Annotated in this window: 61 protein-coding genes and 1 riboswitch (1 of these 62 running past the window's edge); of the genes, 33 read left to right on the top strand and 28 right to left on the bottom strand. The window is 70.9% G+C overall.

The features are described 5' to 3' along the window. Together E2651_RS06830 and E2651_RS06825 are read left to right on the top strand one after the other, a co-directional pair. Positions 1-179: the final stretch of an alpha/beta fold hydrolase gene (locus E2651_RS06830; protein WP_245238615.1), read on the top strand. 1,369 nt of this gene lie to the left of the window's left edge; only the last 179 of its 1,548 coding nucleotides appear in the window; its start codon lies off the left edge, out of view; it ends in the stop codon at positions 177-179. 331 nt (positions 180-510) lie between these two features. Then, on the top strand, positions 511-837 hold the full coding sequence (locus E2651_RS06825) for a hypothetical protein (protein WP_135330097.1): 327 nt from the start codon (positions 511-513) through the stop codon (positions 835-837). Between the two features lie 56 nt (positions 838-893). Here E2651_RS06825 and asnB read toward each other — a convergent pair whose 3' ends face one another. After that, positions 894-2,735, bottom strand: coding sequence for an asparagine synthase (glutamine-hydrolyzing) (asnB, locus tag E2651_RS06820; protein ID WP_135330096.1), 1,842 nt, complete (start codon positions 2,733-2,735; stop codon positions 894-896). A 162-nt stretch (positions 2,736-2,897) separates the two neighbouring features. After that, the gene (locus E2651_RS06815) at positions 2,898-3,473 is read right to left on the bottom strand and encodes a TetR/AcrR family transcriptional regulator (RefSeq protein WP_135330107.1); all 576 of its coding nucleotides are present in this window, start codon (positions 3,471-3,473) and stop codon (positions 2,898-2,900) included. 156 nt (positions 3,474-3,629) lie between these two features. Between E2651_RS06815 and E2651_RS06810 the strand changes: the two genes are divergently transcribed. Beyond that, positions 3,630-4,646 (top strand): DMT family transporter, encoded by a 1,017-nt coding sequence (locus E2651_RS06810; protein ID WP_135330095.1) that lies wholly within the window; start codon positions 3,630-3,632, stop codon positions 4,644-4,646. Here E2651_RS06810 and E2651_RS06805 read toward each other — a convergent pair. Both E2651_RS06805 and E2651_RS06800 read right to left on the bottom strand, forming a co-directional pair. Continuing rightward, positions 4,613-5,065 (bottom strand): cupin domain-containing protein, encoded by a 453-nt coding sequence (locus E2651_RS06805; RefSeq protein ID WP_135330094.1) that lies wholly within the window; start codon positions 5,063-5,065, stop codon positions 4,613-4,615. The two genes, E2651_RS06810 and E2651_RS06805, sit on opposite strands and share 34 nt — an antisense overlap. Further along, positions 5,062-5,394, bottom strand: coding sequence for an Lrp/AsnC ligand binding domain-containing protein (locus E2651_RS06800; protein WP_135330093.1), 333 nt, complete (start codon positions 5,392-5,394; stop codon positions 5,062-5,064). The genes E2651_RS06805 and E2651_RS06800 overlap by 4 nt, the downstream gene beginning before the upstream one ends. 86 nt (positions 5,395-5,480) lie before the next feature. On the opposite strand from E2651_RS06800, the gene E2651_RS06795 reads away from it, so the two are divergent. Further along, positions 5,481-6,071: a M20/M25/M40 family metallo-hydrolase gene (locus E2651_RS06795; protein ID WP_135330092.1), complete on the top strand. Its 591-nt coding sequence runs from the start codon at positions 5,481-5,483 to the stop codon at positions 6,069-6,071. 40 nt (positions 6,072-6,111) lie between these two features. On the opposite strand, the gene E2651_RS06790 is transcribed toward E2651_RS06795, so the two are convergent. Both E2651_RS06790 and E2651_RS06785 read right to left on the bottom strand, forming a co-directional pair. After that, complete coding sequence (locus tag E2651_RS06790) at positions 6,112-6,699, bottom strand: TetR family transcriptional regulator (protein ID WP_135330091.1); 588 nt, start codon at positions 6,697-6,699, stop codon at positions 6,112-6,114. Then, the gene (locus E2651_RS06785; protein WP_209446084.1) at positions 6,696-8,168 is read right to left on the bottom strand and encodes an MFS transporter; all 1,473 of its coding nucleotides are present in this window, start codon (positions 8,166-8,168) and stop codon (positions 6,696-6,698) included. Before E2651_RS06785 ends, E2651_RS06790 begins: the two co-directional genes overlap by 4 nt. A gap of 235 nt (positions 8,169-8,403) precedes the next feature. Between E2651_RS06785 and E2651_RS06780 the strand changes: the two genes are divergently transcribed. From E2651_RS06780 to E2651_RS06765, 4 genes are all read left to right on the top strand, one after another. Then, a complete protein-coding gene (locus tag E2651_RS06780) occupies positions 8,404-9,300 on the top strand; it encodes a Gfo/Idh/MocA family oxidoreductase (RefSeq protein ID WP_135330090.1) in 897 nt (298 codons plus the stop codon). 434 nt (positions 9,301-9,734) lie between these two features. Further along, positions 9,735-10,556 (top strand): helix-turn-helix domain-containing protein, encoded by an 822-nt coding sequence (locus E2651_RS06775; protein ID WP_135330089.1) that lies wholly within the window; start codon positions 9,735-9,737, stop codon positions 10,554-10,556. Between the two features lie 113 nt (positions 10,557-10,669). Next, positions 10,670-11,713 (top strand): PhlD, encoded by a 1,044-nt coding sequence (locus E2651_RS06770; protein ID WP_135330088.1) that lies wholly within the window; start codon positions 10,670-10,672, stop codon positions 11,711-11,713. A gap of 53 nt (positions 11,714-11,766) precedes the next feature. Next, positions 11,767-12,555 carry a GNAT family N-acetyltransferase gene (locus E2651_RS06765; protein WP_135330087.1) on the top strand — a complete coding sequence of 263 codons (789 nt, stop codon included), beginning with the start codon at positions 11,767-11,769 and terminating at the stop codon, positions 12,553-12,555. Between the two features lie 16 nt (positions 12,556-12,571). On the opposite strand, the gene E2651_RS06760 is transcribed toward E2651_RS06765, so the two are convergent. Next, the gene (locus E2651_RS06760) at positions 12,572-13,798 is read right to left on the bottom strand and encodes an acyl-CoA dehydrogenase family protein (protein ID WP_135330086.1); all 1,227 of its coding nucleotides are present in this window, start codon (positions 13,796-13,798) and stop codon (positions 12,572-12,574) included. 165 nt (positions 13,799-13,963) lie between these two features. On the opposite strand from E2651_RS06760, the gene E2651_RS06755 reads away from it, so the two are divergent. Further along, positions 13,964-14,611 (top strand): TetR family transcriptional regulator, encoded by a 648-nt coding sequence (locus E2651_RS06755; protein WP_135330085.1) that lies wholly within the window; start codon positions 13,964-13,966, stop codon positions 14,609-14,611. A gap of 19 nt (positions 14,612-14,630) precedes the next feature. On the opposite strand, the gene def is transcribed toward E2651_RS06755, so the two are convergent. Beyond that, entirely contained in the window at positions 14,631-15,170 is a 540-nt protein-coding gene (gene def / locus E2651_RS06750) for a peptide deformylase (protein WP_135330084.1), read from the bottom strand. Positions 15,171-15,313: 143 nt separating this feature from the next. Here def and E2651_RS06745 point away from each other — a divergent pair, with 143 nt between their 5' ends. The 5 genes from E2651_RS06745 (at position 15,314) to E2651_RS43790 (ending at position 19,804) form a co-directional block, all read left to right on the top strand. Further along, the gene (locus tag E2651_RS06745) at positions 15,314-16,552 is read left to right on the top strand and encodes a MurT ligase domain-containing protein (protein ID WP_135330083.1); all 1,239 of its coding nucleotides are present in this window, start codon (positions 15,314-15,316) and stop codon (positions 16,550-16,552) included. A 40-nt stretch (positions 16,553-16,592) separates the two neighbouring features. Continuing rightward, the gene (locus E2651_RS06740) at positions 16,593-17,321 is read left to right on the top strand and encodes a glutamine amidotransferase (RefSeq protein ID WP_135330082.1); all 729 of its coding nucleotides are present in this window, start codon (positions 16,593-16,595) and stop codon (positions 17,319-17,321) included. 157 nt (positions 17,322-17,478) lie between these two features. Continuing rightward, positions 17,479-18,504 (top strand): 6-phosphofructokinase, encoded by a 1,026-nt coding sequence (locus tag E2651_RS06735; protein ID WP_135330081.1) that lies wholly within the window; start codon positions 17,479-17,481, stop codon positions 18,502-18,504. 102 nt (positions 18,505-18,606) lie between these two features. Continuing rightward, a complete protein-coding gene (locus E2651_RS06730; protein ID WP_135330080.1) occupies positions 18,607-19,557 on the top strand; it encodes a cytochrome c oxidase assembly protein in 951 nt (316 codons plus the stop codon). Positions 19,558-19,642: 85 nt separating this feature from the next. Then, positions 19,643-19,804, top strand: coding sequence for a hypothetical protein (locus tag E2651_RS43790; protein ID WP_167828718.1), 162 nt, complete (start codon positions 19,643-19,645; stop codon positions 19,802-19,804). Between the two features lie 41 nt (positions 19,805-19,845). On the opposite strand, the gene E2651_RS06725 is transcribed toward E2651_RS43790, so the two are convergent. Next, positions 19,846-20,268 carry an SSI family serine proteinase inhibitor gene (locus E2651_RS06725; RefSeq protein WP_135330079.1) on the bottom strand — a complete coding sequence of 141 codons (423 nt, stop codon included), beginning with the start codon at positions 20,266-20,268 and terminating at the stop codon, positions 19,846-19,848. A gap of 320 nt (positions 20,269-20,588) precedes the next feature. On the opposite strand from E2651_RS06725, the gene E2651_RS06720 reads away from it, so the two are divergent. Continuing rightward, positions 20,589-21,317 (top strand): lysophospholipid acyltransferase family protein, encoded by a 729-nt coding sequence (locus E2651_RS06720; protein ID WP_135330078.1) that lies wholly within the window; start codon positions 20,589-20,591, stop codon positions 21,315-21,317. Positions 21,318-21,392: 75 nt separating this feature from the next. Beyond that, the gene (locus E2651_RS06715; protein ID WP_135330077.1) at positions 21,393-21,890 is read left to right on the top strand and encodes a YbaK/EbsC family protein; all 498 of its coding nucleotides are present in this window, start codon (positions 21,393-21,395) and stop codon (positions 21,888-21,890) included. Positions 21,891-21,958: 68 nt separating this feature from the next. Here the strand turns inward: E2651_RS06715 and E2651_RS06710 are convergent, their stop codons facing one another. The 8 genes from E2651_RS06710 to E2651_RS06675 all read right to left on the bottom strand — a co-directional run bounded on the left by E2651_RS06710 (position 21,959) and on the right by E2651_RS06675 (position 29,158). Next, the gene (locus E2651_RS06710; protein ID WP_135330076.1) at positions 21,959-23,566 is read right to left on the bottom strand and encodes an alpha/beta hydrolase; all 1,608 of its coding nucleotides are present in this window, start codon (positions 23,564-23,566) and stop codon (positions 21,959-21,961) included. Positions 23,567-23,716: 150 nt separating this feature from the next. Then, positions 23,717-24,487 (bottom strand): urease accessory protein UreD, encoded by a 771-nt coding sequence (locus E2651_RS06705; RefSeq protein ID WP_135330075.1) that lies wholly within the window; start codon positions 24,485-24,487, stop codon positions 23,717-23,719. Further along, on the bottom strand, positions 24,484-25,182 hold the full coding sequence (gene ureG / locus E2651_RS06700) for an urease accessory protein UreG (RefSeq protein WP_135330074.1): 699 nt from the start codon (positions 25,180-25,182) through the stop codon (positions 24,484-24,486). The genes E2651_RS06705 and ureG overlap by 4 nt, the downstream gene beginning before the upstream one ends. 66 nt (positions 25,183-25,248) lie before the next feature. After that, positions 25,249-25,923, bottom strand: a complete 675-nt coding sequence (locus E2651_RS06695; RefSeq protein WP_135330073.1) for an urease accessory UreF family protein — start codon at positions 25,921-25,923, stop codon at positions 25,249-25,251. A gap of 15 nt (positions 25,924-25,938) precedes the next feature. Then, on the bottom strand, positions 25,939-27,660 hold the full coding sequence (locus tag E2651_RS06690; protein WP_135330072.1) for an urease subunit alpha: 1,722 nt from the start codon (positions 27,658-27,660) through the stop codon (positions 25,939-25,941). Continuing rightward, positions 27,653-27,982, bottom strand: coding sequence for an urease subunit beta (locus E2651_RS06685; RefSeq protein ID WP_135330071.1), 330 nt, complete (start codon positions 27,980-27,982; stop codon positions 27,653-27,655). Before E2651_RS06685 ends, E2651_RS06690 begins: the two co-directional genes overlap by 8 nt. Positions 27,983-27,998: 16 nt before the next feature. After that, the gene (locus tag E2651_RS06680; RefSeq protein ID WP_135330105.1) at positions 27,999-28,301 is read right to left on the bottom strand and encodes an urease subunit gamma; all 303 of its coding nucleotides are present in this window, start codon (positions 28,299-28,301) and stop codon (positions 27,999-28,001) included. A 236-nt stretch (positions 28,302-28,537) separates the two neighbouring features. Beyond that, positions 28,538-29,158, bottom strand: a complete 621-nt coding sequence (locus E2651_RS06675) for a TetR/AcrR family transcriptional regulator (protein ID WP_135330070.1) — start codon at positions 29,156-29,158, stop codon at positions 28,538-28,540. Positions 29,159-29,280: 122 nt separating this feature from the next. Between E2651_RS06675 and E2651_RS06670 the strand changes: the two genes are divergently transcribed. Continuing rightward, entirely contained in the window at positions 29,281-30,291 is a 1,011-nt protein-coding gene (locus tag E2651_RS06670; RefSeq protein WP_135330069.1) for an ABC transporter permease, read from the top strand. Positions 30,292-30,381: 90 nt separating this feature from the next. Here E2651_RS06670 and E2651_RS06665 read toward each other — a convergent pair whose 3' ends face one another. After that, positions 30,382-30,660, bottom strand: a complete 279-nt coding sequence (locus E2651_RS06665; protein WP_135330068.1) for a type II toxin-antitoxin system Phd/YefM family antitoxin — start codon at positions 30,658-30,660, stop codon at positions 30,382-30,384. Between the two features lie 115 nt (positions 30,661-30,775). Between E2651_RS06665 and E2651_RS06660 the strand changes: the two genes are divergently transcribed. After that, entirely contained in the window at positions 30,776-31,387 is a 612-nt protein-coding gene (locus tag E2651_RS06660) for a dihydrofolate reductase family protein (RefSeq protein ID WP_135330104.1), read from the top strand. Between the two features lie 25 nt (positions 31,388-31,412). On the opposite strand, the gene E2651_RS06655 is transcribed toward E2651_RS06660, so the two are convergent. Together E2651_RS06655 and E2651_RS06650 are read right to left on the bottom strand one after the other, a co-directional pair. Beyond that, positions 31,413-32,108, bottom strand: coding sequence for a hypothetical protein (locus E2651_RS06655; RefSeq protein WP_135330067.1), 696 nt, complete (start codon positions 32,106-32,108; stop codon positions 31,413-31,415). Between the two features lie 126 nt (positions 32,109-32,234). Then, the gene (locus tag E2651_RS06650) at positions 32,235-32,828 is read right to left on the bottom strand and encodes a DinB family protein (protein WP_135330066.1); all 594 of its coding nucleotides are present in this window, start codon (positions 32,826-32,828) and stop codon (positions 32,235-32,237) included. A 131-nt stretch (positions 32,829-32,959) separates the two neighbouring features. Here E2651_RS06650 and E2651_RS06645 point away from each other — a divergent pair, with 131 nt between their 5' ends. The 4 genes from E2651_RS06645 to E2651_RS06630 all read left to right on the top strand — a co-directional run bounded on the left by E2651_RS06645 (position 32,960) and on the right by E2651_RS06630 (position 35,550). Next, positions 32,960-33,595, top strand: a complete 636-nt coding sequence (locus E2651_RS06645; protein WP_135330065.1) for an ATP-dependent Clp protease proteolytic subunit — start codon at positions 32,960-32,962, stop codon at positions 33,593-33,595. 7 nt (positions 33,596-33,602) lie between these two features. Continuing rightward, positions 33,603-33,911, top strand: a complete 309-nt coding sequence (locus tag E2651_RS06640; RefSeq protein ID WP_135330103.1) for a hypothetical protein — start codon at positions 33,603-33,605, stop codon at positions 33,909-33,911. A gap of 364 nt (positions 33,912-34,275) precedes the next feature. Further along, positions 34,276-34,443, top strand: a riboswitch (cyclic di-AMP (ydaO/yuaA leader). Between the two features lie 3 nt (positions 34,444-34,446). Then, positions 34,447-34,920 (top strand): C40 family peptidase, encoded by a 474-nt coding sequence (locus E2651_RS06635; RefSeq protein WP_135330064.1) that lies wholly within the window; start codon positions 34,447-34,449, stop codon positions 34,918-34,920. Positions 34,921-35,016: 96 nt separating this feature from the next. Beyond that, a complete protein-coding gene (locus tag E2651_RS06630) occupies positions 35,017-35,550 on the top strand; it encodes a DUF6328 family protein (RefSeq protein ID WP_135330063.1) in 534 nt (177 codons plus the stop codon). Here E2651_RS06630 and E2651_RS06625 read toward each other — a convergent pair. Next, a complete protein-coding gene (locus E2651_RS06625) occupies positions 35,528-36,217 on the bottom strand; it encodes a LysE family translocator (protein ID WP_135330062.1) in 690 nt (229 codons plus the stop codon). The two genes, E2651_RS06630 and E2651_RS06625, sit on opposite strands and share 23 nt — an antisense overlap. Before the next feature lie 119 nt (positions 36,218-36,336). Between E2651_RS06625 and E2651_RS06620 the strand changes: the two genes are divergently transcribed. Next, entirely contained in the window at positions 36,337-37,248 is a 912-nt protein-coding gene (locus E2651_RS06620; RefSeq protein ID WP_135330061.1) for a LysR family transcriptional regulator, read from the top strand. Here the strand turns inward: E2651_RS06620 and E2651_RS06615 are convergent. Beyond that, positions 37,237-37,698, bottom strand: a complete 462-nt coding sequence (locus tag E2651_RS06615) for an ATP-binding protein (RefSeq protein WP_135330060.1) — start codon at positions 37,696-37,698, stop codon at positions 37,237-37,239. The genes E2651_RS06620 and E2651_RS06615 overlap by 12 nt on opposite strands. 271 nt (positions 37,699-37,969) lie before the next feature. Between E2651_RS06615 and E2651_RS06610 the strand changes: the two genes are divergently transcribed. Both E2651_RS06610 and E2651_RS06605 read left to right on the top strand, forming a co-directional pair. Then, positions 37,970-38,830, top strand: a complete 861-nt coding sequence (locus tag E2651_RS06610; RefSeq protein WP_135330059.1) for a helix-turn-helix transcriptional regulator — start codon at positions 37,970-37,972, stop codon at positions 38,828-38,830. A 9-nt stretch (positions 38,831-38,839) separates the two neighbouring features. After that, positions 38,840-39,064, top strand: coding sequence for a DUF397 domain-containing protein (locus E2651_RS06605; RefSeq protein WP_135330058.1), 225 nt, complete (start codon positions 38,840-38,842; stop codon positions 39,062-39,064). Positions 39,065-39,082: 18 nt separating this feature from the next. On the opposite strand, the gene E2651_RS06600 is transcribed toward E2651_RS06605, so the two are convergent. Beyond that, the gene (locus E2651_RS06600; RefSeq protein ID WP_135330057.1) at positions 39,083-40,225 is read right to left on the bottom strand and encodes an 8-amino-7-oxononanoate synthase; all 1,143 of its coding nucleotides are present in this window, start codon (positions 40,223-40,225) and stop codon (positions 39,083-39,085) included. Between the two features lie 162 nt (positions 40,226-40,387). Here E2651_RS06600 and bioB point away from each other — a divergent pair, with 162 nt between their 5' ends. The 4 genes from bioB to E2651_RS06580 all read left to right on the top strand — a co-directional run bounded on the left by bioB (position 40,388) and on the right by E2651_RS06580 (position 44,876). Further along, positions 40,388-41,623 (top strand): biotin synthase BioB, encoded by a 1,236-nt coding sequence (gene bioB, locus E2651_RS06595; protein ID WP_135330056.1) that lies wholly within the window; start codon positions 40,388-40,390, stop codon positions 41,621-41,623. After that, positions 41,616-42,914, top strand: coding sequence for an adenosylmethionine--8-amino-7-oxononanoate transaminase (locus E2651_RS06590; RefSeq protein WP_135330055.1), 1,299 nt, complete (start codon positions 41,616-41,618; stop codon positions 42,912-42,914). Before bioB ends, E2651_RS06590 begins: the two co-directional genes overlap by 8 nt. A gap of 1 nt (position 42,915) precedes the next feature. After that, positions 42,916-43,650, top strand: a complete 735-nt coding sequence (gene bioD, locus E2651_RS06585; protein WP_135330054.1) for a dethiobiotin synthase — start codon at positions 42,916-42,918, stop codon at positions 43,648-43,650. A 554-nt stretch (positions 43,651-44,204) separates the two neighbouring features. After that, positions 44,205-44,876, top strand: a complete 672-nt coding sequence (locus E2651_RS06580) for a class I SAM-dependent methyltransferase (RefSeq protein ID WP_135330053.1) — start codon at positions 44,205-44,207, stop codon at positions 44,874-44,876. Between the two features lie 20 nt (positions 44,877-44,896). Here the strand turns inward: E2651_RS06580 and E2651_RS06575 are convergent, their stop codons facing one another. Then, entirely contained in the window at positions 44,897-45,259 is a 363-nt protein-coding gene (locus tag E2651_RS06575) for a VOC family protein (protein ID WP_135330052.1), read from the bottom strand. A gap of 57 nt (positions 45,260-45,316) precedes the next feature. Here E2651_RS06575 and E2651_RS06570 point away from each other — a divergent pair, with 57 nt between their 5' ends. Then, positions 45,317-45,667 (top strand): VOC family protein, encoded by a 351-nt coding sequence (locus E2651_RS06570; protein ID WP_135330051.1) that lies wholly within the window; start codon positions 45,317-45,319, stop codon positions 45,665-45,667. Between the two features lie 37 nt (positions 45,668-45,704). On the opposite strand, the gene E2651_RS06565 is transcribed toward E2651_RS06570, so the two are convergent. Continuing rightward, positions 45,705-46,076 carry a fic family toxin-antitoxin system, toxin component gene (locus tag E2651_RS06565; RefSeq protein WP_209446083.1) on the bottom strand — a complete coding sequence of 124 codons (372 nt, stop codon included), beginning with the start codon at positions 46,074-46,076 and terminating at the stop codon, positions 45,705-45,707. A 4-nt stretch (positions 46,077-46,080) separates the two neighbouring features. Next, positions 46,081-46,308, bottom strand: a complete 228-nt coding sequence (locus E2651_RS06560; protein ID WP_135330050.1) for an antitoxin — start codon at positions 46,306-46,308, stop codon at positions 46,081-46,083. 208 nt (positions 46,309-46,516) lie between these two features. On the opposite strand from E2651_RS06560, the gene E2651_RS06555 reads away from it, so the two are divergent. Genes E2651_RS06555 through E2651_RS06545 form a run of 3 tightly spaced genes read left to right on the top strand, consistent with a single transcriptional unit; the run spans position 46,517 to position 50,856 of the window. Further along, on the top strand, positions 46,517-47,338 hold the full coding sequence (locus E2651_RS06555; protein ID WP_135330049.1) for an ABC transporter ATP-binding protein: 822 nt from the start codon (positions 46,517-46,519) through the stop codon (positions 47,336-47,338). A 14-nt stretch (positions 47,339-47,352) separates the two neighbouring features. Next, entirely contained in the window at positions 47,353-49,917 is a 2,565-nt protein-coding gene (locus E2651_RS06550) for an ABC transporter permease (protein WP_135330048.1), read from the top strand. A 48-nt stretch (positions 49,918-49,965) separates the two neighbouring features. After that, positions 49,966-50,856: an LLM class F420-dependent oxidoreductase gene (locus E2651_RS06545; RefSeq protein ID WP_135330047.1), complete on the top strand. Its 891-nt coding sequence runs from the start codon at positions 49,966-49,968 to the stop codon at positions 50,854-50,856. A gap of 12 nt (positions 50,857-50,868) precedes the next feature. Here the strand turns inward: E2651_RS06545 and E2651_RS06540 are convergent, their stop codons facing one another. Together E2651_RS06540 and E2651_RS06535 are read right to left on the bottom strand one after the other, a co-directional pair. Continuing rightward, complete coding sequence (locus tag E2651_RS06540) at positions 50,869-52,002, bottom strand: hypothetical protein (protein ID WP_245238614.1); 1,134 nt, start codon at positions 52,000-52,002, stop codon at positions 50,869-50,871. Between the two features lie 558 nt (positions 52,003-52,560). Further along, positions 52,561-53,886 carry an NAD(P)-binding domain-containing protein gene (locus tag E2651_RS06535; protein WP_245238616.1) on the bottom strand — a complete coding sequence of 442 codons (1,326 nt, stop codon included), beginning with the start codon at positions 53,884-53,886 and terminating at the stop codon, positions 52,561-52,563. Positions 53,887-53,894: the final 8 nt, after the last annotated feature.

Genomic DNA, 53,894 nt, shown 5'->3' with positions numbered 1-53,894 from the left:
CATGGGCGACCAACGTGCACCGCCAGACCCGCCGGACAACGGTCCTGCTGCCGTACGAGGGTGCGGGACACCGCGTCTACGGCCGCAGCGACTGCACACGCGACGCCGTGGACGACTACCTCACGGAGCGGGAGCTGCCGCGCCCCGGGAGCACCTGCGCGCCCGCCGCGGAGAACTGACCTCCGCGTCACCCTTCTGAAGTCACGGACAGTCGCGGCCCCGCACACTGGGCGTACGACTCAAGATCGGGGCACCGGTGGAAACACCCCCCGGACGCCCCCCTCGCACGCCGGCCCGCACGTAACGCAGCTCACAACGACAGTCGCCCGACCTGGGAACACCCGCCGGTGGTTCACCGTTGAACGGTATGTGGGCCCCGATCGCGATTCCCCCGTCCGGTCGGGGTCCACCCTTGTTCCGGCACGCGTCGACCACGCTCTGTTTCACGCCTTCGAGCGCGAATATGCCAACCGCACCGCGTAGCGCGCCCGCGGGCGCCATCATGCGTTCATGGACGGTGCCAAGCCTGTGCAGGTCTTGTTCACGCCCGACGAGTACGCGGCGCTGCTGCGTCATGCGGACCAACTCGGCCTGCCGGTCGACGAGTTCATACGCCGGGCCGTGACCGTCGACACATCGGAGCCGCCCTGCCCGAGCGCGGGGACCCGGCGCGGGTCCGGCACCCCGGCGGCCGTCCCGCCCATCCGCCGGAACCTGGGCCCCGGGGGCACTCCCGCGCTCCAGCGGTTCCTGGACACCCTGGCGACCTCGGCGGAGCCCGCCCGCCCGGAGCAGGTGCCGCCGCAGCCGACGGTCCGCAACTGCTCGGGGCATTGAGCGGCCTCCCAAGGCAGCCCGTCCTCAGGACAGCGTGACCTCAGGACAGCGTGACCTCAGGACAGCGCGATCTCCGGGGAGTACAGCTCCAGCCAGATCGCGAGGTCCAGGGTGCGCTCCAGGCCGCGCCGCGACGCCTGGGTGATCTGCGGTACGTCGCGTCCCGCCGCCCGCGCGACCCGCTCCCGGTCCACCAGGCCGAAGACGGGGTGCGCAGGCTCGGCGAGCAGGTCCCTGACGTGCTCCTGGAGGGCGATGGCGTACTTCGGGTCCTGGGTGGAGGGATAGGGGCTCTTCACCCTGTCGTACACGGAACGCGGCAGGACGTCGGCCGTCGCCTCCCGCAGCAGGCTCTTCTCCCTGCCGTCGAAGGACTTCAGGGACCAGGGCGTGTTGTAGACGTACTCGACAAGACGGTGGTCGCAGAACGGCACCCGCACCTCGAGGCCGACGGCCATGCTCGCGCGGTCCTTGCGGTCGAGCAGGACGCGGACGAAGCGGGTCAGGTGCAGATGGCAGATCTTCCGCATCCGGTACTCGAAGTCGCTCTCCCCGTCGAGGCGTTGGACGCCCGCGACCGCTGTGGCATAGCTGTCCCGGATGTACGCGGGAAGGTCGAGGGCGGCGGTCAGGTCCGGGCGCAGTATGTCGCCGTCGTCACCGAAGTGCTCGGCGAACCGCACCAGCCAGGGGAAGGTGTCGGCGGCGCGGGCATCTTCGTCGAAGAACTGCAGGTAGCCGCCGAAGACTTCGTCCGCCGACTCCCCCGAGAGCGCGACCGTGGAGTGTTCGCGGATGGCCCGGAAGAGGAGGTAGAGCGAGGCGTCCATGTCCCCGAACCCCGTGGGCAGGTCGCGGGCGCGGATCATCGCGGCCCGGATCTCGGGGTCGGCGAGTGCGTGCGAGTCGAGGACGATGTCGCGGTGCTCGGTGCCTGCCGCCTGCGCGACGTCGTGCACGTAGGGCGTGTCCGGGGTGGCGCGCAGCGCGTCGGCCACGAAGTTCTCGCTCTGGCCGACGAAGTCGACGGCGAAACTGCGTACGTTCTCGCCCGCTTCGGCCAGCTGCCGTGCGGCGAGCGCGGTCATCGCCGAGGAGTCGAGCCCTCCGGAGAGCAGGGTGCAGCGCGGCACGTCCGAGACGAGCTGGCGCCGCACGATGTCCTCGAGCAGCGAGCGCACCTTGGTGATGGACTCCTCGCGGCCGTCGGGGTGCGGGCGGGTCTCCAACCGCCAGTAGACGTGGCGGCGAAGGCCGGCGCGGTCGACGGTGACGACCGTGCCGGGCTCGACCTCGCGCATGCCGTCCCACACGGCATGGCCCGGCGTCTTCACGACAGTGAACATCTCCCGCAGGCCGTCGGCGGTGACCCGTGCGCGGGCCAGTGGATTAGCGAGGATCGCCTTGGGTTCGGAGCCGAACAAGACGCCGTCGGGGGTCTCGTAGTAGAAGAAGGGCTTGACGCCCATCCGGTCGCGGATCATGACGAGCTTGTCGTGCCGGCCGTCCCACACCGCGAACGCGTACATGCCGCCAAGACGTTCGGCGACCGCCTCGCCCCACTCCAGATAGCCGCGCAGGACGACCTCCGTGTCGGACTCGGTGGTGAACCGGTGGCCGCGGCCGGTCAGTTCGCGGCGCAGTTCGGTGAAGTTGTACGTCTCCCCCGAGTAGACGAGGGCGACGGTGCCACGCGGGGTGCGCGCGGTCATGGGCTGGCGCCCGCCGGGCAGATCGATGACGGCGAGCCTGCGGTGCCCGAGTCCGGCGGGGCCCTCGATCCAGGTGCCGCGGTCGTCGGGGCCGCGGCAGGACATCGTCTCCGTCATCGCGTCCAGCGTGTCCGCCGCGGTCCGCAGATCACGGTCGAAGGAGACCCAGCCAGTGATGCCGCACATGCGCTACCTCCTGCTTCGCGCTGCCTCTTGGCCACACCGACAAACTAGGTGTAGACGGCAGCTATATCGGCAGGGTGCGCCATCCGATTGCGTACGGTCAATGCGCCGGTAACGCGGAACAGTGCATTCCGGCCATGGGCAAAGACTTCCCCAACAGCGGCCTCAGTCGCGCGGCTCGGCGGCCCGGACCGCACCCTTGAGCAGCACCGCGGCCTCACCGCGGGCGTGGCCGATGGCGTCGGGGAAGATGCGCAGGCCGTGCGCGACCAGACCGCCCTCGTGCAGCAGCATCAGCGCCCTGCCGAGCTTCGCCGCCCGGCGGGGGGCGAGTTCGCGGGCCAGGCCGGTGAAGAGGGCGAGCATCCAGGCCTTCTGGCCGGTGATGACCTGATACGCGGGGTGGGCCGGGTCGCTGATCTCGGCATGCGCGTTGACCATGCTGCACCCCTTGCCGCTGTTCGCTTCGGCCCAGTCGCGCGAGGCGTCGAAGACGGCCAGGATCCGGGTCCGCGGAGTGGTCGCGGCGTCGACGTACGGGGCGAGGAAGGCCCGCCAGCGCTCGTCGCGGCCCGCCAGATACTCGACGACGATCTGCTCCTTGGAGCCGAACCGGTCGTACAGCGTCTTCTTGGTGACGCCTGCCTCGGCGGCGATGAGGTCCACTCCGACGGCGTGGATGCCGCGTTCGTAGAACAGTCTGCTCGCGGCGTCCAGGGCGCGGCGGGCACCCGGCGTCATGACGATCCTGTGCGGTGCGCCATCGACAGCCGTAGCCGTAGCCGTAGCCGCCTTCACGATCCCGCTCCCACTCTCACCCATGCCCCCATACTAAACCGATCTGTATACTCAGGAGAGCGAGTAGACAGATCTGTTTACTTCATCCGGAGGGACACCGTGAACTTCCTGCTCTCGATCGCCTTCGTGCTGACCTGGAGCTCCGGATTCATCGGGGCCAAGCTGGGCGCGGGCAGCGCGTCCGCCGTGACGGTCCTGATGTGGAGATTCCTGCCGCTGGCCCTGGTGCTCGCGGTCGTCGCCCTCACCGTGGCCCGTGCGTCCTGGCGCGGATTCACCGCGCGTGATGCCGTGCGGCAGGCGGCCGTCGGCGCGCTGTCGCAGAGCGGCTATCTGCTCACCGTGTACTACGCGATCCAGCTCGGCGTCTCGAGCGGCACGACCGCTCTGATCGACGGCACCCAGCCGCTGGTGGCGGGCGCGCTGGCCGGTCCGCTGCTCGGCCAGTACGTCTCGCGCACCCAGTGGTTGGGCCTGGGGCTCGGCGTGGCCGGGGTCGTCATCGTGACGGCGGCGGACGCGACGGGCGGCACCGAAGCACCCTGGTGGGCCTACCTGGTGCCGTTCCTCGGGATGTTCTCCCTGGTGGCGGCGACCTTCCTGGACCGCCGCTCCCCCAACCCGGTCGCTCCCGCGGTCTCGATGACGGTCCACTGCGTCACCAGTGCCGTCGTCTTCACGGCGCTCGCGGTGGGCGCGGGCGCGGCGACGCCGCCCGCGGAGACGTCGTTCTGGGTGGCGATCAGCTGGCTCGTGACGCTGTCCACCTTCGGCGGATACGGGCTCTACTGGCTGATCCTGCGGCGCTCCGGGGTCACCCAGGTCAACACGCTCATGTTCCTGATGGCGCCGGTCACCGCGCTGTGGGGTGCCCTCATGTTCGGCGAACCCTTCGGCGTACAGACGGTGTTGGGTCTAGCGGTCGGGCTCGCGGCGGTCGCGGTCGTGCATCGCGGGAAGGATGCGCACCGGGGGAAGGGCGCGGCGGTGACGGTGGTCCGCTCACCGCGTGACGATGCCACCTCCCCGCCGCGTGACGATGCGACTTCCTCGCCGCGTGACGATCCGGCTTCCCCGCCGCCTCAGCCCGAGTCCGCCAGCCGGAAGTCCGCGTAGTCGAAGCCGGGTGACACGACGCAGCTCACCAGGACGGGTTCGTCACCGGCGGGGCGCGCCGACTGCCACACACGGCCGGGCACTATGGCCTGCGGGCGCTCGCCGTCCTCTATGCCGGGACCCATCCGTATCGGCTCCGCGCCTCCCTTCGGGAGCTCGCCGTCGCCGCCGAGGAGCAGGTCGAGCGGGCCGCCGCGGTGCCAGAGCCAGATCTCGTCGGATCGCACCACGTGCCAGGCGGATTCCTCGCCCGGACAGAGCAGGAAGTAGATGGCGGTCGCCGCCGCCCGCTCACCGGGGTAGCCGGCGGGCGTGAAGGACTGGGGCGCCGCCCACGTCTCGACGAACCAGCCACCCTCCGGATGCCTCTGCATGCCCAACTGGCGTGCCAGGAAAGGGCGTTCACTCGCGTCGTTCATGCGTACTCTCCGTTCCAGAGGTCGATGGGAACGAACCCGACGGCGCGGCCCCCGGCGTCCAGGAGGCGGCCCATGAGCTTGACCGCACGCAGCGCGACCGCACGGTCGACGATACGCAGATGGGGCAGCGCGTGCGCGAGACGCACCTCGAGCGCCTGCACGTCGCCGAGCGAGCGCACCCACACCGTGGCGACGAGGTTCTGCGGTCCCGAAACCCCGACGCACAACCGGGTCTCAGGGAGTTTCGCCAGCTCACGCGCGGCCTGATGATCGAGGAGGGCGTCCTCGATGCGGCGGGCAAGCCGCTGGTCGGCGCCTACTCCGTGCACGTCAGCTCCAACGGAGCGCCCGCCGGGGTCATCGGGGGGGGCGCGCCGGCACCCTCACAGCGGGCAGTGCGGAACTCCACGTCACCGTGGACGGGCGCGGCGGCCACGGCTCCGCGCCGCACTCGGCCGCCGATCCGGTGCCCGCGGCCGCGGAGATGGTGACCGCGCTGCAGTCCCTGGTGACGCGTACGACGAACGTCTTCGACCCGGTGGTCCTCACCGTCGGCAGTTTCCACGCGGGCACGAAGCCCAATGTCATCCCCGCCGACGCGACGTTCGCCGCGACGGTCCGGGCCACGTCCCCCGCGGCCATGCGGGACTTCCTGGCGCGCGCCGTGACGCTGTGCGAGTCGCTCGCCGCGGGGCACGGGCTCACCGCCGACGTGGTGGCCGAGGAGCGGTATCCGGCGATGGAGTGCGCCGCCGCAGCGGTGGACCTCGCCGAGGAGGCGGCGACCGCGCTGTACGGGCCCGGCGTCTTCGTGCGGCTGCCGTCGCCGCTGATGGCGTCGGAGGACTTCGCGCGGGTGACCGCCGCGGTGCCGGGCGCGCAGCTGATGGTCAGCGCCCGGCCCGAGGGCGCCGGGGACGACGCGGCGTTCAACCACTCCGCGTACGCCGTCTTCGACGATGCCGCGCTGCCCATCGGCACGGCGCTGCTCGCGGAGCTGGCCTAGCGCGGCCTCGCGGCGCGGGGCGCCCGTACGGACGGTGCGCTCACGGAGGTGTGAGGAAGTCCTGCACGGTGGGCGCGTACCGCTCGGTGATCTCGGCGATCGGCGCGGCGCGCACCTGCGGCCCGCGGGCGATCCCGTACATCACCCCCAGGCCGAGCAGCGTGCCCACCGCGAGCTCGGCGCGCAGGCCCGCGTCCGGTCCTTCGAGGCGCTCGCCGAGGCGCTGCGCCACCTGCGTACGGAAGTTGGCGCGCAGGATGTCGCCCTGTTCGCCGTGGAGCGGGGCGAAGACGATGCGCAGGATGGGGTCGGCGCCGTGCTCGGCCTGGCCGGTGAGCAGATGGTGGACCATGTGGCGGCCGAGCCCGGCGAGCGGGGCGTCCAGGAGGGCGTCGGCGTCCGTCTCGAAGGACATGACGCGGGCGAAGAGCGCGTCCTTGTTGCCGAAGTACTTGAGGATCAACGGCGCGCTCACACCGGCCCGTTCGGCCACGGCCTTGAGGGTGATGTCGGCGTGCGCGTGCCGGGCCAGGAGGTGCCGGGCCGCCCGGATGATGGCGGCCTTGGTCCCCTCGGCGTCACGGCGGCCGGGGGCCTCAGGGCCGGCGTCCGATGGCGAGGCGGTCATGGCGTCAGCTTCTCCTTTCCGGGGCCGTCCACCGCGAGGGGACGGGCGGCCCGGCCGTCCGGTGCCCGGTCCGAGGGTATGGCCAGGGCCGCGGCGCAGGCGACGAGCGCGATGGTTCCCGCCATCGCGAAGGCGAGTTGGTAGCCGGGCAGGGTCGGGACCCGCAGCCCGTCGACGGTGGTGGCGTGCTGGACGAGCACGGCGGCGACCGCGGCACTGCACACGCTCTGCCCGACGGTGCGCATGAGGACGTTCACGCCGCTCGCGGACGCCGTCTGGGTCAGGGGCACCGCCCGCAGGATGAGGGTGGGCAGGGCCGAGTAGGCGAACGTGGTGCCTGTGGACACCACGGCCGCGCCCACGATGATCACCCACAGATGGCGGCTGTCCACGATCCGCACGACATAGCCGAGCGCCATGACGGCCGCACCGATCGCCAGGGTCACGCGGGCGCCGCAGCGGGTGGAGACGCGGGCCGATACGGGTGAAAGCACCAGCATGATCAGTCCGTTGGGCAGCAGACACAGACCTGTCGCCACGATCGACAGGCCGAGGCCGTAGCCGCTGACGACCGGCGCCTGCACCAGCTGGGCGGTGACGAGGGAGTTGGCGTAGAAGGCGAACCCGGCCAGGAGCGCGGCCACATGGGGCAGCGCCACCCGCCGCCCGACGGCCAGGCGCAGGTCGACCAGCGGTTGCTCCGTCCGCAGTTCCCTTCGCCACCACACGGACAGGATGACGACGGCACCGGCGAACAGGCCGATGATGGGCGCACTGCCCCACCCCCACTGCCCGCCCTGGGACACGGCGAGCAGCAGACAGACGAGCCCGGCCGCGAGTCCAAGGGCGCCCAGGGTGTCGAACCGGCCCGGCGAGCGGACCGGCGACTCGGCCACGGTCCACCAGGCGAGGGCGAGGCCGATGGCGCCCAGCGCGCTCGTGGCCCAGAACATGGCGTGCCAGTCCGCGTACTGCACGATCAGCGCGGCGAGCGGCAGGCCGAGCGCCGCCCCGATGCCGACCGTCGAGCTCATCAGGGCCACGGCGGATCCGGTGCGCTCCGGCGGCAGTTCGTCCCGCAGGATGCTGATCGACAGCGGCACGACCGCGGCCGCGGCGCCCTGCAGCGCGCGGGCCGCGATCAGCACCCGGATGTCCGAGGTGAGCGCGCAGAGCACCGAGCCCGCAGTCATCAGGCCGAGCGCGGCGAGCAGGACGCGTCGCTTGCCGTACATGTCGCCGGCCCGTCCGAGCACCGGCGTGAGGACCGCACCGGCAAGGAGTGTGGCGGTGACCAGCCAGGACACGGCGCCCGGTGAACTGCCGGTCAGACGTGGCAGATCGGGAAGCAGCGGAACGACCACCGTCTGCATGACCGCCATGAGGATGCCGCCGAACGCCAGTACGGGAACGGTGAGTCGGGTGCGTATGCCCGTGCGTTCTGCGTCGGATATCGGGACAAGCTTCATGATCACTCCAGCTCGGGCGCGAAGCGGGGGGAAGCGGGGCGGGAAGCAGGGAGGAATGAATACAGAAGAAGTAAGGTGAATACGAATTCACCATAGCTGGTGAATGGGCTTTCACCACTGCTGAGTTCGGATACGAGATCCGGCCACTCGCGGGTACGGGGTGACAGCGAAGAAGAGCCAACGCCCTTGTGTTCACTGGGCTTTGCCCTTCGCCGACGGTAGGGAGTCAGCCATAATGCCGACCATGAAGAGACTGCGAATAGGCCTTGTCGGTACGGGCCCCTGGGCCTCGTCCACACACGCTCCCGCTCTCGCCGCGCATCCTGACGTGGAGCTCTCCGGCGTATGGGGCCGCCGCCCCGACGCGGCGGCCGCCCTCGCATCGGCGCACGCGATACCGGCGTACGCCGAGGCGGACGAACTCTTCGCCGCGAGTGACGCCGTGGCCTTCGCGGTGCCCCCGGACGTGCAGGCGCCGCTGGCCGCGCGGGCCGCGGCGGCGGGCTGCCATCTGCTCCTGGACAAGCCGGTGGCGACGTCGGTGGCCGCGGCGCGCGACCTCGAGGCGGCGGCCGACGCGGCCGGGGTGGCGTCCGTCGTCTTCTTCACACTGCGCTTCGCCGCTCCGACGTCGGACTGGGTTGCCCGGCAGACGGCGACCGGCGGCTGGTTCACCGGCCGCGCGGAGTGGTACGGCTCGTTCTACGCACCGGACGGGAGCAGCCCGTTCCCCTCGCCGTGGCGTGCGCGGCGGGGCGGCCTGTGGGACGTCGGCCCGCATGCCCTGTCGATGCTGATGCCGTTGCTCGGCGATGTCACCGCGGTTACGGCGGCGACGGGCCCGGCGGACACGGTCCACCTGGTCCTGCGGCATTCCGGCGGGGCGTCGAGCACGGCGGCGCTGAGCCTGACGGCGCCCACCGAGGCAGCCGGGGTGACCGTGGAACTGCGCGGTGCGGCGGGGACGGCGCTGATGCCTTCGGGAGGCGGGCCGCTCGACGCGTTCCGGTCGGCGGTCGACGCGCTCGTGGCGGCCGCCGACTCCGGCCGGCCGCACGCCTGTGACGTGCGGTTCGGGCTGCGCGTGACGGAGATCCTGGCCCGTGCGGAGGAGCAGTTGCGCTCAGCATGAGCCGCCCGTGGACAACCGCGGGCGGCCGGTACCGTGGCCGCTACGTAATGGCGAGTGACGGCACCGGCCGCAGCCAGTTGACCCAGGGAACCGTTCGGAGAAGTGCCGCTTCGTAGGTCCGGACTGCGACGTTTCCGACCACACGCATCGGAATACGAACAACCGATCCATACTCTTCCCGCTACGGCCCAATGGGCCTAGGGGGTACCCCGCGCCGAGGAATTTCAGCCAATTTCAAGCTCCCCGGCCAAGACGCCCCACAGTTGTGTCCGCGTGCCCACCGACGATCGATCTCGCAGGTCGGTGGTCCCGCGTCGACCATGATGCCGTACGCACTGATCGTTTTTCTTCGGGCAATCTTTACTACCAAAGCTGGTAGGAATATTTAGACTGCTGATGCTCAACTCGGCGTGTACCAAGAGGGATTACCCACCATGAACAAGACGGCGCTGCGCGCTCTGCTCCGCGAACGGCGCGCCCTCATCGACCCCGAATCGCACGGCTTCAGCCGCCCCACGGGTCAGGGGCGGCGCGCCCGCGGCCTCTCCCAGCATCAGGTGGACCAACTCCTGCACCGGACGATCGGTACGTATCACCGCCTGGAGTCGGGCAGTTACCCCAATCCGCCCGCCTCCCTCCTGCGCGACGTGGCGCGGCTCTTCGGTCTCAACGAGCAGGAGTGGGGTTCGCTCTGCAGGTACGCGCTGTTGCAGGAGCCGCCGGGTCCGCTGCATCAGTCGTCGGGCAAGGAGGTGCCGGGGGTGTGGCAGGAGGCGGTCGACGGGGTGCGGCACATGGCGTACGTCACCGACGCGTCGTGGAACATGCTCGCCCACAACGAGGCCTTCACCACCATGTTTCCCGGCAGGAACGTCCCCGGCAACATCATGCGCTGGATGGTGCTCGACCCTGACGGCCGCCGCACCCTGACGGACTGGCACACGGCCTGGGCGCCCATGGTCCTGCCGCAGTTGCGGGCCGCCCTCGCATCCCGGCCCGACGACTGCACTTTGCGTCAGATAGAGAAGGAAGTCCTCGCCGCCCCCGAGACCGCCATCCCCTATGACGCCGGCAACCCCTATCCGCATCCCGACGGCGACGAACGGCCCTTGCTCCACGCCGAGAAGGGACCGGGCTGGGTCACCATGTGCGCCGCCCAGCCGCTGACCGCGCCCGGGGCTCGCCTGATGATCCTCGTCTTCCATCCGGGCGCACTCAATTCCCACACCCGCGCACCGATGCTGCGCGTGCGCTGACGGTACGTCATATCCCTTGGGTGCCACGGCTCGGAAGGGGACGTCTTCACTTTCGTGAAGTACGTTGTGGCACACCCCTCGCTTCCGACTCAACCCCCCGTGGGAGTCGCCTCGTGCCCGCATACGTCTCAAGACCCCAGACAGTCCTCGGCGACCACAAAGTCACCACGTCCGACATAGCCGACGACATACGCATTCATCATCCCGATCACCCCCGGCTCCGGGCGATCCTCCGTGTCGTCGACAACTGCGGTGTCGACACACGCCATTTCACCCGCCCGCTGGACGCCCCCACCGTTTCCGGCTCTGCCGACATGGGAGAGCGTGCCCGCGTTGCATTCGCCGATGCCCTCGCCATGGCCGAGCGCGCCGCCATCGCGGCCCTCGACACGGCAGGGCTCACCGCCGGGGACATCGACGCGATCGTCACGACGCACACCACCAGTTGGGCCGTCCCGAACCTCGACGTCAACCTCATCGAGCGGCTCGGCCTTCGCCCCACCGTGCGCCGTGTCGCGCTGACCACGGTGGCCTGCCCGGGAGGCGTCCACGCGCTGATGCGCGGCGCCGAACTCATCGCCGCGCGCCCCGGCTCCAAGGTCCTCGTGGTGGGGGCCGAGGTCCTCTCCGCCATCTACCAGCACTCCGACGACGGCATCGAATCGATGATCTACAAGGCGCTGTTCGGGGACTCCGCCTCCGCGACCGTTCTCACCTCTGCCCCGCTGACTCCAGGGCTCGTGATCGAGGACAGCTTCGAGTACGTCCTGCCCGCCAGCCTCGACCGGCAGCGCGGACGGATCGGCGTGGACGGGATCCACTTCGACTCCGACAAAAAGGTCCTGAGCGCGGTCGGCGACGCGCTGCCCCAGCTCCAGAACTGGCACGGCCCCCAGCCGCCCGAATTCGCGGTGATCCACCCCGGCAGCCCCCGCATCATCGCCGACACCGCCACGGCCCTCGGCCTCACCCCCCACGGCTCCCGGCACTCCACCGACACCCTCGCCGTCGAGGGCAACCTCGGCGGCGTCAGCATCCTGCGGGTCCTGGAGAGAACGCACACCGATCCACCCGCCGACGGCGCCCGCGGCGTCACCATCGCCTTCGGGCCCGGGTTCGCCACCGCCGCGCTGCGCTGCCGCTGGTACGCACGGTAAAAACGCACGGTAAATCGGTTGCCGCGCCCCTCCCCCGCTGCTGAGGTGACCGGATGGATCAGGCAGCGGTACTGGCGGCGTACGACCGGCAGATCAGGCGTGACGCGCGGAGCGACAGCCCCGGCGCGCGGGTAGAACGCGTCGGGGCGGTCGTCCGCCAGACGGGCGGGGAGTACGACTGGAACGGCATCCACTGGGCGGACGTCGACGCGGCGACCGCGGACGCCACGATCGCCGAGCAGGTGCGGTACTACACCTCGCTCGGGCGCGAGTTCGAGTGGAAGCTGCACTCCCACGACCGCCCCGCAGACCTCGCCGACCGGCTGCGAGCGGCCGGGCTCGTGCCCGAACCGCCGGAGACGGTGATGGTCGCCGAGGCCGCGGAACTGCCCATGGAGCCCGAACTCCCCGCGGGCGTACGGCTGCTCCCGGTGACGGACGCGTCCGGTGCCCGGCTGATGGCGGACGCCCACGAGGCGGCGTTCGGCGAGGACGGCTCGGGGCTGAGCGAACGCCTCGCCAAGCGGGTCCTCGCCCAGCTGACCGAGACACCGGACGCCGTCGTCGCCGTCGTCGCCATGGCGGGCGACGAGCCCGTGAGCTCGGCCCGGATGGAGTTCTGCCCCGGCACCGACTTCGCAGGACTGTGGGGCGGCGGCACGGCACCGCGGTGGCGCGGCAAGGGCATCTACCGTGCGCTGGTCGCCTACCGCGCCCGGATCGCCGTAGAGCGCGGCTGCCGCTATCTCCAGGTGGACGCGTCCGACGACAGCCGCCCGATCCTCCGGCGCCTGGGCTTCGTACCGCTGAGCGTCACGACGCCGTACGTGTACACGCCCTAGGCACTGGAAAGCCCGTTCAACGGATCGGCATCCCCGACAACGTACGGGCGATCACCAGGCGCTGGATCTCGCTCGTGCCCTCGAAGATCGTGTAGATCGCGGCGTCGCGGTGCATGCGCTCCACCGGGTACTCCCGCGTGAAGCCGTTGCCGCCGAGGATCTGCACCGCCTGCGCGGTGACCTTCTTGGCGACCTCGCTCGCGTACAGCTTGGACATGGAGCCCTCGGCCGACTCGAACTTCTTGCCGGTGCTCGCCATCCACGAGGCACGCCAGACGAGCAGACGGGCCGCGTCGATCTGCGTACGCATGTCGGCCAGCTGGAAGGCGATGCCCTGGTTGTCGATGATCGGGCGACCGAACTGCGTACGCGTCTTGGCGTACTCCAGGGCCTCCTCGTACGCGGCACGGGCGGTGCCCACGGCCATGGCGCCGACGGCCGGGCGGGACGCCTCGAAGGTGGCCATCGCGGCGTTCTTCACACGCTCGCCGCCGGTCTTGGCCCGCTCGCGGGCGCGGGCGAGGCGCTCGTCCAGCTTCTCCTTGCCGCCGAGGAGGCAGTGGCCGGGGATCCGGACGTCCTCCAGGACGACCTCGGCGGTGTGCGAGGCGCGGATGCCGTGCTTCTTGAACTTCTGGCCCTGGGAGAGGCCGGGGGTGTTCGGCGGGACGATGAAGGAGGCGTGCCCCTTCGAGCCGAGTTCGGCGTCGACGACCGCGACGACGACGTGGACGTTGGCTATGCCGCCGTTGGTCGCCCAGGTCTTGGTGCCGTTGAGGACCCACTCGTCCTTGGCCGCGTCGTAGACGGCGCGGGTGCGCATCGCGGCCACGTCCGATCCCGCGTCGGGCTCGGAGGAGCAGAAAGCGGCCACCTTGACGTCGTTCACGTCGCCGTACATCTGCGGGATCCAGGTCCCGATCTGCTCCTCGGTGCCGTTGGCCAGCACGCCGACGGCGGCCAGGCCCGTGCCCATGATGGACAGGCCGATGCCCGCGTCGCCCCAGAAGATCTCCTCGGTCGCCATCGGGATGCCGAGGCCCGTCGGGTCGAAGAACTGCTGGGCGTAGAAGTCCAGGGAGTAGATCCCGAGCTTGGACGCTTCCTGGATGATGGGCCAGGGAGTCTCCTCGCGCTCGTCCCACTCGGCGGCCGCGGGGCGCATCACATCGGCGGCGAAACCGTGGAGCCAGTCCCGGACCTCCTTCTGCTCGTCGTTGAGCTCCATGGTGAACTCGGCCATGACCCCTCCAGGACTGCGATCAAGACATGCGTTACTTGCGGTAACGGGAGTCTGTTACTGGCCGGTAGCCGCTGTCAACTCCCGGCCGCCCGTTCGATCGGCACATCCTGCGGGGTGTTACGTTGCGCGTGCGTCACGCAATCGCACGGGCGGGAGAGAAACGCTATGGAGACCACCACACAGCAGACCGAGCAGCAGCGGTCTGCCGAGCGCCGGCGGCGCGAGTTGCTGGAGGCCGCCGACCGGGTGGTGCTGCGCGACGGTCCCGGTGCCTCGATGAACGCCATCGCCGCCGAGGCGGGCATCACCAAGCCGATCCTGTACCGCCACTTCGGCGACAAGGGCGGTCTGTACGCCGCGCTCGCCAAGCGGCACACCGACGCGCTGCTCGGCGCGCTGCGCGCCGCCCTGGACGCCCCTGCCGACCGCAGGGAGCGGGTCGAGCGGACCCTTGACACCTACCTGGCGGCGATCGAGGCCCGCCCGCAGGTGTACCGGTTCCTGATGCATCCGTCGGAGGGCGCCACCTCCGGCGAGCAGGGTTTCGACGTGGGTCTGCACTCCGCTCCCCTGCTGCGCCGCATGGGCGAGGAGCTCGCGCAGGTCATCGAGGAGCGGGTCGACCTCGGCCCCGGCAGCGCGCAGCTCGCCCGCGTGTGGGGGCACGGCATAGTCGGCATGATGCATGCGGCCGGCGACTGGTGGCTCGGCGAACGGCCGTGCTCGCGCGCCGAGTTGGTCAGCAGCCTGGCCGATCTGCTGTGGGGCAGGCTCGCGGCGGCGGGCGACCGCCTCGGCGGCCCCGGCTTCTGAGCGGCCCCTGGAGCGCGGTTCAGCCGCTCCAGGGCGCCTTGGCGGCGGCCCGCAGCACCCTGCGCCGCCGCCAGCCGGTGACGCGGTCGGTGTAGACGCCGCCCTCGAGGTGGTCGCACTCGTGCTGCAGGCAGCGCGCGAACCAGCCGGTGCCGTGCACCCGCACCGGCGCGCCGAGCCGGTCGAAGCCCTCCACCACGGCGTGGTCGAAGCGCGGCGTGCCCGCCTCGAGACCCGGCAGCGAAAGACAGCCCTCGGGCCCGCGCACACTGACGCCGTCCGCCTCCACCAGGCGCGGATTCACCACGTACCCGAGATGGCGCACGTCCTCGTCGTCGGGGCAGTCGTACACGAAGACCCGCTGATTCACGCCGATCTGGTTGGCGGCGAGGCCCACGCCCTGGGCGGCGTACATCGTGGCGTACATGTCCTCGATGAGCCGGGCCAGTTCGGGGCCGAAGTCGGTGACCTCCTCGCAGGGGTTGTGCAGCACGGGGTCACCGAGCAGGGTCAGGGGTCGTACGCGCCCTGAGGCGCCCGGGATCGAGCCGTGTCGCATGGCCGCAAGGGTACGGTCCTCTTCAGAGCCCCGGGGTCGGGGTGGTGCCGCGGTTCGGGCTTGCGAGTGGATCTCGATAGGCTGAGGTCCATCGCGTTGCCGGGGGCAGGCGCGGCGCCGTACGCAAGGAGGATCCAGAACTGATGGCAGGCAACACGGACCCGCTGTCGCCGCGGGCCAAGCTGGCCGTGACGGCAGGCAAGGCCGCCGCGGCGGTGTCGCGCGCGGCGGGCCGCGGCAGCGGATCGGTGATCGGCGGCCGCGTGTCACTCAAGCTCGACCCCGACCTGCTCGGGCGACTGGCCACGCACCTGGACGTGGTGCTCGTCTCCGCCACGAACGGCAAGACGACCACGACCCGGCTGCTCGCGGAGGCGCTGCGCGCCGCAGGGCCCGTGGTGTCGAACGCGCTGGGCGCGAACATGCCGGCCGGGATCACCTCGGCCCTCGCGGGCGGATCGGACGCCAAGTTCGGCGTGATCGAGGTCGACGAGAAGTACCTCGCCGGTGTCGCCCGTGACGTGGAGCCGAAGGCGATCGCGCTGCTCAACCTCTCGCGCGACCAGCTGGACCGCGCCGCCGAGACCCGCATGATGGCGGAGAACTGGCGTGAGGGCCTCGCGGGCTCCAAGGCGGTCGTGATCGCGAACGCGGACGACCCGCTGGTCGTCTGGGCCGCGTCCTCGTCCCCGAACGTGGTGTGGGTGGCCGCGGGCCAGGAGTGGAAGGACGACGCCTGGTCCTGCCCCTCGTGCGGCGGTGTGATGCAGCGTCCCGGTGACGACTGGTTCTGCGGAGAGTGCGGTTTCCGCCGCCCCGCGCCGAGCTGGGTGCTCTCCGGCGACCACGTCCTGGACCCGCACGGCTCGGCCTGGCCGATCCATCTGCAGCTGCCGGGCCGGGCGAACAAGGCGAACGCCACCACGTCCGCCGCCGTCGCCGCCGTCTTCGGCGTGCCCCCGCAGGTCGCCCTGGAGCGGATGTACCAGGTCCAGGCCGTCGCCGGACGCTATGACGTCGTGCAGTTCCAGGGCCGCGATCTGCGCCTGCTGCTCGCGAAGAACCCGGCGGGCTGGCTCGAAACGTTTTCTCTCATCGACCCGCCGCCGACCCCTGTCGTGCTCTCCGTCAACGCCCGCGGCGCCGACGGCACCGACACCTCCTGGCTCTGGGACGTCGACTACACGCGCCTGGCAGGACACCCGATCTTCGTGCTCGGCGACCGCAAGCTGGACCTCGCCGTGCGCCTCGAGGTCGCGGGCCTGGACTTCCGCGTCTGCGAGTCCCTCGACGAGGCCGTGCAGCTCGCGCCGCCCGGACGGATCGAGACGATCGCGAACTACACCGCGTTCCAGGACCTGCGCCGCCGCGTCGGCAACTGACCCCACCGGACCCTCTAGACCCTCGTAGGGACGAATGAGCATGAGCGACAACAGCCTGCGGCTGGTGTGGGTCTACCCCGACCTGCTGAGCACGTACGGAGACCAGGGCAACGCCCTGGTCGTGGAGCGCCGCGCCCACCAGCGCCGCCTCCAGGTCGAGCGCTACGACGTGCGCAGCGACCAGCCGGTGCCCACCTCCGGCGACATCTACCTGATCGGCGGCGGCGAGGACCGCCCGCAGCGCCTGGCGGCCGAGCGGCTTCGCCGTGACGGCGGCCTTCAGCGGGCCGTCGGCAACGGCGCCATCGTCTTCTCGGTGTGCGCGGGCTACCAGATCCTGGGCAACGAGTTCATCAACGACCTCGGCCAGCGCGAGCCGGGCCTCGGCCTGCTCGACGTGATCTCCACGCGCGGCGAGGGCGACCGGTGCGTCGGCGACGTCCTGGGCGACATCGACCCGCAGCTGGGCCTGCCCCCGCTGACCGGCTTCGAGAACCACCAGGGCATCACGCACATCGGCCCGTCCGCGCGCCCCTTCGCGCGCGTCACGCTCGGCCGCGGCAACGGCACGGGTGACGGCACCGAGGGCGCGTACAACGGCACGGTCTTCGGCACGTACATGCACGGCCCGGTCCTCGCCCGCAACCCGCTCATCGCGGACCTGCTCCTGAAGCTGGCCCTCGATGTGAACGCGCTGCCGCCGACGGACGACCGCTGGTACGAGGCGCTGCGCGCCGAGCGCATGAACGCGGCCCAGCAGCCTGCCTGAAGCAGCCCGCCTGAACCCCTTGCCGCACAAGTGAGCGGCCGCGTCCAGCAGTCGGACGCCCGGTGCGGCCCCGCCCCCTGCCGCCTATAGGGTGGCGGGGTTCCAGCCGGACGACGTGGTCCGGACTTCGGCCCACGTTGCAAAGGTTTCCCGGGCTATGCGCATTGGTGTCCTGACTTCCGGCGGCGACTGCCCCGGCCTGAACGCCGTCATCCGTTCGGTGGTGCACCGTGCTGTCGTCGACCACGGCGACGAGGTCATCGGCTTCCACGACGGCTGGAAGGGTCTCCTTGAGTGCGACTACCGCAAGCTCGACCTTGACGCGGTCGGCGGCATCCTGGCCCGCGGCGGAACGATTCTCGGCTCGTCCCGCGTACAGCCCGCGCATCTGCGCGACGGCGTCGAGCGGGCCAAGGGGCACGTCCAGGACCTCGGTCTCGACGCGATCATCCCGATCGGCGGAGAGGGCACGCTCAAGGCGGCCCGCCTCCTGTCCGACGGCGGCCTTCCGATCGTCGGCGTACCGAAGACGATCGACAACGACATCGCCGTCACCGACGTCACCTTCGGCTTCGACACGGCCGTCGGTGTCGCCACCGAGGCGCTCGACCGCCTCAAGACGACCGCCGAGTCCCACCAGCGCGTCCTGATCGTCGAGGTCATGGGCCGCCACACCGGCTGGATCGCGCTGCACTCGGGCATGGCCGCCGGCGCGCACGCCATCGTCGTCCCGGAGCGCCCCTTCGACATCGAGGAGCTGGCCGCGAAGGTCGGCGAGCGCTTCTCCGCGGGCAAGAAGTTCGCCATCGTCGTGGCCGCCGAGGGCGCCAAGCCGGCCCCCGGCTCCATGGAGTTCGACGAGGGCGTCAAGGACATGTACGGCCACGAGCGCTTCGCGGGCATCGCGACGCGGCTCTCCGGCGAGCTGGAGCAGCGCCTGGGCAAGGAGGCGCGTCCGGTGATCCTCGGGCACGTCCAGCGCGGCGGCACCCCCACCGCGTACGACCGGGTGCTCGCCACGCGCTTCGGCTGGCACGCCGTGGAGGCCGTGCACCGCGGCGAGTTCGGCAAGATGACGGCGCTGCGCGGCACGGACATCACGATGGTGCCGCTCGCCGAGGCGGTCAAGACGCTGAAGACGGTGCCGGACGAGCGCTACGCCGAGGCGGAGTGCGTGCTGTAACGCCGGACGATTCGAACGGCCCCCGGACGCAACGGCGTCCGGGGGCCGTTCTAGTCTGGTGCGGACACACAGCGCACAACCGCACGAAACAGGAGCCAGTGGATGGATCACAGCGGGCACGGCATGAACATGGACCTGCCGCCGTTCACGCTGGGGCGGGGTCTTGAACTCTCGGCCGACCCCTTTTTCCTCATCGGCAGCCTGGTGGCCCTGGCCCTCTACGGCTGGGGCGTGACACGGCTCGTACGGCGCGGCGACAAGTGGCCGGTGGGCCGCACGCTGTCCTTCGTGGCGGGCGTGCTGACCGTCCTGCTCGTGATGTGCACCAAGCTGAACGACTACGGCATGGTCATGTTCAGCGTGCACATGGTGCAGCACATGGTCATCAGCATGCTCTCGCCGATCCTGGTCCTGATGGGCGCCCCGATCACCCTCGCCCTGCGCGCCCTTCCGGTCGCGGGCAAGGGCCGCAAGGGACCCCGCGAGTGGCTCCTCTGGGTGCTGCACAGCTGGTACATGCGGATCATCACGCACCCCGCGTTCACCATCCCGCTGTTCATCGCGAGCCTGTACGCGCTGTACTTCACGCCGATCTTCGACACCCTGATGGGCTCCAAGGCGGGCCACATCGGGATGATGGTGCACTTCCTGGCGGTCGGCCTGGTCTTCTTCTGGCCGATCATGGGCGTCGACCCGGGGCCGCACCGGCCCGGCTACATCATGCGGATGCTGGAGCTGTTCGCGGGCATGCCGTTCCACGCGTTCTTCGGCATCGCGCTGATGATGGCGTCAGAGCCGATGATCGGCACCTACAAGAACCCGCCCGCCTCCCTCGGCATCGACGCGCTCTCCGATCAGAGCGCCGCGGGCGGCATCGCCTGGGCGTTCAGCGAGGTGCCCTCGGTCCTTGTGCTGCTCGCGCTGCTCTTCCAGTGGTACCGCTCCGAACAGCGCCAGGCACGGCGTACCGACCGGGCCGCGGACCGCGACGGGGACAAGGAGCTGGAGGCGTACAACGCCTATCTGGCCTCACTGGCCGCGCGCGGGCGCTAGCGGCGAAGGCCCATCGCGGGTGAGGATGGTCTCAGGCCGCGGTCTTGGCGTCGAGGCGCCGGGGCTGCCGGGAGGAGGCAGGGCTATGCCTGGTTCGACGAAGACGATGGGTGTATTCACCATCGGAGGTCTGGTCGCGGTGACGGCCTACAGCGTGGCGCTCGGGAGCAACGGCTGGCTGTGGTTCGGCTGGGTCGTGATCGGGATGCTCACCCTGGCGATGGTGCTGTCGCGCAGCACCCCCTGAGGGGCGCGGCGCGACGGCTGCGGGGCGTGCGGGGGCGGCGGTCAGAAGCGGAAGACGTCGCCCGTGGAGTACGTCATCGTGCAGGCGTTGTCGTACGTCTTGTGCCAGCCGATCGGGCGCCCGCGGTACGTTCCGCTCGCGCTGACGGTCACCGGCGCGTACTGCTTGGTGCAGATCCCCGACTCCGCCGGCAGCGCGTCGAAGTCGCCGCCCGCCTCGTCGATCGCCGCGCAGGCCTTCGCCGCGTGCGGGTGATGGCCCGACGGCTCGGGCTCACAGGTCAGGAGCACGCCGCGGATCCAGGTGTTCTCGTCCCCCGAGACGGTCAGGAACAGGCCGCGGTTCGGCGGGGGCAGCTCGACCGCGTACGCCGGGGCCGCCCCGGAGAGCGCGATCAGCGCCGCGGCTGTCGTGGCGAGCGGGCGCAGGCGGGGCGTGGGACGGTGCGTGGGACGGGACCTCATGGGGGCCTCCTGGGACGGTGGCGCGCCGCGGCGCCGGAGAGAGGCCAGGCCACCCCCGTTGCCGGTGCTCACCAAGGGGACGCGCCGGGTGCTCACCCGTACGGGTGCGGCGCGTGGTCCGGATGGCGTGTGGTCCCGATGGCGCGTGGTTCGGATGGCGTGTGGTTCGGATGGCGTGTGGATCAAGCCATCGCTCAACACGCCGCGAATCAGGGGTAGTTACAGCGGGCGGCGGGCCACTTACACTGACCGCTGCGCGAAGACCAGTGACCTGCGACGACGCAACGCCAGGCCGGTCCGCAGAAGTAAGGAGCAGCCGGGTGTTCTACTACCTTCTCAAGTACGTCGTGCTCGGGCCGCTGCTGCGGCTGATGTTCCGGCCGCGCATCGAGGGTCTTGAGCACATACCGGAATCAGGTGCGGCGATCGTCGCCGGCAACCACCTCTCGTTCTCGGACCACTTCCTGATGCCCGCCATCATCAAGCGGCGGATCACGTTCCTCGCGAAGGCCGAGTACTTCACCGGGCCCGGCATCAAGGGCCGCCTCACCGCGGCGTTCTTCCACAGCGCCGGGCAGATCCCGGTGGACCGCTCCGGCAAGGAGGCGGGCCAGGCCGCGATCCGCGAGGGCCTCGGCGTACTGCGCAAGGGCGAGCTGCTCGGCATCTACCCGGAGGGCACCCGCTCGCACGACGGGCGCCTCTACAAGGGCAAGGTCGGCGTCGCCGCGATGGCCCTGAAGGCGCAGGTGACGGTGATCCCGTGCGCGATGATCGGCACGTTCGAGGCGCAGCCGCCGGGGCAGAAGGTGCCGAACTTCCAGCGCGTCACGATCCGCTTCGGTGCGCCCCTGGACTTCTCGCGCTACGCGGGCATGGAGAACGAGAAGGCGGTCCTGCGCGCCGTCACGGACGAGATCATGTACGCCATCCTCGGGCTCTCCGACCAGGAGTACGTCGACAAGTACGCCGCCGTCGTGAAGGCGGAGGAGGCCGAGCGGGCCGCCGCGGCGGGCAAGCGGAAGTTCCCCCGGATGCCCCTGAGTTGATGCTCTGACGTACGGTCTGACCAGGAGCGGCACCGCGCGGACCTGACGCGGTGCCGGGCACCAGGGGAGACACGGATGAGCGAGCACGACCTGTACACCAAACTGATCGGACTCCTTGACGAGCGGGGTGCGGGGTACCGCGTCATCGAGCACGAGGAGGAGGGCGCCACGGAGGCGGTGAGCGCGCTGCGCGGCAACACCCTCCAGCAGGCCGCGAAGTGCATCGTGGTGATGGTGAAGATCGGCAAGAAGACGAAGCGGTACGTGCTCGCGGTGGTGCCCGGTGACCGGCGCGTCGACCTGAACGCCATCAAGCAGCTGCTCGGCGGGACGTACGCCGGGTTCGCCGCGCAGGAGGCGGCCGAGCGGCTCGCGGGCAGCGTGAGCGGCACGATCCTGCCGTTCTCCTTCGACCCCGAGCTCGAACTGGTCGTGGATCCGGCGCTCCTCGCCCACGACGAGATCTTCTTCAACGCGGCCCGCCTGGACCGTTCGCTCGCGCTGCGGACCGCGGACTACGAGGCGATCGCGGAGCCGCGCACGGCGACGATCGCCCAGGAGGCGACGGCGTAAGCCGGGCGGCAGCATGAAGGGGGCGACCGGTTGGTACCGGTCGCCCCCTCGTCATGCCTGGCTGACAACTACTCCGGCTTGGGCGTGGCGTGCGGAGCGCACGTCACGTCCTTGCTGTCCAGCTTGCCGGTGAGCAGGTAGGCCTCGACACGGTCGTTGAGGCACGGGTTGACCAGGTTCGTGATGCCGTGCGAGCCGGCGTCCTTCTCCGTGATCAGACGCGAACCCTTGAACCGCTTGTGCAGCTCGACCGCACCCTCGTACGGCGTGGCCGCGTCGCGGGTGGACTGGGCGATCAGGACGGGCGGCAGGCCCTTGCCGGACTTGACCTCGACCGGCTCGTGCTGCTTGCTCTTCCAGGTCGCGCAGGGCAGGTTCATCCACGCGTTGGACCACGTCATGAACGGGTTGGTCCGGTGGATGCGGGTGTTGTCGCGGTCCCACTTCTTCCAGCTGGTGGGCCACTTGGCGTCCGCGCACTCGACGGCCGTGTAGACGGCGTTGCTGTTCTCCGACGCGATGTTGCCCGCGGTGTCCGACATGTCGGGGCTGGCTGCCTCGATCAGCGGCTTGGCGTCACCGGCCACGTACTTGGAGAAGTTCGTGGCGATCGACACCCAGGCGGAGTCGTAGTACGGCGCGCTCTGGAAGTACGCGATGAGCTCGGCGGGGCCGACGGTGCCGCCCAGCGGCTCCTTCTTCGCCGCCGCGCGCAGCGCGTCCCAGTTCTTGGCGACCTTCTCGGCGGTGTCGCCGAGGTGGAAGGTGGCGTCGTACGTGGCGACCCACTTCATCCAGTCCTTGAGGCGGATCTCGAAGGCGACGTCCTGGTCGAGGTTGGCCTCGTACCAGATCTTCTCCTTCGACGGGTTGACCACCGAGTCGACGACCATACGACGGATGTGCGACGGGAACAGCGTCCCGTAGACCGCGCCGAGGTAGGTGCCGTAGGAGACGCCGAGGAAGTTCAGCTTCTTCTCACCGAGCGCGGCCCGGATGACATCCAGGTCGCGTGCGGTGTTCGGCGTGGTCATGTGCGGCAGCATCTCGCCGCTGCGCTCGGCACAGCCGTCCGCGTACTCGGCGGCGAGCTTGCGCTGGGCGCTCTTGTCGGCCTCGGAGTCCGGGACCGGGTCGAGCTTGGGAGCCTTGACGAACTCCTGCGGGTCGACACAGGAGATGGGCGCCGAGTGGCCGACACCGCGCGGCTCGAAGCCCACGAAGTCGTACGCCTTCGCCGTCTTCTCCCACAGCTTCGCCTTGGTGACGACGCGGTTGGGGAAGCGCAGACCGGAGGCGCCGGGACCGCCGGGGTTGTAGAGAAGAGCGCCCTGGCGCTCCTCCTTCGTCCCCGTGCTGCCGATGCGGTCGACGGCGAGCTTGATCTTCTTGCCGTTGGGCTTGGCGTAGTCGAGCGGGACGGTGACCCACCCGCACTTGATCGCCTTGTCCAGGCCCCAGTCCGCGGGGCATGCCTGCCAGTCGATGCCGGCCTTGGCGGCGCGCTGCGCGGCGAGTGCCGCACCTCGTGCCTCCGAGCCGGTCCGCTGGCGGGCGTCAGCGCTGGTGCCGCTCTGGCGGGCGTCGGCGTTGGCGACGGGCGCCATGATCGCGCCCGCTATGAGCGAGCCCGTGATGAGCGTGCCGGCAGCGCCGAATGCTGTGGTGCGTCTCAACTGGTTCCTCCCCCTGTCGATTTCCCTGTCGATTTTCGAACAGTAGGAGGATCCTGTCGGTCAACCGGTTCAGTGCGACAGACAGGGCAGCTGTTTCTTTACCAATCCGATAGGCGGTGCAGGGAACTCCGCTGAGCGGATATGCCCCGTTCACGTCAGAGTGCGCAACGCCTCGTCAAGGGCACGGCGCACGCGCAGCGCGTCCGGTGCGACGACGGTGACGAGGACGGCGGGACCGGCGAGCGGCATACGGACCGTCGCCTCGCCGAGCAGCGCGGGTCCGGGCTTGTCCCGCTCGAACTCCGGCCGTACGACGACGAGTTGCCCGATGGCGTGATGCCCGGCCAGGACGGCGGGACCGTCCCACCCGCCGGGCGCACCGGGCCCGCAGGACAGCTCCTGGTCGAGCAGCGGCCGTCCGGCGCGGCGCACGGTGAGGCGGCTGGTGAGCCTGCCGGGGTCTTCCCCGGTCCGCCCGAGCACCTGCTCCTCCCGCAGCACCAGGCTCGCGCTCGCGGCGAGCTCGGCGCGCGTGGTGACGCACAGCTCGCTGTCGCGTACGGAGATCAACTGCTCGGGCAGCCAGGACAGCTCGGCGTCGTCGCCGACCGTGATGCGTACGTCGTACCGCGCGGGCTCCTTCGACTGCCCCGGCAGCGCGAGCGTGGCCGCGGCCGACCCGACGCGCAGCCGGGCCCCCGCGTGGGCTGCGGCCTCGACGGTCAGCCGGTCGCCGCCGAGCGGCGCGCTCATCGCCCCCACGAGCGTGACGTGGGCGCCCGTTCCCGCCGAGCGGGTGCGGCGCACGGCGAGCGGTCCTTCGCCGTCGAGCACGGGCAGATCGGTGCCGCCCCGCTCGTTGCCCCGCGCCGCGATGCGGGCGGTGGCGCGGACTCCGGAGGCCGCGATCGCGGCGGTCATGCGGACGCGGTCCAGGCGGCGTACTGCTCACGCACCCAGGCGGCGACCGGGCCGACACCCTCGTCGGACCTCAACGACTGGAAGACGACGGGCAGTTCGGAACGCTGGGCCTTGGCGTCCGCCGCCATCCGGCCGAGGTCGGAGCCCACGTGCGGGGCGAGGTCGGTCTTGTTCACGACGAGCAGATCGGCGGTAGTGACACCGGGGCCGCCCTTGCGCGGAATGTCGTCACCCCCGGCGACGTCGATCACGAAGATCTGCGCGTCGACGAGCCCCTTGGAGAAGGTGGCGGTGAGGTTGTCGCCGCCGGACTCGACGAGGATCAGGTCCAGCGGCCCGACCCCCTCGTTGGAAAGATCGGTCTCCAGGTCCTCCACGGCCTCCAGGTTGGCGGAGATGTCGTCGCGGATCGCGGTGTGCGGGCAGGCCCCGGTCTCCACGGCGGTGATCCGCTCGGGCGGCAGCACGGCTTCGCGCAGCAGGAACTCGGCGTCCTCGCGGGTGTAGATGTCGTTCGTGACGACGGCGAGCGCCAGTTCGTCCCGCAACGCCTTGCAGAGCGCGGCGACGGTGGCGGTCTTGCCGGAGCCCACGGGCCCGCCGAGACCGATGCGCAGGGCGCGGCGGCGCCCGTCGGGACGGTGGGCGTCGGCGCTCACGGCAGCGGATTCATCGTGGGAGTGATCGAGATGCATACTGCGACTCCAATGCTTCAACATTTCATTCGGCCCGTCCGGAGGGCATGTTCAGCCCGTCCACCCCTACGACGCGAACAACCGCACGGGCCACTGCGCATGGGCCTCGGCGCCCAGTTCCAGCAACGGCGCGGACGCCGCGGGCAAGGCATCGAGCCCCTCGTCAAGCGCGGCTCTTGCCGCCTCCGCCGCCTCCCGAGCGACAAGATCAAGCTCAGGCGCAAGCCGGGCCAACACCCCCGTGGCGTCAAAGGGGTCAAGGCTCAGCAACCGCACGGTCGCCGTCGCGGGACCGCTGACGCATTCGTACGCGGAGCAGTACGCCGCATCCTCCGCGCCAAGGCCCGCCGCACGGGCGGCAAGTCCGAGCACGACCGGCTGATGCGCGCCCTTGGGGCGGGCGGCGGCCAGTTGATCCAGCGAGGGATCGGGCCACGCCGCCCGCGCGGCCCGCATCATCTGCCGCCCGAGCCGCCGCCCGGCCACCCGCAGCGCGGGCGACGGCGTACGGGCGTCCGCGGCCTCGTCGAGCTCCAGCGGATCGATCCCGAGCGCTGCTGCCGAGGCCAGCGCGGCGGACACGAGCCCCGTCGTGTGCAGCCGCCCCCGGCAGAACGCTTCCAGGCTCGCGGCTCCGGTGACACGCCCCGCCTTGACGGCCTCCTCGGCCCCGCCGGAGTGCGCGTGCCCTCCGGCGGGAAAGCGGCCGTCGGCCAGAACGAGCAGTGCGGCCCTAGACATCACACACAACCGCCATCAGAAGAGGAAGTACCGCTGTGCGAGCGGCAGTTCGGCGGCGGGTGACGGTTCGACCAGCTCACCGTCGATGGTCACGGCGAAGCTGTCGGGCGCCACCTCCACCCGCGGCAGGGCGTCGTTCTCGCGCATGTCCGCCTTGGTGCGCCCGCGTGTGGACCGGATGGCCGTGAACTCCTTGGCCAGACCGAGGCGTTCGGGCAACCCGTCGTCCAGTGCCGACTGGGTCACGAAGTTGACCGAGTTAAGTCCGGGTGCGGCACCCCGCGCGCCGAACATGGGCCGCGGAAGGACCGGCTGCGGCGTGGGGATGGAGGCGTTGGCGTCACCCATCTGCGCGTACGCGATCTGTCCGCCCTTGATGACGACCTGCGGCTTGACGCCGAAGAACGCCGGGTCCCACAGCACCAGGTCGGCGAGCTTGCCGGTCTCGACCGAGCCGATCTCGTGGTCGATGCCCTGCGCGACGGCCGGGTTGATCGTGTACTTGGCGACATAGCGACGTGCGCGACGGTTGTCCGCGCGGGTGTCCCCCGGCAGAAAGCCGCGCCTGCGCTTCATCACGTGTGCGGTCTGCCAGGTCCGCATGACGACCTCGCCGACGCGTCCCATGGCCTGCGAGTCCGACGACATGATCGAGATGGCGCCGAGGTCGTGCAGGATGTCCTCGGCCCCGATGGTGGTGGGCCGGATGCGCGATTCGGCGAAGGCGAGGTCCTCGGGGACCGCCGGATTGAGGTGGTGGCAGACCATCAGCATGTCGAGGTGTTCCTCGACGGTGTTGACGGTGTGCGGCCGGGTCGGGTTGGTGGAGCTGGGCAGCATGTTCGGCAGCGACACCGCCGTGATCATGTCCGGGGCGTGCCCGCCGCCCGCGCCCTCGACATGGAAGGCGTGCAGGGTGCGTCCCGCGACGGCGCCGAACGTGGCGTCGACGAAGCCCGCTTCGTTCAGGGTGTCGGTGTGGACGGCGAGTTGGGCGCCGGTGTCCTCGCAGACGTTCAGACAGGCGTCGATGGTGGCGGGCGTCGCGCCCCAGTCCTCATGGATCTTGAAGCTGACCGCGCCGGCCCGCAGTTGGGCGTGCATGGACTCGCTGGAGACCGTGTTGCCCTTGCCGAGGAAGCCGATGTTGACGGGGCTGGACTCCATGGCCGCGAACATCCGGGCCAGGTGCCAGGCGCCGGGCGTGATGGTGGTCGCCTTGCTGCCTTCGGCGGGCCCCGTGCCGCCTCCGATGAGGGTGGTGACGCCGGAGGCGAGCGCCTCGTCGACGATGGTCGGCGAGATGAAGTGGATATGGGTGTCGATGCCGCCGGCGGTGAGTATCTTGCCGTTGCCCGCGAGGACTTCGGTCTCCGGGCCGATGACGAGATCGGGGTGTACGCCGTCCATCGTGTCCGGGTTGCCGGACTTGCCGATGCCGGTGATGCGTCCGTCGCGCATGCCGATGTCGGCCTTGACGATGCCCCAGTGATCGATGATCACGGCGCCGGTGATGACGGTGTCGGGGGCGCCTTCGGCGCGGGTCGTGCGGGACTGCCCCATCGACTCGCGGATGACCTTGCCGCCGCCGAACACCGACTCGTCACCGGAGCGTCCGGGGCCGCCGGAGCGGTCCTCCTCGATCTCGACGAGGAGGTCGGTGTCGGCGAGCCGGATCCGGTCGCCCGTGGTGGGGCCGAACAGATCGGCGTACGCGGCACGGGACAGCTCAGGCATCGAGGGCACCTCCGGTCTCACCGCGCAGGCCGGGCACGATGCGCTTGCCGGCCAGCGGGACGAGTTCGACGTCGACGGGGATTCCGGGCTCGAAGCGCACGGCGGTGCCGGCGGCGATGTTGAGCCGCTTGCCGTGCGCGGCCGCACGGTCGAAGTCGAGACCGGGGTTGGCCTCGGCGAAGTGGTAGTGGGAGCCGACCTGTATGGGGCGGTCGGCGGCGTTGAGGACGGTGAGGGCGGTGGTCGCGCGGCCCTCGTTGTAGGCGACGGGCTCGTCGGCGAAGAGGATCTCGCCGGGGATCGGCGGGTGCACCGAAGTCATGGCTCAGGAACCCCCGTCAGACGATCGGGTCGTGGACGGTGACGAGCTTGGTGCCGTCCGGGAAGGTGGCCTCGACCTGGACGTCGTGGATCATCTCCGGGATGCCGCCCATGACGTCGTCACGGGTGAGCACCTTGCGGCCCGACGACATCAGTTCGGCGACGGTGCGGCCGTCGCGGGCGCCCTCGAGAATGTGGGACGTGATCAGGGCGATCGCCTCGGGGTGGTTGAGCAGCAGCCCCCGCGCTCTTCGCTTCTCGGCCACGTCAGCGGCCACATGAATGAGCAGTCTCTCCTGCTCGTGCGGGGTCAGTTGCACGCGTCCCACCTCACAGTCCTCGCTCCGGACCGTGCGGGGTCCGGCTGCCGCGGCCACCGCGACGGGTATAGATGTAACACACAGACAGTGCGCTTGATCTTGCGCACCCTGGTTACGAAAACCCCTGGTGGCGTGGCGTCGCAGGCTAGTTGGGCGGAGTTTCAACGAGGTTAACCAGCACTTGACCGTTCGATGACCGTCAGCTGGGCTCGCCCATACTCAACAGGCGATGACCGTCACTGGGGCTTGCCCATGCTCATCAGGCCGCGCAGTCCGTCCTGCAGCGCCTCGACCGGGACCTCGTCGAAGAGCGCCAGCTGGGCGGCGAACCCCTGGGCCGCCCCAATCATCGCGCGCGCCACATGGTCGGCGGGGATGTCGGCGCGCATCATGCCCGCCGCCTGGTACCCCTCGACGATCTTCACCCAGGCCGCACGGACCCTGGTGTACCCGTCCCGCATGACGGTGGCCAGCTCGTCGTTGCGCATGGTCTCCGCCCACACCTGGAGCATCAGCCGCGGAAAGTACGGGACCTCCCCGTCACCCTCGTCCGTCCTGCTGCTGAGGACCTGCGTGAGCGCCCGGCCGATCAGCACATCCGGCGGAGGCGGCGGGGTCTCGTCGACGGCCGCCTCGAAGGTGCCCTGGATCCGCTCGAGGACCTCCCCGACGATCGCCCCGATCAGCTCCTCCTTGCCCCGGAAGTAGCGGTAGACCGCCCCCGCCGAGAGGCCGACCTCCTTGAGTACGTCCTGCATGGAGGTGGCGTGGAAGCCATTGCGGGCGAAGCAGAGGGCGGCGCCGTCGAGGATCTGGCGGCGCCGTGCGTCGAGGTGCTCTTGGGATACGCGGGCCATGCCCCTCAATGTAAAACGAACATTCCTTCTTGACAAGCGACGGGATCGGTCGCACAGTGAGGGCATCCCGCAAAACGAACGATCATTCTCTCAGAACCGGCACCACGAGAAGGAGCCCGGCCATGCTCTCCCCGTCCGCTACCTCGCCCCCGCGGGGCCGCCATGTCGTGACGGCCGCCCTCCTGGTCTCCGCGATCGTGGCACTCGCCCTGTGGGCCTTCGCCTGGCCCGCGGCCAGGATCGCCCCCCGTGACCTCCCCCTGGGCGTCGCGGGACCCACCGCGGCGACCGCCCCTGTCGAGTCCCGGCTCGAGGAGCGCGAGGGCGCGTTCGATGTCCATCGGTACGCCGATGAGGCCGCCGCCCGCGACGCCATCGAGGACCGGGCCGTATACGGAGCGATCGTCGTGACGCCGAAGGGGATGAAGCTCCTGACCGCGACGGCGGCGAGCCCCGTGGCCGCCCAGCTCCTCCAGCAGGCCGTGGCCGGTCAGGCCCCGCAGGGCGTCGAGGTGGCCACCGCCGACGTGGTGGCCGCGCCGGCGGACGATCCGCGGGGCTCCGCCCTGGGCGCGAGCGTCCTTCCGATGTCGATCGCGGGCGTCGCGGCCGGGTCGGTCGTGACCATGCTCGGCCTGCGCGGCCTGCGCTCGGTGGCCGCCCTGCTCCTCACCTCCGCGTCGGTCGGCCTGGTCGCCACCGCCGTCTCGCACAGCTGGCTCGGCGCACTGACCGGCAACTGGTGGGCCGAAGCAGGGGCGTTGAGCCTCGCCACCCTCGCGGCGAGCAGTGCCGTCGCCGGGCTCGCCGCCCTGCTCGGCTATGCGGGCATCGCGATCGGCGGTCTTGCGATGGTCCTGCTGGGCAACCCCTTCTCCGGGGTGAGCTCCGCCCCGCAGCTGCTGCCCGAACCGGCCGGCCTCATCGGCCAGTTGCTGCCGCCCGGCGCCGGTGGCACCCTGCTGCGCTCGGTCTCCTTCTTCGACGGCGCACGCATCACGGGCCCTGTCGTCACGCTCGCGGTCTGGGCGCTGCTCGGCCTGACCGCTGTGGGGCTCGGCGCGCTCCGCCGCCCGAACTCGGCGAGCAGCGAGCCGGCCCCGGCCCGGGAGGCGGTGGTGCCGGCCGGCTGATCCGGCACCGCACACAGACAGCCGTACACCTCCGCTGTAGCGGACGGGGGTGTACGGCCCTGGTGTGTTCCGCGCCCAAAGGCGGTGCGGCTACGTGGCGTTGGGCCCCCGGTGCTCGGCGGCGATCCCGAAGCGCTGCTGCCGGCCCGCGCCGGACGACGTGGAGCGCACCGACGAGACGGAGCTGACCACCTGTTCCTCGGCGGCGTCCGGAAGCTCCTGCAGCCGTTCCAGGTCGGCGGCGGAGACCAGGGCCACGAGCGGCTTGCCGTGACGGGTGACGACCACGCGCTCACCGCCGTAGACAACGCGGTTGATCAGATCCGCGAGCTCTGCTCGGGCTTGCGTCACCGGAATCTCGTAGGCCATGCCCCCAGCTTAACCGCCACCCGCCCCCGCAACGTCACGCTGCGTAACTTCCCAACCTGCGACAGTGGAGCTGTCGGAGGTTCCGAAGAGAGTTCCGAAGAGAGTGTGGTGCGTGATGCGGCTGGTCGTGCAGGAGTTCCTTACGCTCGACGGTGTCTCCCAGGGTCCGGGGGCCCCGGACGAGGACACCAGTGACGGGTTCACGCGGGGTGGCTGGTTCGTTCCGCACCTGGACGAGGAGTTCGAGCGGCTGGCCGGCAGCTGGCTCGGCGAGGCGGACGCGCTCCTGTTCGGCCGCCGCACCTACCAGAACTTCGCGCGGGACTGGCCGCGGATGACCGACCATCCCCTCGCCGGGATCATGAACGGCCTGCCCAAGTACGTGGCCTCCCACAGCCTGACCAAGGCCGATTGGAACCCGACCACCATCCTGTCCGGCGACGTCCCCGCCCAGGTCGCCGAGGTGAAGCGGCAGCCGGGCCGGGAGCTGCAGATCCACGGCAGCGCCCGGCTCGCCCAGTCCCTGCTGGCCGCCGGGCTCGTCGACACGTTGCGGCTCGCGATCGCCCCGGTGGTGGTGGGCAGCGGCCGGCGCCTGTTCCCCGACGGCGGCGCGCCGGCCGGCCTGCGGCTCGTCAGCCAGCAGACGACACCGGGCGGCCTGTCGGTGCATGTCTTCGAATCGACGGGGCTTCCCGCGTACGGGACCTACGGCTCCGAGGCGTAGGCGCCTGAAGCCGCTTCCACCGGGGTCAGCCGCGCGGTCCTTGCGTGAGCCGGGCGACCTGCTTGTCGACCACCACGTCGAGCGGGAACCCGGGGTTGCGCTGCGCGCCGCGGTCGCTCATGTTCACGGTGAGGCCGCCGACGCGCACGAAGATCTGGCGGTCGGTCACCACGGTGTCGCCCGGGCCGTCCATGCTCAGATCGAAGGCGACGGCTTCGTCGCCCAGCGCGGGCGACTTCGCCACGGTGATCCGGGAGTTGAGCTTCTGGTCCGGGGTCACCCCCACCAGCTTCTTGCAGGTCTTGAGCCCCTTCTTGAGCCCTTGGAACTCCTCCTCCGCCCCCTTGGCGGCATAGGAGGCCAGCCAGGTCCGGCCGCCCCACTGGTTGTTCTTCCACCAGAAGTCCTGGATCACCGACGTGGACGCGTGGTGCGAGACGAGCGCGTCGAACACCTCCTGGCACCCCGGGCCCGGCACCAGAACCCGCGGGTCGTACTTGGGAACGGGCCCCTGTACGGGCGCGCTGTCCACCTGCGGCACCTCTCCCTCCCGCAGCAGGAGGGACTTCAACTTCCCCGCCGTCAGCGGCCGGGAAGGAGAGCTCGACGGCGACGGCGACACGGACGCCGGTGCCGAGTCCTCCGACTTCGGAGCGTCGGGCGAATCCTTCGCGGCATCGGCCGAATCCTTCGGCAGGCACCCCGTGGCCACGACGACCATCCCCGCGACCATCGCCGTACCAGCCGCTCTGCGGCACCTCGTCCACACCACCACTGCCCCCGTGATCCTCTTCGCCTGCGACGGGCAGACACTACGGCCCTGCGGCGGCTTCGGCCAACGGGGCTGTCACGCTCCCTGGTCGGCCTCCCTTGCCACGCGTTCCAGGTGATCGCGATGGCTCTCCCACCACGCGGTGTCGTGCGACGGCATGCTGTCCTTGCCCTTGTTCATGCCCACGGCGCCGTCGATGAGTTCCCGGACGATGTCGGCGTGCCCGGCGTGCCGGTGCGTGTCGGCGATCACGCGCACGACGGCATGATGCAGCGTCACCTCGTCCTTGCCGCTGGGCCACCACGGCACCTTGCCGATCGTGTCCAGGTCCAGCGCGTCGAGCGTCGCGTCCGCGTGTGCCCATGCCCGGCGGTAGAGCTCCACGATGCCCTTCCGTGACTCGTCGGCGGTGGCCCACATGTCCGCGTTGGCCTCGGCGCCGTCGTCGAGCCAGGGCAGCGGCTCGCCGGACGGGCGTCCGAACGTGTCGCCGAGATAGCCGAGTTCCACACCCGCCGTGTGCTTCAACAGGCCAAGCAGGTTGGTGCCGGTCGGCGTGAGCGGGCGGCGGATGTCGTACTCCGAGAGCCCTTCGAGCTTCCACAGCAGGGCATCGCGGGCGCTCTGCAGGTAGTGGCGGAGGTCGGCCTTGGGGTCCGTTGAGGTCATGCGCGCAAGTCTGCCGCTCGAGTGATCTCTGTCCACCGGTTTCAGTGTTACGTACGTCCTGTACATTTTCCACAGGAAGCCAGGAAGCCACGGGCCGGCGCATCCGGCCCTGGGAAGAGGAGTGACGCGCCATGAACCGACCGTCCGCCCGCTACGTCCTGCCCGAGTTCACCGAGCGCACCAGCTCGGGGAAACGGACTCTCGATCCGTACTCGAAGCTGCTCGAGGAGCGCATCGTCTTCCTGGGCACCCCGATCGACGACACATCGGCCAACGATGTGATGGCGCAGTTCATGCACCTCGAATACCTGGCGCCGGACCGCGACATCTCGCTCTACATCAACTCCCCGGGCGGCTCGTTCAGCGCGATGACGGCGATCTACGACACGATCCGGTTCGTCACCTGCGACGTGGAGACGACCTGCCTGGGTCAGGCCGCGTCCGCGGCCGCGGTCCTGCTGGCCGCCGGCACTCCCGGAAAGCGCCACGCGCTGCCCGGCGCCCGGGTGTTGATCCATCAGCCGCTGATCACCGAGCCGGTCCAGGGCCAAGCCTCCGACCTCGCGATCCAGGCGGCCGAGCTCGAGCGCACCCGCGCGCTCCTGGAGGAACTCCTCGTACGGCACACGGGACAGAGCCCGGAGCGCATCTCGGCGGACATCGAGCGGGACAAGATCCTCAGCGCGCCCGAAGCGCTCGAGTACGGCCTGGTGGACCGGATCATCCCCAGCCGCAAGGACTCGCTCCGCGCCCCGGACGCGAGGTGAGCCGGTGATGCTGCCGCCCGAACTCCCTCCGCTGCCCGCACTGACCCGCGCCGAGGGCGAGTTGATCGACCGGTACCTCGAAGTGGTCGATCTGCTGGGCCGGATCAACCCCGCCCGCGCGTCCGACACGTACGGCGGACTGCGCGCCGCCCAGGCCCTGGTCGGCAGCGCCACCGCGCTGCGGGACGCGCTGACGGTGATGCACCAGCGGGGCGAGAGCGCCGTGCACGCACCGACGTTGGCGCGGGCGCTGCGCGTGCTCGACGGGGAGCGGCGGTCCTGCCGGGTCACCGTGCCGCCCCCTGCGGCGCCCTGAATCACCCTCAAGTCGGCCGCCCGGCAGCTCCGCAGCGTCCGGGCCCGGTCTTAAACGGACCAGACGGGCTACCCCGTTCGGCGTAGACGGTCGTCGTCAACGGGGTCGGCCACAGTTGCGTCAGGGGTGTACGCGACGGCCGGAATGTCTTCTTCCGGTGCTGGTGGAGCGATCGTCGAGCCCTGCGAAGGGTGCCCTTATCCGACGTTGTCCACCTGAACGGTTCAGCCGTGAGGAGCCTCACAAAACGCCGTTTCGGCTCGGAATTCGTGCCGTTGACGGGTCAAGATCCCTTCCGACGACAAGCCCCCGCCACAGCGGCGGGGCGGTCCGGGCGGACGCCGAGTCCTGCCGCCGCCCGGATGCCCGGTCGACATCGGTGCACCGGCAGGAGTGGAGGACCCAGGCACGACGGGTCGGTCCGGAAGGTCCGGACAACGGCCCTTGGGGTGAAGCCGCGACATCGCGGCCGGGCAACTTTGTCAGCCCGAATCCGACAGGTCATCCTTCACAGGCGGCTGACGAAGGGTTGCGCATGACCGCGCTGAATCATGTTCCGTCGCTGCTGACCAGGGCCGGCTCCGCATCGGCTCTCACGCTCGCCGTCGTCGGCGGCACCCTCGTGGCCCCAGGGCTCACGACGGAGGCCCAGGCCGCGACACACGGGACGAAGGCCCTGAAGATCGCTGCTTCCAAGAAGGGCTCGCCCTACCGCTACGGAGCCGCGGGGCCCAACCGGTTCGACTGCTCGGGCCTGACGCTCTACTCGTTCAAGCGCGCCGGCAAGAAGCTCCCGCGCACCGCCGCACAGCAGTACAACAAGACCCGGCACATCTCCGCGTCCAACCGCTCCCGCGGCGACCTGGTCTTCTTCCACTCCGGCCGGAGCATCTACCACGTCGGCATCTACGCGGGTAAGGGCCGGATCTGGCACGCCCCGAAGTCGAACACCGTGGTGCGGCTCGAGAAGATCTGGACCAAGAGCGTCTCGTACGGCAGGGTGCGCTGACCTGCCGCCGGGCGGCGGCGGCCGGCTGATCGGCCGCCGCCGTCGCCCGGCGCGTCCGCCGCGCTTGGCGCGCGCCGACCCGGATACTCGTGCGGCATGGCCGACGACAGTGGCTCCCACGCCGCTCACGACACCCGCAACGAGACGCCCTTCGAGCGTGCGGACCGCAACTTCTCGGAGATCCTCCAGGAGTTGAGGGTCACGCAGACCGGCGTGCAGATCCTCTTCGCCTTCCTGCTGACCCTCGCCTTCACGCCCCGCTTCCGGACCCTGGACGACGTGCAGCGCGCCACCTACGTGACCACGCTGCTGCTCGCCGTCCTTGCGGCGACCCTGTTCACGGCGCCGGCCGCGGTGCACCGGGCGCTGTTCCAGCAGCGCGCCAAACCGCTGATCGTGCGGGTCTCCTCGCATCTCGCCCGGGCCGGCATGGGCGTCCTGATGTTCGCCCTCGCCGGATCCGTGCTCCTCGTCGTGGATGTGGCGGTCGGCCGCACCGGCGGGATCATCGCGAGCGTGGGCACCTTCCTTGTGTGCGCGGGCCTGTGGGGCGTACTCCCCCGTCTGCTCCCCCGCATGGCGCGCCGCGCGGCCGCACGGCAGGACGTCACGCGAGAGCCGCCTCGATGAGCAGTACCAGGCCGAGGACGCTCAGCGCGCCGCCGGTGACGCCCTCGATCGCCCGGGCGGTACGCGGCCTGCGCAGCCAGCGGCCGAGCCGGTCCACCAGGAGCGCGACGACCGGGAACCACACCAGGGCGAGCGCGACGATGATGGACGCGAGCAGCAGCGTCCTGGGCATCGCGGGGCTGCCCGCGGGCACGAACTGGGGCAGCACGCTGAGGAAGGTGATGGGCGCCTTGGGGTTGAGGGCGTTGGTGAGGAAGCCCTGCCGCAGGCTGCCGACCGACGCCGGCGGCTCACCCCGCGCGTCCCGCGAGTCCCCCGAGTACCGCGAGTCCCGCGAGTCCCCCGAGTTCCCCGAGTCCCCCGGCGCACCGGCACCCGGCCGCTGCCGCGCCGCCGATCGCAGGGCGCGGTAGCCCAGGTAGAGCACATAGCCGCCGCCTACGATCTGCAGCGCCCGGAAGAGCGTGGGCACCGCCGCGAGCACCGCCGCGACCCCGGCCACCGCGAGCGCCGTGTGCACCAGGAGCCCGCCCGCGACACCGATCGCGCAGGTGACTCCGGCGCGGCGGGAGGCGAGCGCGTTGCGCACCACGACGGCGAAGTCGGCACCCGGCATGGCGACCATGCCCGCGGCGACTCCGGCGAAGGCGACCAGTTGTGCGTCCATGGCCCCCAGCCTGCCGTTCTTCTGCCTTCAGCAGGTATGTGGAATATCCTGGGTCTGCCTTAAGCAGGCGTTTACCCCCACGCCGACGGCCCGCCGCAGCGGGAGACACGGGAGACACCATGTACGACCCGACGCGGCTCGCCGCACTGGTGGCGGTCTCCGAGGCCGGGTCGATCACCCGCGCCGCCGAGCGCCTCGGCTACACCGTGCCCGCCCTCTCCCAGCAACTGGCCAAGCTGGAGCGGGAGGCGGGGACCCCGCTCCTGGTCCGGCATCACCGCGGGGCGCGGCTGACCGGTGCGGGCGAGCTGCTGCTCGCACGGGCGCGCCGGGTCCTGGACGAGATGGAGCGGGCGCGGCACGAACTGGCGCAGCTGACGGGCCTGTCCGGCGGCCGGCTGCGCGTGGGGACCTTCACCACGGCCGGGATCCATCTGGTGCCGCCCGCGCTGACCGCGTTCCGCCGCGCCCATCCGGACATCGAGCTGATCCTGCGGGGCTATGAGCCACCGCTCGGCGTGGCGGCCGTGGCGGCGGGCGAGGTCGACCTTGCGCTCACCCACACCTACGATCCTTCCGAACCGGTGCCGCTGCCCGCGTCCGTGAGCGCGGAGCCGGTCCTGGTCGAGGAGTTGGTCCTGGTGACCTCGCCCGGACACGCGCTCGCGGGGGTCTCGTCACGGCTGCCGCTGGCCGAGCTGGCCGGGCAGCCGCTGATCAGCATGGCGCCGACGCATCCGCCCCGCCACGGCGTGGAGTCGGCGCTCGCGCGGGCCGGGGCGAGCCCCTCGGTCCTTGTCGAGACTCCGGGCTACGCGCTGGTGTGCGCGCTGGTCAGCGCCGGTCTCGGCGTCGCCGTCGTACCGGAGATGGTGGCCCGGACGGCGGCGACGCCGGTGGGCGTTCGGCCGCTGGAGCCGGGAAATCTCCGCCGTACGATCTCGGTCGTGCACCGCGCCGACGGGTCGCACCCGGCGGCCGACACCTTCCGGGCGCTGCTCCGCGGCGCGTTCGGGCGCTCAGCGGGTTGAGGTCGAGGGGGACGGCACCTCGCCCCGGACCGCCCCCGTCCACGGCAGCGCGATCCAGACCGTCTTGCCGCCCTCGGGGGTGGGGGTGACCGAGAGTCTGCCGCCGCATTCGACGGTCAGCCAGCGGATGATCACCATGCCGCGGCCGTTGTCCTGCTGGACGGCGGCGGGCAGCCGCTTGGGGTAGCGGGGGTGACTGTCGGTGACGCCGATGCGCAGCTGCTCCTCCCGGGCGAGTTCGATGCCCACGGTGAAGGTGGGTGACTGTCCGAGGGTGTGCTGGACGGCGTTGGTGGCCAGTTCGGAGACGATGAGCCGGACGGTGTCGGCCACCTCGGCGTCGCCGGGCAGGCCCCACTCCGAGAGGACGTTCAGAACGTACTTCCGGGCCGCGGAGACCGAGGCAGGATCGCTCGGCAGGGTGACGGATGCTTCCTGAAGGTCTGCCATGGCGACGCTGTCCCTTTCCCACCGGGACTGGACTCCGACTCGTAGCGGAAGACACGAGGACAGTCCCGGAATGGTGCTTCGCGCCAGAGTGCCACTACTGGGCCCCTCACGTGTGGCGATCCACCGAGATGTGCATATATCTGTCGCTCAAAGCAGTGAACTCTGCTACGGCAGACCGTATTTGGGCGCGCGACCGGCGCTTCCTCTACTGTCGCCCGTGAGAGGTCGTGGGGAGGCCGGAAAAGGAAGCTCCGTCGGAAAGGAGACGGACATGCAGCACGGTCCCGCGGTGCGCCGCCGCAAGCTCGGCGCCGAACTGCGCGCACTGCGCACGCTCGCGGGGCTCACCAGCGGCCAGGCCGCGAGCCGGGTCGGCTGGCACCAGTCGAAGGTGAGCCGGATCGAGACCGGACGTAGCGGTGTCAAGGCCGCGGACGTCCATCTCCTCCTCGACGCGTACGCGGTGAAGGATGCCCAACTGCGCCAGTTGCTGGTCGCGTTGGCGGGCGCCGACGACCGGGGCGGGCGTCATCACTGGTGGCACGCCTACCGCGGCCTGCTGCCACCGGCGTACCGCGATTTCATCAGTCTGGAGTCACAGGCCTGCCGCGTCCGCACCCTGGAGACCAACGTCGTGCCCGGTCTGCTGCAGACGCCCGACTACGCGCGAGCGGTGACCCGGGCCGCGCTGGACGGTCTGCCGGACGAACAGGTGGACGCGCTGGTGGAGGTGCGCCTGGCCCGCCAGGACGTGCTGCGTGCGAGACGTCCGCTGCGACTGAGCGTGATCCTGGACGAGTCGGTGCTGCACCGGCAGGTCGGCGGGGCGCAGGTGCTCGCGGGGCAATTGAAGCGGTTACAGGAGGCGGCACAGCTGCCCCATGTGCGGTTGCAGGTGCTGCCGTTCGCCGCGGGAGAGCACAAGGGACTCCTCGGGTCTTTCGTTATCTTCTCATTTCCGAACATTGCTGATCTGGATGTGGTTGTTCTCGACCATTTGACGAGTAGCCTCTACCTCGAACGGAAAGAAGACCTCCAGGCATACACGGATGCCTTCAACTCCCTTCTAGGACAAGCACTTTCACCCGAGGAATCAACGGATCACATCGCCGGGATAGGTGACGGCGCGTAAGGGGGCACCATGACTGCATTGCCTCGGTACGTATCCGACAGCACGTCTCTGCACGGCGCACGGTGGCAGCGCAGCAGCCACAGCAACGGAATGAACAACTGCGTCGAGACAGCCCCGCTGACTTCAGGGCCGAAGTCGGGGCTGCTCGCCGTGCGCGACTCCAAGCACATCGCAGGGCCCGCCCTGCTCTTCCCGCACGCCACATGGGAGGCCTTCGTCCACGGCCTCCGGTGACTGTCGGACCCCCGGTGCCTACCGGGGTGCGGTGCGGCTGATCACTCGTACGGCATCGGCAATCTGCGCGCCGGTGAGATCCGCACGGGCGGTCAGCCGCAACCGCGAGATGCCGTCGGGAACCGACGGCGGACGGAAGCAGCCGACGGCCAGACCCGCGCCGCGACAGTCGGCGGCCCAGCGCACGGCGGCTTCCGGCGACGGGGCGCGCACCGAGACGACGGCCGCGTCGGGGCGCACCGCGAGCAGACCTTCCGCCGTGAGGCGTTCATGCAGCTCGGCCGCGACCGCGCGGGCCCGCGCCGCCCGCTCGGGCTCGGCGCGCAGCAGCCGCAGCGCGGCCAGCGCGGCGCCGACGGCGGCCGGGGCGAGCCCCGTGTCGAAGATGAAGGTGCGGGCCGCGTTGATCAGGTGGTCGATGACCTTGGCGGGGCCGAGCACCGCGCCGCCCTGGCTGCCGAAGGACTTCGACAGGGTGAGCGTGGCCACGGTGTGCGGGCTGCCCGCGAGCCCGGCCGCCTGCGGTGCGCCGCGGCCGCCGTCGCCGAGCACGCCGAGGCCATGGGCGTCGTCCACGATCAGACCGGCACCGAACTCACCGCAGGCGGCGGAGAGTTCGGCCAGCGGGGCCGCGTCGCCGTCCACCGAGAAGACCGTGTCCGACACGACGACCGCGGGGCCCCGGTGGCCGTCGAGCGTCTTGCGCACCGCGGCGGGATCGGAGTGCGGCACCACCTGGGTCGTGCCGCGCGCGAGGCGGCAGCCGTCGATCAGCGAGGCGTGATTGCCCCCGTCGGAGACGATCAGCGAGCCGTGCGGGGCGAGCGCCGTGACCGCGGCGAGGTTCGCGGCGTATCCGGAGGACAGTACGAGGGCGGACTCGAAGCCGCAGAACTCGGCGAGTTCACGCTCCAGTTCCGCGTGCAGCTCGGTGGACCCCGTCACCAGGCGCGATCCGGTCGCCCCGCCGCCCCAACGGCGTGCCGCGGCCGCGGCGCCCTCGGTGATCTCCGGGTGGCGCGCAAGGCCCAGGTAGTCGTTGCTCGCCAGGTCGAGGAGGCCGGCCGCGTCGGCGGGGCGGGGGCGCAGGGTGCGGACGAGTCCGGCCCGTGCCCGCAGGCTCGCCTGCTCGTCGATCCAGTCGAACGGCGAGCTCGCCATGGGATTCCTCCGGGGCATGGTCAGGGGCCGGTTTGTAGACAGTGCACAGACCCTAGCTCTCCGGCCACCAGGCCAGGATGTGGCAATACCCACACCTCAAAGCGTTTCTGTTGTGCGAAGTCTCCTTGGAAAGGCAGGCTCTCGTGCGTAAGGATCAGCGCCATGGATCTGCTGAACACGCTGGTGGACAAGGGGCTTCGGCGCGAGCTGCCGACCCGCGAAGAGGCGCTGGCCGTGCTGGCCACCTCCGACGACGAGCTTCTCGACGTGGTTTCCGCCGCCGGGAAGGTACGGCGGCGATGGTTCGGGCGACGGGTGAAGCTCAACTACCTGGTCAATCTCAAATCGGGCCTGTGCCCCGAGGACTGCTCGTACTGTTCGCAGCGCCTCGGCTCGACGGCCGGGATCCTCAAGTACACCTGGCTGAAGCCCGACGAGGCCTCGCAGGCCGCCGCCGCGGGTGTCGCGGGCGGCGCCAAGCGGGTCTGCCTGGTCGCCAGCGGCCGCGGGCCGACGGACCGCGACGTCGACCGCGTCTCGCAGACCATCGAGGCCATCAAGGGGCAGAACGAGGGCGTCGAGGTCTGCGCCTGCCTCGGTCTGCTCTCCGCCGGCCAGGCGGACAAACTGCGCACAGCGGGCGCGGACGCGTACAACCACAATCTCAATACGTCCGAGGGCACGTACGGCGAGATCACCACGACCCACACCTACGCCGACCGCGTGGACACGGTGCAGCAGGCGCAGGCCGCGGGCCTGTCCGCCTGCTCCGGGCTGATCGCGGGCATGGGCGAGACGGACGAGGACCTCGTGGACGTGGTCTACGCGCTGCGCGACCTCGACCCCGACTCGGTGCCGGTCAACTTCCTGATCCCCTTCGAGGGCACCCCGCTGGCCAAGGAGTGGAACCTCACCCCGCAGCGCTGCCTGCGCATCCTGGCGATGGTCCGGTTCGTCTGCCCCGACGTGGAGGTACGCATCGCGGGCGGCCGCGAGGTGCATCTGCGCACGATGCAGCCGCTCGCCCTGCACCTCGCCAACTCGATCTTCCTCGGCGACTACTTGACCAGTGAGGGCCAGGCGGGCAAGACCGACCTGGAGATGATCGCGGACGCCGGTTTCGAGGTCGAGGGCGCGGGCACCGTGACGCTGCCCGAGCACCGTGCGGACGCGATCGCGGCGGCCGGGTGCGGGTCACACGGGGAGAGCGGGGGCGGTTGCGGCCCCTGCGGTACGTCCGAGCCGTCCGGTTCCTCCGAGCCGTCCGGTTCCTCCGAGCCGTCCGTGGCCGCGGAGACTGCGGCAGCCTCGGCGAACACCGAGAACTCCGATGCGCGTACCGATCTGGTCGCCGTACGCCGCCGGGGCGCGGGAACGGATCTGGCGCCCAATGCCTGACCTGCCCGTATCGGAACTGCTCGACCTCGACCGACGCCATGTGTGGCACCCCTACGGCCCCATGCCCGGCCGCCAGGAGCCCCTGGTCGTCGAGTCGGCGAGCGGCGTACGGCTCCGGCTCGCGGACGGCGGGGGCGAACTGGTCGACGGCATGTCGTCCTGGTGGTCGGCGATCCATGGCTACAACCACCCGGTGCTCAACGACGCGGTGCGCGGCCAGCTGGACCGGATGAGCCATGTCATGTTCGGCGGGCTCACCCATGAGCCCGCCGTCGGCCTGGCGAAGCGTCTTGTCGACATGTCGCCCGATGGTCTCGAGCATGTCTTCCTCGCGGACTCCGGTTCGGTGTCGGTCGAGGTCGCCGTCAAGATGTGCCTGCAGCACTGGCGCTCGCTGGGCCGTCCCGCCAAGCGGCGGATGCTGACCTGGCGCGGCGGCTACCACGGCGACACCTGGCAGCCGATGTCGGTGTGCGACCCCGAGGGCGGCATGCACGAGCTGTGGCAGGGCGTGCTGCCCCAGCAGGTCTTCGCGGACGCGCCGCCGGCGGGCTTCGAGGCGTACGACGACGAGTCCGACGTGTACGCAGCGCATCTGCGCGAGCTGATCGGGCGCCACGCCGACGAGCTGGCCGCGGTCATCGTGGAACCGGTGGTGCAGGGCGCGGGCGGGATGCGGTTCCACTCCCCCGCCTATCTGCGAGTGCTGCGCGAGGCGTGCGACGAGCATGACGTGCTGCTCGTCTTCGACGAGATCGCGACGGGGTTCGGCCGCACGGGCCGGCTGTTCGCCGCGGACCATGCGGGCGTGACGCCCGACGTCATGTGCGTGGGCAAGGCGCTGACCGGCGGCTATCTGACGATGGCGGCCACGCTGTGCACGGCGAGGGTGGCCGACGGCATCTCGCGCGGCGAGGTGCCCGTGCTTGCCCACGGCCCCACGTTCATGGGAAATCCGCTCGCCGCCGCGGTGGCCTGTGCCTCGATCGACCTGCTGCTCGGGCAGGACTGGCAGACCGAGGTCAAGCGCATCGAGGCGGGGCTGCTCGGCACGCTCGGCGAGGCGGCCGCGCTGCCGGGCGTACGGGACGTACGCGTGCTCGGCGCGATCGGTGTCGTACAGCTGGACCATGACGTCGACATGGCGGCGGCCACGCGCGCCGCGACGCGCGAGGGGGTGTGGCTGCGGCCGTTCCGCGACCTCATCTACACGATGCCGCCGTTCATCACGGGCGACGACGACGTGGCACGGATCGGGCGCGCGGTGTGCGCGGCGGCGAAGGAGGGCTGAGATGACGGTCATCGTGGTGTCGGGTACGGGCACCGAGATCGGCAAGACCGTGACGACGGCCGCGGTCGCCGCCCTCGCGGTCGGCGCGGGTCGGCGCGTCGCCGTCCTCAAGCCCGCGCAGACCGGGGTCGCACCCGGCGAACCGGGTGACGCGCAGGAGGTGGTACGCCTTGCGGGCGATGCGGTCACCACCCTCGAACTGGCCCGCTATCCGGAGCCGTTGGCGCCGAACACGGCGGCGCGACGGGCCGGGATGGCGCCGGTCCGCCCCTACGAAGTGGCCGAGGCGGCCGAGAAACTGGCGGCCGAGCACGATCTGGTCCTGATCGAGGGCGCGGGCGGCCTGCTCGTCCGCTACGACGACGAGGGCGCCACCCTCGCCGACGCCGCGCGACTCCTTGCCGCGCCGGTCCTGGTGGTCGCGTCGGCGGGCCTCGGCACGCTCAACACGACGACCCTGACCGCGGAGGCGCTCCGCGCCCGCGAGCTGACCCCGCTGGGCGTGACGGTCGGCAGCTGGCCGACCACCCCGGACCTGGCATCCCGCTGCAACCTGGCGGACCTGCCACAGTCGGCCGGAGCGAAGCTCCTGGGAGCGATCCCGGCAGGCGCGGGCACCCTCTCAGGAACCGACTTCCGCACCCGAGCGGGCAGTTGGCTGGGCCCCGAGCTGGGCGGCGAGTGGGACGCGGCGACTTTCACGGCGCGGGAGGCGCCGGGGGCGCTGGAGGTCTGAGGGGCGCTGGGCTGACGGGGGCGGAACCTTGAGGGCCCGTCACCCCTTCCCTCTTCACGGCGCGGCAGGCGCCCGGAGCGCGGGAAACCTGAGGAGCCGCAGGGCTGACGCGGGGCGAGACATGAGGGTCCCGTCCCCCCACCTTCCCTCTGCGCGACGCGGCAGGCGCCCGGAGCGCGGGAAACCTGAGGAGCCGCAGGGCTGACGCGGGGCGAGACATGAGGGTCCCGTCCCCCCACCTTCCCTCTGCGCGACGCGGCAGGCACCCGGAGCGCGGGAAACCTGAGGAGCCGCAGGACTGACGCGGGGCGAGAGCTCGGGGGCCCGTCCCCCACCTTCCCGAGGGGAGGGAGCCGCGGGAGCCTGGGGCGCCAAGGTTCCGCAGGGGCAAGCAGGCGGAACCTCAGGCCATCACCCCGCACCTGTCACCGCACCTCGCCCCCAGCGGCGTAACCCCGGAGCCCCATGGCCTCGACTCGCTGGGGTCGGCGTGGGGGAAACGGGGCTCGGCGGGGCACCATTGCGGTATCCGCTCATCCTGCTGAGGAGTGCCCATGTCGCCTCGCTCCGCCAAGGCTGTGTCCCGGGACGCCGTGCACCACCCCGTCTTCGCCCGTTTCTACGCACGTCAGAGCGTGGCCGCCGAGCGCGTGGTCGGCGCCCACCGCAAGGAGCTGCTCGCCGGGCTCTCCGGTCGTGTGATCGAGGTCGGCGCGGGCAACGGGCTGAACTTCGCGTACTACCCCATGGCCGTGTCCGAGGTCGTGGCGATCGAACCGGAGCGCATCCTGCGGCAGTTGGCGGCGTCCGCCGCCGTGCGGGCGGACGTGCCGGTCGACGTGGTGCCGGGTGCGGCCGAGGCGCTGCCCGTCAAGAGCGAGGCGTTCGACGGCGCCGTGGCCTCGCTGGTCCTGTGCAGCGTCCGTGACCTGCCCCGCGCCCTCGCCGAGCTGCGGCGCGTCCTGCGGCCCGGCGGGGAACTGCGGTTCTTCGAGCACGGCGTGGCGCCGGGCAAGACGATGGCGCATGCGCAGCGCGCCCTGGACCGCACGGTCTGGCCCTTGCTCTTCGGCGGCTGTCACGTGGCACGGGACCCGTTGGCCGCGATGCGGGACGCGGGGTTCGAGATCGGCCCGTACCGGCGCTTCCTGATTCCGGCGAAGGGCCCGCGGCTGCCCACTTCGTACTGCGTGCTCGGCTCCGCCCGCCGCCCCGAAGGCGACTGAGGCCTCCCGACGGGGGCGCGTCAGACCGGTTGCGTGAGGTTGATCTTGTTGCCGTCCGGGTCCTTGATGTGCCCGACCCGGTGTCCCCACGGCATGTCGTTGGCCGGCCCGAGCACCACTCCCCCGAGGGGCTCGACCTGCTTCAGGAGGTCGTCCACGCTCTCCACCGCCACGCTCAGGAGCATCCGCTGCGGCGTGTCGAGCGGCACGTCCTTGTTCGAGACGATGCCGAGCTCCGAGTCGCCGATGCGCAGGTTCACGAAGAACGTCGGTCCTTCCTCCGGGACCCTCGACACCTCCTCGGCCCCGAGCAGTTCCTTGTAGAACCGCAGCAGGCGGTCCAGTTCAGGGGTGACGATCATCGGCTGGATGGCGGCAGACATCGGCGTCCTCCTACGGCTCGGCGGTCCGGTCGAACCTATCTTCCCTATCCTCACGGCATGATCAATGGTGCGCACGTCATCGTCTACAGCAACGACGCGGAGGCGGACCGGGCCTTCTTCCGCGACGTACTGGAGTACCCGCACGTCGACGCCGGCGGCGGCTGGCTCATCTTCAGGCTGCCGCCCGCCGAGGTGGCCGTACACCCCACTCCGGGGCCGGAGTCGCACGAGCTCTATCTCATGTGTGACGACGTGGAGGGGACGGTGCGTCAACTGACCGACAGGGGCGTCCGGTTCACCCAGCCCGTGACCGACGCGGGCTGGGGTCTGCTCACCCGGTTCAAGCTGCCGGGCGGCGGTGAGGTCGGTCTGTACGAGCCGCGCCACGAGCGGGCCACGGGCCTCTGAGAACCGGTTCCGCCGACGAGAACCGGCTCCGCCGCGGTCACAGGCTCCACTGCCGCAGCACGTCCGCGATGGCCTGCACGCTCGCGTCGCCCTCCTTCACCAGGCGGGCGAGGTCGCGCACCTGCTCGGCGGATGTGACGACCTTGAGGCCGCTGGCGACGAGATAGGCGTAGGCGGCGGACACGGCGAACAGGGCGTTGGAGCGTTCCAGGGCGGGGATGTGCAGGAGGATCTGGAGCAGGGCGGCCGCACGGTCGTGCGGGCTCTCGTAGACGGGTACGCCGAATATCTCCGCCTCGTGCCGGCTGACGGCGGCCACCAGGGCTCCCCAGTCGGTGATCTGCGGGTCTCCGGGCGTCTTGTGTTCGGCGATCATCAACAGCCAGGCAAGATCGATTCTGAGGTTCAAGGGCTCAGCGACGACCCTCGCGCTCGGGACCGAACTCTTCGACGAACACGGATTCGTACTGCTTCATGAAGTCGGCGGCGGCCTCGACGAAGGTGTGTCCCACTTCTCCCGCGTCCTGTTTGACCAGTTCCTCGATATAACGGTTGACGCTCATCCCGCGGGCCAGCGCGCGCTCTCTCGCGGCCCGCGCGGTGCCCTCGTCCACCCGTACGTTCAGCTGAGTCTTCGCCATACCTCAAGCTAGCGTTGCGGCGCTAGCACCGGCAAGAGAGCATGAGAGAGCGCAAGGGAGGGGCGCGGGGAGCGCGAACCCGCCAGAATCGTGCCCCTTACACACGTCTCGGGGGCGCGACTTCGGAGGGATACCGAGCGCCCGTCCCCACCCTCTACTCTCGGCAGGGTCACGGGAGTTGGAACCGGCAACAACCCAGGAGGCGGCCTTGTCCACACCTGCTTCGGCACCGGCCACGGACCGCTCGGAGCCCGCCGGGGCAGCGGCACGCGCCCGCGGCCTGACCAAGGCGTACGGATCCGGCGAGACGGCGGTGCTCGCCCTCGACTCGGTCGACGTGGACATCGCACGCGGGTGCTTCACGGCGGTCATGGGCCCGTCCGGATCGGGAAAGTCGACGATGATGCACCTTCTCGCCGGGCTCGACACCGTATCGGCGGGCCAGGTGTGGCTCGGCGACACCGAGATCACGGGGCTCAAGGACCGGGAGCTGACGCAGCTGCGGCGGGACCGCATCGGGTTCATGTTCCAGTCCTTCAACCTCATCCCCACCCTCAACGCCCTCGAGAACATCACGCTGCCGATGGACATCGCGGGACAGCGTCCCGACCGCGACTGGCTGGAGCACGTCATCGACACGCTGGGCCTGCGCGACCGCCTCAAGCACCTGCCCGCCCAGCTGTCCGGCGGGCAGCAGCAGCGGGTGGCGTGCGCGCGGGCGCTCGCCTCACGGCCCGAGCTGATCTTCGCCGACGAGCCGACCGGGAACCTCGACTCGCGCGCGGGGCTCGAAGTGCTCGGCTTCCTGCGCGACGCGGTCGACAAGCTGGAACAGACGGTCGTCATGGTCACCCACGACCCGGGCGCCGCCGCCCACGCCGACCTCGTGCTCTTCCTCGCGGACGGCCGGATCGTCGACGAGATGCCGCGCCCGACGCCGGAGGCGGTCCTGGAGCGCCTGAAACGGTTCGACGTGATCCACGCACAGCCGCCCCGTGACGGCGCGGACAGCACGACCGACGAGAGCTGAGGCGGGGCGCGGCCATGCTGAAGGCGACACTCCGCAGCTTCCTCGCGCACAAGGGCAGGCTGCTGCTCTCCGCGCTCGCCGTGATCCTCTCGGTGGCGTTCGTCGCGGGCAGCCTGATCTTCTCGGACACGGTGGCCCGTACCTTCGACCGGCTCTTCGCCTCGACGTCGGCCGATGTGACCGTCGAGCCGAAGGAGGACCTCGACGAGGCGATCCCGTCGGGGCAGACGCCGACGATCCCGGCGAGCCTCGCCGACCGCGTGTCGAAGGTCGACGGGGTCGCGAGGACCCGCATCGACGCGGCCGTCGACAACATCACCGTCGTCGACAGCGAGAACGACTCGGTGGGGCCGACCACCGGCGCCCCCACCATCGCCACGAACTGGCTGGTCACCGATCGCAGCCCCGTCGAGCTGACCTCGGGGCACGCGCCGCGCGGCAAGGGCCAGGCGCTGCTCGACGCGGACACCGCCGACAAGAAGGACGTGGAGATCGGCGACACCCTCACGGTGCTCGCCGCGCCCGGCTCCTTCAAGGTCGAGATCGTCGGCATCGTCACCTTCACCACCACCAACCCCGGCGCGGCCCTGGTCTATCTCGACACCCCGACCGCCCAGCGTGAACTCCTGGGCGACAAGGACGCGGCCACGGGCATCTCGGTGGACGCCGCAGCGGGCGTGAGCGACACCGTCCTCAAGCGCCGTGTCGCGGCCGAGCTCGGCTCCGGCTACGACCTCAAGACCGCCGACGAGCAGGCCGATTCGGCGGCGTCCGAGCTCGGCGGATTCCTCGACGTCATCAAGTACGTGATGCTCGGCTTCGCCGGGATCGCCGTCCTGGTGGGCATCTTCCTGATCGTCAACACCTTCTCGATGCTCATCGCGCAGCGCACCCGCGAGCTGGGCCTGCTGCGGGCGCTCGGCGCCGACCGCCGGCAGGTCCGCCGCTCCGTCCTGACCGAGGCGGTGCTGCTCGGCGTGGTCGGCTCGACCGTGGGGCTCGCGGTGGGTATCGGTCTCGCGGCCGGTCTCATCGAGCTGATGGGCCTGCTCGGGATGAACCTGAAGTCCACGGAGATGGTCATCGGGTGGGCGACGCCCGTCGCTTCGTACCTCGTCGGGGTGGGCGTCACCTTCGTCGCGGCGTATCTCCCGGCGCGGCGCGCGGCGCAGGTCTCGCCGATGGCGGCACTGGCTGACGCCGAGATCGCGGGCGTGGGGCGGCCGTTGAAGGTCCGCGCGCTGATCGGCTCGGTGGTCGCGCTGGCGGGGGCCGCCGCCCTGGTGGGCTGTGCGACGTCCGAGAAGACCTCGTCGGCGGCGTCCCTCCTTGGGCTCGGCCTGGTCCTGACGCTCATCGCCACCGTCATCGCGGGACCGCTCCTGGTGCGCCCGGTGATCCGCGTCCTGGGTGGCGCCTTCCCCGCCGTGTTCGGTTCCATCGGGCGGATGAGCCAGCGCAACGCGCTGCGCAATCCGCGCCGCACCGGGGCCACCGCGGCCGCGCTGATGGTGGGCCTCGCCCTGGTGACCGGCATGTCGGTGGCGAGCGCGTCCATGACCAAGTCCTTCGACCAGCAGATCGACCGGACCCTCGGCGCCGACTTCGTCGTACAGAACAGCAACTTCATCCCGTTCTCGAAGGAGATCACGGACAAGGTGCGCGACACCGAGGGCGCCGGACTCGTCGTGCGGCAGCGGTTCACGCCGGTGAAGGTCGCGATGCCGGACGGGAAGAGCGTGGAGACGACCGCCGCGGGCTACGACAAGCGGCTCGACGACGTCGCCCGCATCACGTACGTGGCGGGCGGGTCCGCCCAGGCGCTCGCGCCCGGGAACATCGCCATGGAGCGGGACTTCGCCGACAAGCACGAGGTGCGCGTGGGCGACCGGCTGCCGGTGGAGTTCCCCGGCGGGCGCAGGACCGAGCTGACGGTGGGCGCGCTCACCAACCAGGAGGGCGCCGAGGGCTTCGGTGTGGAGGGCGGTCTCTTCTTCGGCATCGGCACGGTCGAGGAGTATGTGCCCGGCGGCCAGGAGTCCGCGGTGTACGTGAACGCGGCTTCGGGCACGGAACCCGATGCGCTGCGCGACCGCCTGGAGAAGTCGCTCGACCCGTATCCGCAGGTGCAGGTCCGCGACCAGGCCGACTACAAGGAGCTGATCCGCGAGCAGATCGCCGTGATGCTCTATCTCGTGTACGCGCTTCTGGGGCTCGCGATCATCATCGCGGTGCTCGGCGTCGTCAACACCCTTGCCCTGTCGGTCGTCGAGCGCACCCGCGAGATCGGCCTGCTGCGGGCCATCGGGCTCGCGCGGCGCCAACTGCGCAGGATGATCCGCCTGGAGTCGGTGGTGATCGCCGTGTTCGGCGCGCTGCTCGGGCTCGCGCTCGGTCTGGTGTGGGGCGTCTCGGCGCAGCAGGTGCTCGCCCTGCAGGACATGAAGGCGTTCGCGATCCCCTGGACGACGGTGATCGCGGTGGTGGTGGGATCGGTGGTCGTCGGGCTCGCGGCGGCGCTGCTCCCGGCGTTGCGTGCATCACGCATGAACGTGCTGGCGGCCATCGCGCATGAGTGATGGACTGGTGGCCGCTGTGCCAACTGTCCATCCGCACAAGGAGAGTTCATGGTTCGCCCGTTCCGTTTCGGCGTCAACATGATCACCCCGTCCACCGGTGACGCGTGGCGCAAGAAGTGCCGCAAAGCCGAAGATCTCGGCTACGACGTGATCCTGGTCCCGGACCATCTGGGCATGCCCGCACCGTTCCCCTCGGTCATCGCCGCGGCCGAGGCGACCGAGCGGCCCCGCGTCGGCACGTTCGTCCTGAACGCCGGGTTCTGGAACCCGGCGCTGCTCGCCCGTGAGGTGGCGACCACGGACGCGCTCACGGGCGGCCGCTTCGAGCTCGGCCTCGGCACCGGATACGTACAGGCGGAACACGACACCGCGGGCCTGCCCTGGGGCACGCCGGGCGAGCGCGTGTCCCATCTCCGGCGCACCGTAGAGGAGTTGGACCGGCTTCTCGCCTCCGTCGATCACCAGCCGCAGCCGGCCCAGAAGCCCCGCCCGCCGCTGGTGATCGGCGGCAACGGCGACCGCATGCTGGAACTGACGGCCCAGCACGCCGACATCGCGGCGTTCAGCGGGGCGCGGCGGGTGCCCGACGGCTCGCCGCTGCAGATGTCCGCCCTCACGGCCGACGAGCTGGACGAGCGCGTCGCCACCTACCACCGCTTCGCGGCCGGGCGCGCCGAGCCGGCCGAGCTGAACTTCCTGGGCCAGCTGGTCGCGGTGACCGATGACCCGCGGGCGGCGGTCAGGCCTCTCCTGGAGTACGTACCGGGCCTGAGCGAGGACGAGGCCCTCGCGCTGCCGCACTTCCTGGTCGGCTCCGTGCGGGACATCGCCGATCAGGTGCGCGGACAGCGGGAGCGGTTCGGCTTCTCGTATCTGACGATCCTCGAGCCGTACTTCGAGGCGTTCGGCCCGGTCATCGAGGAGCTGCGCGGTGAGTGAGCCGCGGGGCGGTCACCCGCGCTGCTCGTAGCGCTGCCAGGTGCGGCCGGCGTCGCGGGAGGTCCACAGGCCCTCGCCGTCCGCCAGGTCGTACGTCGCCGTCGTCGTGTCCACGATGCCGTACAGGGCCGTGCCGTGGACGGCGAACGAGGTGAAGTCCTTCGGTGTCTTGAGCGCGTGGAAGGTGCGGTTGGTGCGGTCGTCGGCGATCCACTGCCGGCCGCCCTCCTCGCCGACGATCAGCCGCCCGTCCGACAGCGCCTGAAGGACCAGGAACTCCGGACCGCGCTTCAGGTCCTGCCACGGCACGCCGCCGCCGGTGAGCGTGGTCCAGTGCGCGCCGCCGTCCGTCGTCACCAGGAGGCCGCGCACGCTTTCCTCCTGCAGGAGGGCCAGCGCCGCCGTGCCGCCGCGCGCGGTGAGCTTGCCGCCCTGGTACTGCTTCGGGACGGGGGTGGAGCCGAGGGTGCGGCCCTCGCGCTGCCGGACGACGGTGTCGTGTTCCGCGGTCAGGGGCTGGTCCAGGATCCAGGTCGTGCCCCGTTCGTCGACGGCGAGGTGGCGGGCGTCGTCCGGGACTCCGGCCGGGGGCGCCGCGGTGCGGGTGGCGGGGCGGTAGATGAGGGCCGGCTCCAGCTCGGCGACCAGGATGTCGCCGGGACGGGAGCCCAGCGCGGTCTCCGTGGTGGTGACCTTGTGCCGTTCGCCGTGTACGCCGATGCCGTACACCCCGTCGGTCCCCTCCGCCGCCGGGACGCTGACGAAGCCCCCGCGCACGCCCTTGAACTGCGGCCGCACCGCTTCCGCGTCCGTGTGCTCCGCGTGTTCGGCGACCGTGCGGCCGCGAGGATCGACGACACGCCAGGCGGAGGCGGCCGGCCCCTCGTCGTCCTCGACGTTCCCGGCGTCGTACGTCAGGAGCAGCGAGCCGTCGTTCGCGCGGGCCACGCCTGTGGGCGCGCCCGCGGCCCAGATCACTTCGGCTGGGCGTGGGTGGGGGTCTTCGATGACGCGCTTGTACCGCTCCTCGCGGCTCCCGGCCTTCCCGGCCTTCCCGGTCGCGGAGTCTCCCTTGGCGGAGTCCGCGCCCCCGGAGTCGTCCTGGCCGCAGGCGGTCAGGACCAGTGCCGCGCTCGTCGCGGCCACCAGTCCGAAGGTTCGCCTCACGCGTTTCGTCAGCCACACCATGCGCAGATCTTCACACACGGGCGGTGGGCGGTGCCTGGCCGCGCACACACGGGTGGTGTGCGGTGCCTGGCCGCCGGATGGCCACCGGATGGACGCCGGACCTGGACGAGCGGGGGCGTTCACCTTTCAACCTGTGTGAGTGACGCCGTCCCGGGAAGCCGTGCGAGGAGCCGGTGACACCGAATCGCCCCGGCGGATCGCCGACGATGCCACCGCTCCTGCACTCCCACGGGGGCAGGCACACTCCCGCATTGCCGCTCCCATGGTTGAGGCGGGTCGGTCGTGACCGAGGGGAGCCGTCGCGACCGACTACCGCATCCGCCTGCCACCGGGCAGTACCCGCCTCTCCACTGCCGAGGGCCCTGTGGGCGCCGACGTATTCCCGCGGCGCCCGCGCCCACAGTCGAGGCGAACCGGCCGCGGAGGGGAGCTGGAATCGCGGCCGGTGCGGCCTGCCTCCAGGGTCCTCCCGAATGAGGGCCGAAGCGGAGGCCGCCATGCGCATCTTCTCTACGTTCAGAGCGTTCCGCGTCCGACGCCGATCTGCAGCGTGGCCGGTGCCGCGCAGCAGCCGCCTGCGGACTCCTCGGCGCCGGCCGGTTCGTCGAAGAGGCCCGCGCCGCCGCAGACTCCGGTCTCCGGCAGGGTCAACTCCACGCGTTCTGCGGCCTCTTGGTCTCCGGCGAGGGAGGCCGCGATGGAGCGGACCTGCTCGTAGCCGGTCATGGCGAGGAAGGTCGGGGCGCGGCCGTAGGACTTCATGCCGACCAGGTAGACGTCTTGCTCCGGGTGCGAGAGCTCGCCCACGCCGTGCGGGTAGACGGTGCCGCAGGAGTGGACGTTGGGGTCGATGAGCGGGGCGAGGTCGACCGGGGCCTGGAGACGCTCGTCGAGACCGAGGCGCAGCTCGTTCAGGAAGGACAGGTCGGGGCGGAAGCCGGTCAGGACGATCACCTCGTCGACCGGGTCGAGACGGCGCCCGTCCTCGGCCACGAGCACAAGTCGATCGCCGCTCCGCTCGACGGCGTCGGTGCGGAAGCCGGTGACGGCATCGGCGTGACCGGCGTCCACCGCGGCCTTGGCCGCGAGGCCCAGGGCGCCGCGGGCGGGCAGCTGGTCCGCCTCGCCGCCACCGAAGGTCGAGCCGCTGATGCCGCGCCGCAGGACCCATGTGGCGTGGGTGCCCGGGGCTTCCTCGGTGAGGTCGGCCAGGGAGGCGAGCGCGGTGAACGCGGAGGCGCCGGAGCCGATGACGGCGGTGCGCTTGCCCGCGTAACGGACCCGTACGGCCGGGTCCTTGAGGTCGGGCACGCGGTACGAGATGCGCGCGGCCGCAGCGCGCTCGCCGATGGCGGGCAGGCCGTCGCCGCCGATCGGTCCTGGCGCCGACCAGGTGCCGGAGGCGTCGACGACCGCGCGGGCGACGATCCGCTGCTCGCTGCCGTCGGCGTTCTGGATGTGCACGGTGAAGGGCTGCCGCTCGCGGTCGGCGTCGACGACACGGTCGCGGCCCTGGCGGGATACGCCGGTCACCGTCGCGCCGAAGCGGACCCGGTCACCGAGCATGTCGGCCAGCGGCCGCAGGTACTTCGAGGCCCAGTCGCCGCCCGTGGGATAGCTCGCGCCGTCCGGTTTCACCCAGCCGGTGGGGGCCAGGAGCTTCTCGGCAGCGGGGTCGACGACCTCGGCCCAGGTGGAGAAGAGGCGTACGTGCGACCACTCGCGCACGGCGCTGCCGGCTTCCCCTCCCGCCTCCAGGACCAGCGGCTCGATGCCCCGCTCGAGGAGGTGCGCGGCGGCGGCCAGGCCGATGGGGCCGGCCCCGATCACCACGGTGGGCAGGGCGGGGG

The organism is Streptomyces sp. MZ04 (genome assembly GCF_004684775.1).
Lineage (GTDB): Bacteria > Actinomycetota > Actinomycetes > Streptomycetales > Streptomycetaceae > Streptomyces.
This window is presented reverse-complemented; position numbering and strand designations above follow the sequence as displayed.

Bases quoted from the DNA above. Each gene is read 5' to 3' on its own strand.
- E2651_RS06670 (WP_135330069.1), top strand. From the start codon at position 29,281: ATGCTCTCCCCGTCCGCTACCTCGCCCCCGCGGGGCCGCCATGTCGTG.
- E2651_RS06615 (WP_135330060.1), bottom strand. From the start codon at position 37,698: ATGGCAGACCTTCAGGAAGCATCCGTCACCCTGCCGAGCGATCCTGCC.
- E2651_RS06625 (WP_135330062.1), bottom strand. From the start codon at position 36,217: ATGGACGCACAACTGGTCGCCTTCGCCGGAGTCGCCGCGGGCATGGTC.
- E2651_RS06825 (WP_135330097.1), top strand. From the start codon at position 511: ATGGACGGTGCCAAGCCTGTGCAGGTCTTGTTCACGCCCGACGAGTAC.
- E2651_RS06695 (WP_135330073.1), bottom strand. From the start codon at position 25,923: ATGTCTAGGGCCGCACTGCTCGTTCTGGCCGACGGCCGCTTTCCCGCC.
- E2651_RS06690 (WP_135330072.1), bottom strand. From the start codon at position 27,660: ATGCCTGAGCTGTCCCGTGCCGCGTACGCCGATCTGTTCGGCCCCACC.
- E2651_RS43790 (WP_167828718.1), top strand. From the start codon at position 19,643: ATGCCTGGTTCGACGAAGACGATGGGTGTATTCACCATCGGAGGTCTG.
- E2651_RS06740 (WP_135330082.1), top strand. From the start codon at position 16,593: ATGAGCGACAACAGCCTGCGGCTGGTGTGGGTCTACCCCGACCTGCTG.
- E2651_RS06640 (WP_135330103.1), top strand. From the start codon at position 33,603: ATGCTGCCGCCCGAACTCCCTCCGCTGCCCGCACTGACCCGCGCCGAG.
- E2651_RS06660 (WP_135330104.1), top strand. From the start codon at position 30,776: ATGCGGCTGGTCGTGCAGGAGTTCCTTACGCTCGACGGTGTCTCCCAG.
- E2651_RS06665 (WP_135330068.1), bottom strand. From the start codon at position 30,660: ATGGCCTACGAGATTCCGGTGACGCAAGCCCGAGCAGAGCTCGCGGAT.
- E2651_RS06620 (WP_135330061.1), top strand. From the start codon at position 36,337: ATGTACGACCCGACGCGGCTCGCCGCACTGGTGGCGGTCTCCGAGGCC.
- E2651_RS06550 (WP_135330048.1), top strand. From the start codon at position 47,353: ATGCTGAAGGCGACACTCCGCAGCTTCCTCGCGCACAAGGGCAGGCTG.
- asnB (WP_135330096.1), bottom strand. From the start codon at position 2,735: ATGTGCGGCATCACTGGCTGGGTCTCCTTCGACCGTGATCTGCGGACC.
- E2651_RS06630 (WP_135330063.1), top strand. From the start codon at position 35,017: ATGGCCGACGACAGTGGCTCCCACGCCGCTCACGACACCCGCAACGAG.
- E2651_RS06580 (WP_135330053.1), top strand. From the start codon at position 44,205: ATGTCGCCTCGCTCCGCCAAGGCTGTGTCCCGGGACGCCGTGCACCAC.
- E2651_RS06600 (WP_135330057.1), bottom strand. From the start codon at position 40,225: ATGGCGAGCTCGCCGTTCGACTGGATCGACGAGCAGGCGAGCCTGCGG.
- E2651_RS06610 (WP_135330059.1), top strand. From the start codon at position 37,970: ATGCAGCACGGTCCCGCGGTGCGCCGCCGCAAGCTCGGCGCCGAACTG.
- E2651_RS06730 (WP_135330080.1), top strand. From the start codon at position 18,607: ATGGATCACAGCGGGCACGGCATGAACATGGACCTGCCGCCGTTCACG.
- E2651_RS06575 (WP_135330052.1), bottom strand. From the start codon at position 45,259: ATGTCTGCCGCCATCCAGCCGATGATCGTCACCCCTGAACTGGACCGC.
- E2651_RS06635 (WP_135330064.1), top strand. From the start codon at position 34,447: ATGACCGCGCTGAATCATGTTCCGTCGCTGCTGACCAGGGCCGGCTCC.
- E2651_RS06650 (WP_135330066.1), bottom strand. From the start codon at position 32,828: ATGACCTCAACGGACCCCAAGGCCGACCTCCGCCACTACCTGCAGAGC.
- ureG (WP_135330074.1), bottom strand. From the start codon at position 25,182: ATGCATCTCGATCACTCCCACGATGAATCCGCTGCCGTGAGCGCCGAC.
- E2651_RS06735 (WP_135330081.1), top strand. From the start codon at position 17,479: ATGCGCATTGGTGTCCTGACTTCCGGCGGCGACTGCCCCGGCCTGAAC.
- E2651_RS06715 (WP_135330077.1), top strand. From the start codon at position 21,393: ATGAGCGAGCACGACCTGTACACCAAACTGATCGGACTCCTTGACGAG.
- E2651_RS06790 (WP_135330091.1), bottom strand. From the start codon at position 6,699: ATGACCGCCTCGCCATCGGACGCCGGCCCTGAGGCCCCCGGCCGCCGT.
- def (WP_135330084.1), bottom strand. From the start codon at position 15,170: ATGCGACACGGCTCGATCCCGGGCGCCTCAGGGCGCGTACGACCCCTG.
- E2651_RS06725 (WP_135330079.1), bottom strand. From the start codon at position 20,268: ATGAGGTCCCGTCCCACGCACCGTCCCACGCCCCGCCTGCGCCCGCTC.
- E2651_RS06745 (WP_135330083.1), top strand. From the start codon at position 15,314: ATGGCAGGCAACACGGACCCGCTGTCGCCGCGGGCCAAGCTGGCCGTG.
- bioD (WP_135330054.1), top strand. From the start codon at position 42,916: ATGACGGTCATCGTGGTGTCGGGTACGGGCACCGAGATCGGCAAGACC.
- E2651_RS06780 (WP_135330090.1), top strand. From the start codon at position 8,404: ATGCCGACCATGAAGAGACTGCGAATAGGCCTTGTCGGTACGGGCCCC.
- E2651_RS06570 (WP_135330051.1), top strand. From the start codon at position 45,317: ATGATCAATGGTGCGCACGTCATCGTCTACAGCAACGACGCGGAGGCG.
- E2651_RS06785 (WP_209446084.1), bottom strand. From the start codon at position 8,168: ATGAAGCTTGTCCCGATATCCGACGCAGAACGCACGGGCATACGCACC.
- E2651_RS06605 (WP_135330058.1), top strand. From the start codon at position 38,840: ATGACTGCATTGCCTCGGTACGTATCCGACAGCACGTCTCTGCACGGC.
- E2651_RS06645 (WP_135330065.1), top strand. From the start codon at position 32,960: ATGAACCGACCGTCCGCCCGCTACGTCCTGCCCGAGTTCACCGAGCGC.
- E2651_RS06765 (WP_135330087.1), top strand. From the start codon at position 11,767: ATGGATCAGGCAGCGGTACTGGCGGCGTACGACCGGCAGATCAGGCGT.
- E2651_RS06545 (WP_135330047.1), top strand. From the start codon at position 49,966: ATGGTTCGCCCGTTCCGTTTCGGCGTCAACATGATCACCCCGTCCACC.
- E2651_RS06760 (WP_135330086.1), bottom strand. From the start codon at position 13,798: ATGGCCGAGTTCACCATGGAGCTCAACGACGAGCAGAAGGAGGTCCGG.
- E2651_RS06590 (WP_135330055.1), top strand. From the start codon at position 41,616: ATGCCTGACCTGCCCGTATCGGAACTGCTCGACCTCGACCGACGCCAT.
- E2651_RS06805 (WP_135330094.1), bottom strand. From the start codon at position 5,065: ATGAACGACGCGAGTGAACGCCCTTTCCTGGCACGCCAGTTGGGCATG.
- E2651_RS06775 (WP_135330089.1), top strand. From the start codon at position 9,735: ATGAACAAGACGGCGCTGCGCGCTCTGCTCCGCGAACGGCGCGCCCTC.
- E2651_RS06560 (WP_135330050.1), bottom strand. From the start codon at position 46,308: ATGGCGAAGACTCAGCTGAACGTACGGGTGGACGAGGGCACCGCGCGG.
- E2651_RS06685 (WP_135330071.1), bottom strand. From the start codon at position 27,982: ATGACTTCGGTGCACCCGCCGATCCCCGGCGAGATCCTCTTCGCCGAC.
- E2651_RS06755 (WP_135330085.1), top strand. From the start codon at position 13,964: ATGGAGACCACCACACAGCAGACCGAGCAGCAGCGGTCTGCCGAGCGC.
- E2651_RS06705 (WP_135330075.1), bottom strand. From the start codon at position 24,487: ATGACCGCCGCGATCGCGGCCTCCGGAGTCCGCGCCACCGCCCGCATC.
- E2651_RS06675 (WP_135330070.1), bottom strand. From the start codon at position 29,158: ATGGCCCGCGTATCCCAAGAGCACCTCGACGCACGGCGCCGCCAGATC.
- E2651_RS06655 (WP_135330067.1), bottom strand. From the start codon at position 32,108: ATGGTCGTCGTGGCCACGGGGTGCCTGCCGAAGGATTCGGCCGATGCC.
- E2651_RS06815 (WP_135330107.1), bottom strand. From the start codon at position 3,473: ATGACGCCGGGTGCCCGCCGCGCCCTGGACGCCGCGAGCAGACTGTTC.
- bioB (WP_135330056.1), top strand. From the start codon at position 40,388: ATGGATCTGCTGAACACGCTGGTGGACAAGGGGCTTCGGCGCGAGCTG.